At 70.0% G+C, this 55861-nt stretch carries 51 protein-coding genes, 1 tRNA gene and 1 pseudogene (2 of these 53 running past the window's edge); 21 read left to right on the top strand and 32 right to left on the bottom strand.

Features of this window, described 5'->3' with window-relative positions; all coding sequences use genetic code 11:
* Positions 1–784: the 5' portion of an ADP-glyceromanno-heptose 6-epimerase gene (gene rfaD / locus IEY36_RS04165; protein WP_188965674.1), read on the bottom strand. 200 nt of this gene lie to the left of the window's left edge; only the first 784 of its 984 coding nucleotides appear in the window; its start codon is at positions 782–784; its stop codon lies off the left edge, out of view.
* A gap of 107 nt (positions 785–891) precedes the next feature.
* Here rfaD and IEY36_RS04160 point away from each other — a divergent pair, with 107 nt between their 5' ends.
* Complete coding sequence (locus tag IEY36_RS04160) at positions 892–1182, top strand: accessory factor UbiK family protein (RefSeq protein WP_188965673.1); 291 nt, start codon at positions 892–894, stop codon at positions 1180–1182.
* Between the two features lie 134 nt (positions 1183–1316).
* Entirely contained in the window at positions 1317–1820 is a 504-nt protein-coding gene (locus IEY36_RS04155; protein ID WP_188965672.1) for a type III secretion system chaperone family protein, read from the top strand.
* Positions 1821–2220: 400 nt separating this feature from the next.
* On the opposite strand, the gene IEY36_RS04150 is transcribed toward IEY36_RS04155, so the two are convergent.
* From IEY36_RS04150 to IEY36_RS04130, 5 genes are all read right to left on the bottom strand, one after another.
* Positions 2221–3147, bottom strand: coding sequence for a BKACE family enzyme (locus IEY36_RS04150; RefSeq protein WP_188965671.1), 927 nt, complete (start codon positions 3145–3147; stop codon positions 2221–2223).
* Positions 3148–3338: 191 nt separating this feature from the next.
* Positions 3339–3632 carry a 50S ribosomal protein L28 gene (rpmB, locus tag IEY36_RS04145; protein WP_188965670.1) on the bottom strand — a complete coding sequence of 98 codons (294 nt, stop codon included), beginning with the start codon at positions 3630–3632 and terminating at the stop codon, positions 3339–3341.
* A gap of 115 nt (positions 3633–3747) precedes the next feature.
* Positions 3748–4128: a GFA family protein gene (locus IEY36_RS04140; RefSeq protein ID WP_188965669.1), complete on the bottom strand. Its 381-nt coding sequence runs from the start codon at positions 4126–4128 to the stop codon at positions 3748–3750.
* Positions 4125–4388, bottom strand: coding sequence for a hypothetical protein (locus IEY36_RS04135; RefSeq protein WP_188965668.1), 264 nt, complete (start codon positions 4386–4388; stop codon positions 4125–4127). The genes IEY36_RS04140 and IEY36_RS04135 overlap by 4 nt, the downstream gene beginning before the upstream one ends.
* Positions 4389–4460: 72 nt before the next feature.
* Positions 4461–6287 (bottom strand): ABCB family ABC transporter ATP-binding protein/permease, encoded by a 1827-nt coding sequence (locus tag IEY36_RS04130; RefSeq protein WP_188966094.1) that lies wholly within the window; start codon positions 6285–6287, stop codon positions 4461–4463.
* A gap of 269 nt (positions 6288–6556) precedes the next feature.
* Between IEY36_RS04130 and IEY36_RS04125 the strand changes: the two genes are divergently transcribed.
* From IEY36_RS04125 to IEY36_RS04115, 3 genes are all read left to right on the top strand, one after another.
* Positions 6557–7303 (top strand): hypothetical protein, encoded by a 747-nt coding sequence (locus IEY36_RS04125; RefSeq protein WP_188965667.1) that lies wholly within the window; start codon positions 6557–6559, stop codon positions 7301–7303.
* A gap of 32 nt (positions 7304–7335) precedes the next feature.
* Positions 7336–8190 (top strand): NUDIX hydrolase, encoded by an 855-nt coding sequence (locus IEY36_RS04120; protein WP_188965666.1) that lies wholly within the window; start codon positions 7336–7338, stop codon positions 8188–8190.
* 193 nt (positions 8191–8383) lie between these two features.
* A complete protein-coding gene (locus IEY36_RS04115; protein WP_188965665.1) occupies positions 8384–9766 on the top strand; it encodes a hypothetical protein in 1383 nt (460 codons plus the stop codon).
* Positions 9767–9836: 70 nt separating this feature from the next.
* Here IEY36_RS04115 and IEY36_RS04110 read toward each other — a convergent pair whose 3' ends face one another.
* From IEY36_RS04110 to IEY36_RS04095, 4 genes are all read right to left on the bottom strand, one after another.
* On the bottom strand, positions 9837–10658 hold the full coding sequence (locus tag IEY36_RS04110) for an alpha/beta hydrolase (protein ID WP_188965664.1): 822 nt from the start codon (positions 10656–10658) through the stop codon (positions 9837–9839).
* Positions 10655–11629, bottom strand: coding sequence for a Bug family tripartite tricarboxylate transporter substrate binding protein (locus IEY36_RS04105; RefSeq protein ID WP_188965663.1), 975 nt, complete (start codon positions 11627–11629; stop codon positions 10655–10657). Before IEY36_RS04105 ends, IEY36_RS04110 begins: the two co-directional genes overlap by 4 nt.
* A 191-nt stretch (positions 11630–11820) precedes the next feature.
* Positions 11821–12291: a hypothetical protein gene (locus tag IEY36_RS04100; protein ID WP_188965662.1), complete on the bottom strand. Its 471-nt coding sequence runs from the start codon at positions 12289–12291 to the stop codon at positions 11821–11823.
* 167 nt (positions 12292–12458) lie between these two features.
* Positions 12459–12532: transfer RNA gene (locus tag IEY36_RS04095), tRNA-Gly, on the bottom strand.
* Positions 12533–12787: 255 nt separating this feature from the next.
* Between IEY36_RS04095 and metZ the strand changes: the two genes are divergently transcribed.
* The 4 genes from metZ (at position 12788) to folE (ending at position 16006) form a co-directional block, all read left to right on the top strand.
* Entirely contained in the window at positions 12788–14005 is a 1218-nt protein-coding gene (gene metZ / locus IEY36_RS04090; protein ID WP_188965661.1) for an O-succinylhomoserine sulfhydrylase, read from the top strand.
* Positions 14006–14011: 6 nt separating this feature from the next.
* Positions 14012–14623: a LysE family translocator gene (locus tag IEY36_RS04085; RefSeq protein ID WP_188965660.1), complete on the top strand. Its 612-nt coding sequence runs from the start codon at positions 14012–14014 to the stop codon at positions 14621–14623.
* A gap of 203 nt (positions 14624–14826) precedes the next feature.
* The gene (gene apaG / locus IEY36_RS04080; RefSeq protein ID WP_188965659.1) at positions 14827–15240 is read left to right on the top strand and encodes a Co2+/Mg2+ efflux protein ApaG; all 414 of its coding nucleotides are present in this window, start codon (positions 14827–14829) and stop codon (positions 15238–15240) included.
* 124 nt (positions 15241–15364) lie between these two features.
* On the top strand, positions 15365–16006 hold the full coding sequence (gene folE / locus IEY36_RS04075) for a GTP cyclohydrolase I FolE (protein WP_229681105.1): 642 nt from the start codon (positions 15365–15367) through the stop codon (positions 16004–16006).
* Between the two features lie 67 nt (positions 16007–16073).
* On the opposite strand, the gene IEY36_RS04070 is transcribed toward folE, so the two are convergent.
* Together IEY36_RS04070 and IEY36_RS04065 are read right to left on the bottom strand one after the other, a co-directional pair.
* Entirely contained in the window at positions 16074–17201 is a 1128-nt protein-coding gene (locus IEY36_RS04070; protein ID WP_188965658.1) for a hypothetical protein, read from the bottom strand.
* On the bottom strand, positions 17198–18169 hold the full coding sequence (locus tag IEY36_RS04065) for a Bug family tripartite tricarboxylate transporter substrate binding protein (RefSeq protein ID WP_188965657.1): 972 nt from the start codon (positions 18167–18169) through the stop codon (positions 17198–17200). Before IEY36_RS04065 ends, IEY36_RS04070 begins: the two co-directional genes overlap by 4 nt.
* A 297-nt stretch (positions 18170–18466) precedes the next feature.
* On the opposite strand from IEY36_RS04065, the gene IEY36_RS04060 reads away from it, so the two are divergent.
* Together IEY36_RS04060 and IEY36_RS04055 are read left to right on the top strand one after the other, a co-directional pair.
* A complete protein-coding gene (locus IEY36_RS04060; protein ID WP_229681104.1) occupies positions 18467–19345 on the top strand; it encodes a hypothetical protein in 879 nt (292 codons plus the stop codon).
* Between the two features lie 43 nt (positions 19346–19388).
* Positions 19389–19871 (top strand): nucleoside deaminase, encoded by a 483-nt coding sequence (locus IEY36_RS04055; protein ID WP_188965656.1) that lies wholly within the window; start codon positions 19389–19391, stop codon positions 19869–19871.
* Between the two features lie 87 nt (positions 19872–19958).
* Here the strand turns inward: IEY36_RS04055 and IEY36_RS04050 are convergent, their stop codons facing one another.
* The 3 genes from IEY36_RS04050 to hslO are packed head-to-tail and all read right to left on the bottom strand — an operon-like array spanning position 19959 to position 21996.
* Positions 19959–20348: a RidA family protein gene (locus IEY36_RS04050; RefSeq protein WP_188965655.1), complete on the bottom strand. Its 390-nt coding sequence runs from the start codon at positions 20346–20348 to the stop codon at positions 19959–19961.
* A 14-nt stretch (positions 20349–20362) separates the two neighbouring features.
* Complete coding sequence (locus IEY36_RS04045; protein ID WP_188965654.1) at positions 20363–21022, bottom strand: hypothetical protein; 660 nt, start codon at positions 21020–21022, stop codon at positions 20363–20365.
* Entirely contained in the window at positions 21022–21996 is a 975-nt protein-coding gene (gene hslO / locus IEY36_RS04040) for an Hsp33 family molecular chaperone HslO (protein ID WP_188965653.1), read from the bottom strand. Before hslO ends, IEY36_RS04045 begins: the two co-directional genes overlap by 1 nt.
* 239 nt (positions 21997–22235) lie before the next feature.
* Here hslO and IEY36_RS04035 point away from each other — a divergent pair.
* Both IEY36_RS04035 and IEY36_RS04030 read left to right on the top strand, forming a co-directional pair.
* Positions 22236–22598, top strand: a pseudogene (locus IEY36_RS04035) (ornithine carbamoyltransferase); the annotation flags it as partial.
* A 601-nt stretch (positions 22599–23199) separates the two neighbouring features.
* Complete coding sequence (locus tag IEY36_RS04030; RefSeq protein ID WP_188965652.1) at positions 23200–24192, top strand: glycosyl hydrolase family 17 protein; 993 nt, start codon at positions 23200–23202, stop codon at positions 24190–24192.
* 732 nt (positions 24193–24924) lie between these two features.
* Here the strand turns inward: IEY36_RS04030 and IEY36_RS04025 are convergent.
* The 7 genes from IEY36_RS04025 to IEY36_RS03995 form a co-directional block, all read right to left on the bottom strand.
* Positions 24925–26124, bottom strand: coding sequence for a PqqD family peptide modification chaperone (locus tag IEY36_RS04025; RefSeq protein ID WP_373290296.1), 1200 nt, complete (start codon positions 26122–26124; stop codon positions 24925–24927).
* Positions 26125–26128: 4 nt separating this feature from the next.
* Positions 26129–27337, bottom strand: a complete 1209-nt coding sequence (locus IEY36_RS04020) for a nucleotidyltransferase domain-containing protein (RefSeq protein WP_188965650.1) — start codon at positions 27335–27337, stop codon at positions 26129–26131.
* Positions 27338–27649: 312 nt separating this feature from the next.
* A complete protein-coding gene (argF, locus tag IEY36_RS04015) occupies positions 27650–28600 on the bottom strand; it encodes an ornithine carbamoyltransferase (RefSeq protein ID WP_373290295.1) in 951 nt (316 codons plus the stop codon).
* The gene (locus IEY36_RS04010; RefSeq protein ID WP_188966089.1) at positions 28597–29799 is read right to left on the bottom strand and encodes an aspartate aminotransferase family protein; all 1203 of its coding nucleotides are present in this window, start codon (positions 29797–29799) and stop codon (positions 28597–28599) included. Before IEY36_RS04010 ends, argF begins: the two co-directional genes overlap by 4 nt.
* A 545-nt stretch (positions 29800–30344) precedes the next feature.
* The gene (locus IEY36_RS04005) at positions 30345–30611 is read right to left on the bottom strand and encodes a hypothetical protein (RefSeq protein ID WP_188965649.1); all 267 of its coding nucleotides are present in this window, start codon (positions 30609–30611) and stop codon (positions 30345–30347) included.
* 65 nt (positions 30612–30676) lie between these two features.
* Complete coding sequence (locus IEY36_RS04000) at positions 30677–31144, bottom strand: GlcG/HbpS family heme-binding protein (RefSeq protein WP_188965648.1); 468 nt, start codon at positions 31142–31144, stop codon at positions 30677–30679.
* A gap of 156 nt (positions 31145–31300) precedes the next feature.
* Positions 31301–31624 carry a hypothetical protein gene (locus tag IEY36_RS03995; protein ID WP_188965647.1) on the bottom strand — a complete coding sequence of 108 codons (324 nt, stop codon included), beginning with the start codon at positions 31622–31624 and terminating at the stop codon, positions 31301–31303.
* Between the two features lie 113 nt (positions 31625–31737).
* Between IEY36_RS03995 and IEY36_RS03990 the strand changes: the two genes are divergently transcribed.
* The 3 genes from IEY36_RS03990 to IEY36_RS03980 are packed head-to-tail and all read left to right on the top strand — an operon-like array spanning position 31738 to position 33364.
* Positions 31738–32361, top strand: a complete 624-nt coding sequence (locus IEY36_RS03990) for a RecX family transcriptional regulator (protein ID WP_188965646.1) — start codon at positions 31738–31740, stop codon at positions 32359–32361.
* On the top strand, positions 32358–33065 hold the full coding sequence (locus IEY36_RS03985; protein WP_188965645.1) for an AzlC family ABC transporter permease: 708 nt from the start codon (positions 32358–32360) through the stop codon (positions 33063–33065). The genes IEY36_RS03990 and IEY36_RS03985 overlap by 4 nt, the downstream gene beginning before the upstream one ends.
* A complete protein-coding gene (locus IEY36_RS03980; RefSeq protein ID WP_188965644.1) occupies positions 33062–33364 on the top strand; it encodes an AzlD family protein in 303 nt (100 codons plus the stop codon). The genes IEY36_RS03985 and IEY36_RS03980 overlap by 4 nt, the downstream gene beginning before the upstream one ends.
* A 246-nt stretch (positions 33365–33610) precedes the next feature.
* Here IEY36_RS03980 and pbpC read toward each other — a convergent pair whose 3' ends face one another.
* Together pbpC and IEY36_RS03970 are read right to left on the bottom strand one after the other, a co-directional pair.
* Positions 33611–35632 (bottom strand): penicillin-binding protein 1C, encoded by a 2022-nt coding sequence (gene pbpC / locus IEY36_RS03975; RefSeq protein ID WP_188965643.1) that lies wholly within the window; start codon positions 35630–35632, stop codon positions 33611–33613.
* 346 nt (positions 35633–35978) lie between these two features.
* Complete coding sequence (locus IEY36_RS03970) at positions 35979–41084, bottom strand: alpha-2-macroglobulin (protein ID WP_188965642.1); 5106 nt, start codon at positions 41082–41084, stop codon at positions 35979–35981.
* Between the two features lie 178 nt (positions 41085–41262).
* Between IEY36_RS03970 and IEY36_RS03965 the strand changes: the two genes are divergently transcribed.
* Complete coding sequence (locus IEY36_RS03965; RefSeq protein WP_188965641.1) at positions 41263–42237, top strand: Bug family tripartite tricarboxylate transporter substrate binding protein; 975 nt, start codon at positions 41263–41265, stop codon at positions 42235–42237.
* Positions 42238–42760: 523 nt separating this feature from the next.
* Here the strand turns inward: IEY36_RS03965 and IEY36_RS03960 are convergent.
* Positions 42761–44020: a hydantoinase/carbamoylase family amidase gene (locus IEY36_RS03960; protein WP_188965640.1), complete on the bottom strand. Its 1260-nt coding sequence runs from the start codon at positions 44018–44020 to the stop codon at positions 42761–42763.
* Positions 44017–45132, bottom strand: a complete 1116-nt coding sequence (locus IEY36_RS03955; RefSeq protein WP_188965639.1) for a CaiB/BaiF CoA transferase family protein — start codon at positions 45130–45132, stop codon at positions 44017–44019. Before IEY36_RS03955 ends, IEY36_RS03960 begins: the two co-directional genes overlap by 4 nt.
* Positions 45133–45228: 96 nt before the next feature.
* Between IEY36_RS03955 and IEY36_RS03950 the strand changes: the two genes are divergently transcribed.
* The 3 genes from IEY36_RS03950 to IEY36_RS03940 all read left to right on the top strand — a co-directional run bounded on the left by IEY36_RS03950 (position 45229) and on the right by IEY36_RS03940 (position 48832).
* The gene (locus IEY36_RS03950; RefSeq protein ID WP_229681102.1) at positions 45229–46164 is read left to right on the top strand and encodes a Bug family tripartite tricarboxylate transporter substrate binding protein; all 936 of its coding nucleotides are present in this window, start codon (positions 45229–45231) and stop codon (positions 46162–46164) included.
* A 3-nt stretch (positions 46165–46167) separates the two neighbouring features.
* On the top strand, positions 46168–47160 hold the full coding sequence (locus tag IEY36_RS03945) for an NADPH:quinone oxidoreductase family protein (RefSeq protein WP_188965637.1): 993 nt from the start codon (positions 46168–46170) through the stop codon (positions 47158–47160).
* Positions 47161–47437: 277 nt separating this feature from the next.
* Positions 47438–48832 (top strand): MDR family MFS transporter, encoded by a 1395-nt coding sequence (locus IEY36_RS03940; protein ID WP_188965636.1) that lies wholly within the window; start codon positions 47438–47440, stop codon positions 48830–48832.
* Between the two features lie 345 nt (positions 48833–49177).
* Here IEY36_RS03940 and IEY36_RS03935 read toward each other — a convergent pair whose 3' ends face one another.
* The 6 genes from IEY36_RS03935 to IEY36_RS03910 form a co-directional block, all read right to left on the bottom strand.
* The gene (locus IEY36_RS03935; RefSeq protein ID WP_188965635.1) at positions 49178–49891 is read right to left on the bottom strand and encodes an ABC transporter ATP-binding protein; all 714 of its coding nucleotides are present in this window, start codon (positions 49889–49891) and stop codon (positions 49178–49180) included.
* Positions 49888–50646, bottom strand: a complete 759-nt coding sequence (locus tag IEY36_RS03930) for an ABC transporter ATP-binding protein (RefSeq protein ID WP_188965634.1) — start codon at positions 50644–50646, stop codon at positions 49888–49890. The genes IEY36_RS03935 and IEY36_RS03930 overlap by 4 nt, the downstream gene beginning before the upstream one ends.
* Positions 50643–51518: a branched-chain amino acid ABC transporter permease gene (locus tag IEY36_RS03925; protein ID WP_188965633.1), complete on the bottom strand. Its 876-nt coding sequence runs from the start codon at positions 51516–51518 to the stop codon at positions 50643–50645. Before IEY36_RS03925 ends, IEY36_RS03930 begins: the two co-directional genes overlap by 4 nt.
* Positions 51515–52384 carry a branched-chain amino acid ABC transporter permease gene (locus tag IEY36_RS03920; RefSeq protein WP_188965632.1) on the bottom strand — a complete coding sequence of 290 codons (870 nt, stop codon included), beginning with the start codon at positions 52382–52384 and terminating at the stop codon, positions 51515–51517. The genes IEY36_RS03925 and IEY36_RS03920 overlap by 4 nt, the downstream gene beginning before the upstream one ends.
* A gap of 11 nt (positions 52385–52395) precedes the next feature.
* On the bottom strand, positions 52396–53526 hold the full coding sequence (locus tag IEY36_RS03915; protein WP_229681100.1) for an ABC transporter substrate-binding protein: 1131 nt from the start codon (positions 53524–53526) through the stop codon (positions 52396–52398).
* Between the two features lie 86 nt (positions 53527–53612).
* Positions 53613–54551 (bottom strand): SMP-30/gluconolactonase/LRE family protein, encoded by a 939-nt coding sequence (locus tag IEY36_RS03910; RefSeq protein ID WP_188965631.1) that lies wholly within the window; start codon positions 54549–54551, stop codon positions 53613–53615.
* Between the two features lie 99 nt (positions 54552–54650).
* On the opposite strand from IEY36_RS03910, the gene IEY36_RS03905 reads away from it, so the two are divergent.
* Positions 54651–55861, top strand: the 5' portion of a protein-coding gene (locus IEY36_RS03905) for a hydantoinase B/oxoprolinase family protein (protein WP_188965630.1). It continues 433 nt past the right edge of the window; the window shows 1211 of its 1644 coding nt (coding positions 1–1211); the start codon lies at positions 54651–54653; the stop codon falls past the right edge of the window.

The raw sequence follows: 55861 nt of genomic DNA, 5'->3' as shown, positions 1-55861 counted from the left end.
AGATCGCCCGCGTCAGGTCGAGGAAGCTGCGCGCCTGGCCGGAGCCGATATTGTACAGCCCCGCGGCCTGGGGGTTGCGCGCGAGCCAGAGCATCGCCGCGACACAGTCATTCACATGCACGAAGTCGCGCTGCTGGTCGCCATCGGCGATCCCCGGGCGGTCGGAGGCGAACAGCGTGGCCGGGTCGCCGGCCATGATCTGCCTGTATTTGTGCAGCACGACGGAGGCCATGCGGCCCTTGTGGTGCTCATTCGGGCCATAGACGTTGAAGAAACGCAGCCCCGCCCAGTGCGGCGGCCGGCGATGGCCGAGGGCGAGCATCTGCGCCACGCGCCGGTCGAAGGCGAGTTTCGACCAGCCATAGAGGTTGAGCGGGCGCAGCTTTGCCAGCGCCTCGACGCGCAAATCGTCGTCGAAGCCCTCGCTGCCATCGCCGTAGGTCGCCGCCGAGGAGGCATAGATGAAGGGGACGCCGGCGCCGGCACACCAGTCCCACAGCATCTGCGGCAGGGCGATGTTGGTGGCGGCGACGAGGTCGCCATCGGTCTCGGTGGTGGCGCTGATCGCGCCCATGTGGAACAGCGCCCTGACCGGCGGCGCCTTGGCGAGGAACCCGGGCAGGTCATCGGGGGCGACGATGGCCGCGATCGGGTGTTTGGCGAGGTTGCGCCACTTCACACCCTGGCGCAGGCGGTCGACCACCACCACTTCCACGCCACGAGCGCACAGCGCGGCAACCAGATTCGAGCCGATGAATCCGGCCCCGCCGGTCACAATATGCATGGTCAGCTGGTCCCGTTGCAGCCCTCGCGCTTGAGGCAGGGGCGCGGGGGGTATAGGCCCCGGTGGGACGGCCCGGCAAGCAAACGGGCATGACAGGAGAGCACCCAATGGCTGGTGATGACGGTCGCACAAAGTTCATGGACGACCTTGCGGGCATGGCCGGGGGTGCCTTTTCGGTGCTCGCCGGGATGCGTACCGAGGCCGAACAGATGGCGAAGTCCCAGACCGAGGCGCTGGTGCGCAAGCTCGACCTGGTGAAGCGGGACGAACTGGACGCAGCGATGGAGGTCGCCCGGCGAGCGCGCGAGCAGGCGGAAACCCTGGAGGCCCGGGTCGCCGCGCTGGAGGAGCGGCTTGCCGCGCTTGAGGCTGGCTCGGACAGCTCACCCGAAAGCTGAAGAAGGCTTTGCAACCGCAGCGGGCTTGCAGCGTCATTTCGCGTCTGCGTAGTCTGCCATTAGTTGTCGCCCGCCCGATTCGCCCCCCACATCTTGTGGGCCTCGGGCGGTGCCTCATGGCAAGGAGGTGCCGCATGTCCGCCTCTCTCCAGTTGGACCGCGATCGCGCGACCAACCCGTTGGACATCCTCGAGCAGATCATCGCCTCCAATGAATGGGCTTTCGAGCGCCGTTCCGATGGGGAGATGGCGGCCGAGGCTCCCGGGAAATGGTGCGATTACGGCCTACATTTCTCCTGGTCGCATGAGATCAGCGCCATGGCCTTCACCTGCGCCTTCGACCTGAAGGTGCCGGCGGAAGCGCGCGACAAGCTCTATGAGCTGCTGGCGCTGGCCAATGACCGGCTGTGGATCGGTCATTTCGGCATCGAAGCCGAGGATGGGGTGCCGGTGTTCCGCCATTCCGTGCTGCTGCGCGGCGCGCAGGGGGCGAGTGCCGAGAGCCTCGAGGACATGGTGGATATCGCCATCACGGAATGCGAGCGCTTCTTCCCGGCGTTCCAGTTCGTGCTGTGGGGCGGCAAGGCGCCGGCGGAGGCGCTGGCGGCGTCGATGCTGGATTGCGTCGGCGAGGCCTGACAGGTTTTTGCGGTCTGCGGCACACGGCTCGTTCCGGTGCCGCCCTGATTGGTCTCCCGGCTTGGCGTCAGGCTGCGCCGGATGGCGACGCGACGCGGATTATCGCCGTCATAGAGGGCGATGACGACAGCCGGCAGTCGTCGGTATCCCGGCCAAGCCGGCTGCGGCGGAAACCATGGAGGAAGGGCGGGGCCGGAAACGGCGCACCGAGGTGACGCTGGTCGGCCCGGGGCACTGAGGGCGCATCGATTTCGCAGAAATCGCCCGAAGGTGCAGGAAACTGAGTTTCCTGCCGGGGTGCTCGAGGGGCAGCGCCCCTCGACCGTCACAACCTGCGCAAACTGAGTTTCCTGCCGGGAAGCTCGAGGGGCAGCGCCCCTCGACCTTCCCCTTGCCCGCGTCAGAACCCGACGAGATCCCCGCCCTTCAGCTTCAGTATCTCGCGTGCCTCGGCGGGCGATGCGATCTCGAGGCTCAGTTCCTCGAGGATGCGGCGGATCTTCGCTACCTGCTGCGCGTTCGACGTCGCGGCCTGCCCCTTGCCGATCCACAGGCTGTCCTCCAGCCCGACGCGGACATTGCCGCCCATCATGCCCGCCATGGTCACGAAGGGCATCTGGTTGCGCCCGGCGGCGAGCACGGACCAGACGTAGTCCTTGCCGAACAGCCGGTCGGCCGTCTCCTTCATGAACATCAGGTTGCGGTGCTCGGCGCCGATGCCGCCGAGGATGCCGAAGATGGTCTGGGTGAACAGCGGCGGCTCGACCACCTTGCGGTCCAGCATATGGGCCAGGTTGTAGAGGTGGCCGATGTCGTAGCACTCGAACTCGAAGCGCGTGCCGTGCGCCTTGCCTAGCCGTTCGACGACTTGCTCGATGTCTTGGAAGGTGTTGCGGAAGATGTAGTTGGTGGTGCCTTCAAGATAGGGCTTTTCCCAGTCGTACTTGAACTTCTTCACCCGCGCGGCGGAAGGCGCGATGTTGAAGTTCATCGAGCCCATGTTGAGGCTGCACATCTCCGGCTTGGCCTGCAGCGGCGCCGCCAAGCGTTCGTCGAGCGACATGCCGAGGCCGCCGCCGGTGGTGATGTTGATGACCGCGTCGGTGGACTGCTTGATGACGGGCAGGAACTGCATGAACACCGCCGGGTCGGGCGTCGGGCGGCCGTCGATCGGGTCGCGCGCATGCAGGTGGATGATGGCCGCACCCGCCTCGGCGGCGGCGATCGACTGTTCGGCGATCTGCTGCGGCGTGATCGGCAGGTGGTCCGACATGGACGGGGTGTGGATCGCGCCGGTGACGGCGCAGGAGATGATGACCTTGGACATGACGGTTTCCTCCGCGAGAGGGCCGATCCTGCCCCCTGGGGCGTCATCCCGGAAGGGGCGGCGCCGCCCTTGGCCAGGTGTCCGGGCAAGAAAAAAGGCGGTCATCCCGAGGGATGCCGCCTTTGTCAGTTCCCGGCATGAGGCTTGCGCCTGCGCCGGACCGGCGGGACCCGAAGGCCCCGCGGCCCGGATCAGGCCGCCTTCTTTGCCTTGGCGCGCTCGATACGGCGCTTGAGGGTGATGGCTTCCACCGGCAGGCGCCGATCGGGCGTGCCGAGCAGGAAGCTATCGAGACCGCCATTGTGTTCGATCGTGCGGATGCCGTTCGTCGTCAGGCGCATCTGCACCTGGGCGGCGAGCACGTCGGACCAGAAGGAGGTTTCCTGCAGGTTGGGCAGGAAGCGCCGGCGGGTCTTGTTGTTGGCGTGGCTGACGTTGTTGCCCGTCAGGACGCCCTTGCCGGTGATGCCGCAGCGGCGGGCCATGGTGGTATTCCCGAAACGATCAGGGCGCGCGAGGGAAACCCCGCACGCGGGTGGAAATGAGGAAGGCGCGGCTTTTGGCCCAGACGGGCCGCCGCGTCAAGTCCGTGACGGCTTCTTATGGCCTCTGGATCCAGGGGTGGCGCCGGTGTTCGAACACGCTTTTCGCCGGGGCGGGAAAGCCCGGATCGGCGAAGGCACCGACCGCGACGGCGAGGTCACCGGGGCGCCGTTCCGGCTCCCAGAAGACCGTCGAGCCACAATCGGGGCAGAAATGGAAGCGCAGCGCATGGCCGCTGTCGCCGCGCCGGATGCAGGCGCTGGCCCGGCCTTCGTTGGTCACATCGTCCCGCCCGAAAAAGGCGGCGATGCCGAAGGCGCTGCCGGTGCGGCGCTGGCAATCGAGGCAATGGCACAGCGAGACCAGGCGACGCTCGCCACGACATTCAGCCCGCAACTGCCCGCAGGCACAGGCGGCGATGTGGGCGGCGGCGGTCACGCCGGGCGCGTGTCGCCCGGCGGCTGGCGCGCTTCGTTCAATTCGCCGCTTTCGACGGAGGCGAGCGCGTTGCGCAGCACCGAGGCGACCGCGCGGTCGTCCATGGTGCGCGCCAGCAGGCCAAGCGCGCCGCCCAGCAGAGCGGAGGCGATGGAGATCGGCGCGATCTGCTGTTCCATCATGTACTCGATCGCCTTGTCTACGACCGAACCGGCGTGGCTCAGATCCTCCGGGGTCATGTCCGCGGGGTCCTGCTGCATGCGGCGTACTCCATTGAGTGACTGTTGAAGATTGGAACGGGGGCGCCGGGGTGTAACCCCCGGCCGCGGCTTCTAGCCGACGCTCTCGCCGAGCCGATCGGCGCGGGGGCGGTCGAGATCTGCCTCGGCCTGGGCGCGGGCGGCGGCTTCGGCGGCGGCGACGGCCTGGGCCTGGCGGCGCCACATCTCCGCATACAGGCCGTCGGCGGCGATCAGGCTGGCATGGGTGCCGCGTTCGGCGATGCGGCCATCCTGCAGGACGATGATCTCATCCGCCTCGACCACGGTGGACAGGCGGTGGGCGATGACCAGCGTGGTGCGGTTGCGCGAGACGTCGCGCAGGGCGGTCTGGATCTCCTGCTCGGTGCGGGTGTCGAGCGCGCTGGTGGCTTCGTCGAGGATGAGGATACGCGGGTCCTTGAGGATGGTGCGCGCGATCGCCACACGCTGCTTCTCCCCGCCGGACAGCTTCAGGCCGCGTTCGCCCACGCGGGTGGCGTAGCCCTCGGGCAGGCGGAGGACGAAGTCGTGGACCTGGGCGGCGCGGGCGGCGGCCTCCACTTCCTCATCGGTGGCGCCGGGGCGGCCATAGGCGATGTTGTAGCGGATGGTGTCGTTGAACAGCACGGTGTCCTGCGGCACCACGCCGATCGCGTGGCGCAGGCTGGATTGCGTCACGCCGCGCACATCCTGGCCATCGACCGAGACGGCGCCGCCGGTCACGTCATAGAAGCGGAACAGCAGGCGGGAGACGGTGGATTTGCCCGCGCCGGTCGGGCCGACGATGGCCAGCATCCGCCCCGGCGGGACGGTGAAGGAGACACCCTTGAGGATCTCGCGGTTGGGCCGGTAGCCGAAGCGGACATCGTCGAAGCGGATCTCGCCGGCGCCACGCGCCAGGGGCACGGCATCGGGGGCGTCGCGCACCTCGGGCGGGACTTCGAGCAGGCCGAACATCTGCTCCATGTCGGTCAGCCCCTGCTTGATCTCGCGATAGGCGAAACCGAGGATGTTGAGCGGCAGGTACAGCTGGATGAGGTAGGTGTTGACCATCACCAGGTCACCCACCGTCATGGTGCCGGCGGCGATGCCAGAGCCGGCCAGCAGCATCGTCACCGTCAGCCCGACCGCCATGATGAAGGCCTGGCCGGCATTCAGCATGTTCAGCGTCGTCTCGGACCGCACATAGGCGCGTTCGTAGCGCGTCAGGCTGTCCTCGTAGCGGTGCGCCTCATGCGCCTCATTGCCGAAATACTTGACCGTCTCGTAGTTCAGCAGGCTGTCCACCGCCTTGGTGTTCGCCTCCTCATCCACCTGGTTCATCGTGCGGCGGAACGCCAGGCGCCAGTTGGTGAAGGTGAGGGTGAAGGCGACATAGGCGACGATGGTGCCGACCATGGTCAGCGCGAAGGACACGGCGAACATCCACCACAGGATGGCCGCGACGAACAGGATCTCGACGATGGTCGGGATGATGTTGAACAGCAGGAAGTTCAGCGAGGTGGCGATGCCGCGTACGCCCCGCTCGATCACCCGCGACAGGCCGCCGGTGGCGCGGTCCATGTGGAAGCGCATCGACAGCGCGTGCAGGTGTTCGAACACCATCAGCGCGACGCGGCGGCCGGCGCGCGCCTGCACCTTGGCGAAGACGGCGTTGCGCATTTCCCCGAGCAGCGAGGACATCACGCGCAGGATTCCGTAGCCGAGCAGGAGTGCGACCGGCACGGTGACGGCCGCGCCGACGCCGGATTTCGGCGCCAGCGCATCGACCGCATGGGCATAGACCATCGGCACCAGCACATTCGCCGCCTTGGCCGCGGCCAGCAGCAGCAGCGCGGCGACGACGCGGATGCGCAGCTCCACCTCCCCCTTCGGCCACAGATAGGGGGCCAGGCGCATCAGGGCGCGGACATGGTTGTCGCCGGCGGCAGGCTTTGCTGAGGGCACGCGTTTCGGACTCCGGTCGGGACCCGCCAGATGGGGTGGGCGAGCGATCTGGGGAAGCGCCCGCTACGCATGGGCGCCATCCACGCGCCGGATGCAAGGCCCCGCGGTGTGAAGCCGTGCATTGCCAGCGGGGTGGCCACGCGCTGAACATCGTTCTTCCGTCGGGCCGCGTGCGTGACCACCACGCGCCCCTGTTTCACGTCTTTGCCGCCGGACTCCGCATGACACCCGAACTCGAGGCCAAGCAGCATCGCATCGCGGCGCTGGCCGGGCCGATCCGGCCGATCGCCGGCAACCTCCCGATCGCGGCGACAACCGCGATCAAGATCACCCGCGCCCTGATCTCGGCCGGCCCGTCCAACCAGATCGCACCCTTCAGCGGCGGCAGCTGGGGCGGGCAGGTTCCCGCCGGCGGGCCACGCGGCCTGCGCAGCTTCGACCGGCCGGAAAAGCGGCCGGACGACCCCTTCGCAATCCGCCGCCTCGGCGCCGAGCTGGACCGCTGGATGACCTCCACCATCGCGACGGGCCAGGTCGATACCGGCGTGGGCGAGCTCGACTACGACGAGGCCTATGCCATGACGCTGTCCAACCTCGATCCTTACCGGATCGACCATCTGGACGAGATCGCGCATCTGGCGATCCGGCACGGTGCGGGCAATTGCGGCTACATCGCCTCGACCGCCTTCGCGCTCATGCGCCATGCGGGGGTGGCGCCGCTCGACCTGATCCTGATCCTGCCGCGCAGCGGGCCGCGCTTCTTCCGCAACCACACCGTCGCGGTGCTGGGCATTCCGGATGTTTCGGGCAACCAGAAGGAACCGCCCTTCGACCAATGGGCCGATACCGCGGTGCTCGCCGATGCGTGGCAGGAGGAGATGAGCATGCCGGCCTCGGTGCTTGCCGATCGCTGGCCACGCGATACCTATCACTACCTCTCCTACGCCCGCGTCCGGCCCCGCTCCTGAGCAGCCTGTCCCGCGCCAACATCCGAGGCCGCATGCCCGACCCCGCCCTCCAGCGCCACATCGATGCCTGCAATAACATCGGCTCGCCCGCCGGGCTGATCCCGTTCCGCATCGGCGCGGCGCAGGTCGGCTGGGTTTCCCCCGACCTCGCCCAGGCGCTGACCTTCCGGCCGCGCGACTTCCATTTCGACCGCGACGGGGTGGCGCTCGCCGCACGGCTGCGCAGCCCGGGCATGCGCAGCGAGGCGCTGTCGGAGGTGCTGCCCGCCCTGGCCGCCGGCGGTTTCCTGCGCATCCGCCGCGAGGCCTTCGACGTGCGCGCGACCAGCACCGGGCCGGCGCTCGCCGCACTCGACCGTGGCGCCCTGCCGGCCTTCGGCGTGATGTCCCAGGGCGTGCATGTGAACGGGCTGGTGCGCCGGGCGGATGGGCTGCATGTCTGGGTCGGGCTGCGCGCCAAGGACAAGGCCGTCGCCCCCGGCCAGCTCGACAACATCGTCGCCGGCGGCATCCCGGCCGGGCTTACGCCCGAGGAATGCCTGGTGAAGGAAGCGGCGGAGGAAGCCTCGCTGCCGCCCGAGCTCGCCATCGCCGCACGGCCGGCCGGGCGGGTCTCCTACGTCATGGCCAATGCCGAGGGGCTGCGGCGCGACGTGCTGCATTGCTACGACCTCCACATCCCCGAGGGCGTACTGCCCATCCCCAATGACGACGAGGTCGAGCGTTTCGAACTGTGGCCCGCGACCCGCCTGCTGGAGGCGGTGCGCGAGGGCGATGGCATCAAGTTCAACGTCAACCTGGTGCTGATCGACCTGTTCCTGCGAGAGGGTTTGGTCGCCGACCCGGACGGGATGCTGCGCGCGGGGCTCGACCAGGGACCGGATTGATCAGCGCGTCACGCGATGACGACGGCGCAGGCAACCGGCGGTCAACCCTTCGGCAACAGGTCGTGCCTCATTCTCGTCGGGCGACGCTTTGCGCCAGATTGCAACCGTGGCGGGCTGGACTCAGGCCACGACCGCGGTCCTATGATTCACCGTGCGTCCCGGCCTGGCGGGATCGCCGTCCGGAGCGATGCTGATGACCGCCACCCGCATCCTGCCCCGCCTGGCCCTGCTCGCTTCTGTCGCGCTGCTGCCAGGTTGCGGGTTGACCCTTGAACGCACCGAACGTGTCCAGGGACTTGAACGCGACCTTGCCGCGTCCGAAGCGCGCGGCCGCGACCTCACCGCCCAGGTGGCGACGCTGCAAGGCACGCTGGCCACCGAGCGCCAGGCCCGCGGCGACCTGAGGCAGGTCGAACGGAGCGTGGCGCAGGCCCGCGCCGCGCTCGGCACCGCCCAGCGTGGCCGCGGCACGGCCGAACAACAGGCCGCCGGGCTGGCCCAGCAGGCCGAGGCCGAGGAGCGACGCCTCGCCAGCCTGCGCGGGGAAGCCGGGCAGACGCAGATGATGCTCGACGAGCGCCGCGCCGGGGTGGCCGATGCCGAGTCCCGCCTGAGCGGATTGCGCCAGCAGATGACGACGGAACAGCAACGCATCACCGCGCTGCGTGGCGACATTGCCGCCTTCGAGGCCCGCGTCGGGACGCTGGGCGGGCAGGCGAGCGGGGAGGAACGCCGCCTCGCCGGCCTCCGCGCTGAAGCGGCCGCCGCGGAACAGCGTCTTTCCCAGCTTGGCGCCAACGCCGGGGCCGAGGAGCGCCGCCTCGCCGAATTGCGTGCCCGCGCCGCCGAACAGGCGGCACGCATCGCCGAGCAGGAGGCCCGTCTCGCCGCCGCGCGCGACGCCGCGACCGCCGCCCAGGCCGAGGCCGCCACGCGACGGACGGCGGCGACGCAGCTCAGCGGCGAGGTCGCCCGGCTGACCACCTCCCGCGACCAGACAGCGGCCGAGCTGCGTGGCCTGCAGACGCGGGTGACCGAATTGCGCGGCAGCGTGGCCGAGGCCGAGCGCCAGCTCGCCCAGCTGCGCGAGTCGGCCGCCGCCGAGGAGCGCCGCGTCACCACGCTGCGCGACCAGGGGCAGACGGCCGAGCGCACCCTGGCCGAGCGGCAGGCCGCGGCGCGGGAGGCCGATCGCCGCGCGGCCGAGCTGATCCGGCGGGCGGAGGAGGAAGCCGCCCGCGGTCGCGCGCAGGCCGAGGCGGCCCGGGTCGAGGCCGCGGCGGCCCAACGGCAGGCCGAGGCCGCGCGTGCCGAACTCGCCGCCGCCCAGCGCCAGCGCGCGGAGCTGACCACCCAGTCCGAGGCGGCGCGCAACGAAATCGCGGCTTCCGAACGGCGACGGGCCGAACTGGCCGGGCAGGTCGCGGCGGCGGAGACGCGGCTGAATGACCGGCGCGGCGAGCTGAACGACGTGGAGACGCGGCTGCGTGTGGCGCGGGAGGCGCTGCAGGGCTCGCCGGTGACGGTCATCGCGCCGGTGCCGGACGCGCCCGCTGCGACGCCGGCGCCGCGCTGACCCGCGGAGAGGGGCTCTGCCCCTCTCCGGTTCCAAACCTTCGGGCGTGAGGGGCGCCGCCCCGCCAGCCTTACCGTTCCTCGCCTCGGGCAAACCGCGCGCGATGCCAGGCGATCAACGGCGCGGCCGACTCCACGGCCCAGGGGCCGAGCATCATGCAATGCGGCATGGCTGTTAGCAGCAGGTGCTCGCCGCCGAGGAAGCGGCTGATCGCGGCATCCTGGCCGGCCGGGTGGCGCTCGGCATCGTCGCGCCCGGCCTCGACGACCAGGCTGGGGATGGTGGCGAAGCGGGCCGGGTCGACCAGCACGCGCAGGGCGTAACGATCGTTCAGCGCCCGTGGCGATTCTGGCGACAGCGCCGCGAGGTAGCCAGCCAGCCCCGCCGGCCGCTCGCCACCAAGGAAGCGGGTAACGGCCAGGGCCTCGGCCGGCGGTGGGATCAGCGCGCCCTCCGGCACGGTTGGCACGGCGGCGACGCCTGGCATGTTGCCCGGCGGGGAGGGGGCGACCAGCAACAGGCCGGCGACGCGCGGCAGGCGCATCGCGGCGCGCATGGCGATGAGTGCGCCGAGGCTATGGCCGAGCAGCACCACCGGGCCGCCGAGCGCCATGGCGGCGGCGACGGCGTCGGTCGCGTAGTCCTCGATGCCGGTGGCCGGCTCGGCGGCGGTGGCCAGGCTGCCCTTGCCGCGCGTCTCCAGCGCCGCCGCGGCGATGCCGGCCTCCGTGAAGATCGCCATCCAGGCGGCGAAGCACCAGGCACCGTGATAGCCGCCGGGGATGCACAGGATGGTCGGGCCGACACCTTTGGTGGCGAAGAACGCCGCCCGGTCGCCGGCCGGGCGGCGCGTGCCGGGCGACGCGAGGCCGGCGGGTGGGGCGATGCTCACTCCGGCTCGATGCCGGCGATGCGCACCCATTCCTGCCAACGGGCGCGGTCATCGACCAGGAAGCGATCCATCTCGGCGCCGGTCATGAAACCGGGCGTCAGGCCCTGGCGGGTAACGGCCTCGACCAGGGTGGGGTCGGCCGCCGCCTCGCGCAGCAGCGTCTGCATGCGGTCGAGGATGGGCCGTGGCGTGCCGGCCGGCGCCGTGAGGCCGAACCAACCCTGCACGACGAAGTCGGGGATCGTCTCGGCGACGGTCGGCAGCTCCGGCATCAGCGGCGATCGCTGCGGGGAGGTGACGGCGATCGGCGTCAGGCGGCCCGATTGCAGCGCGGCGGCGGCCGAGAGGCTGTCGAGGAAGGCGAACTGGATCTGCCCGCTGATCAGGTCGGGCATGATCTGGGTGATGTTGCGATAGGCCGCGCCGGTGATCTCGAGATCGGCGCGCGCCTTGAGCAGCGCCGACGGCACCAGCGAGGAGGAGGAGTAGTAGCCGAAGAACATCCGGTCCGGATTGGCGCGCGCCTGGGCGACCAGCGCCGGGATGGTCTTGTAGGGCGCCTCGGCGGGCACCACGGCGATGGTCGCGAAGGTGCCGAGCATGCCGACATGGGCGAAGTCGCGCACCGGGTCGTAGGGCAGGCGGCGATAGAGGAAGGCATTTGCCGAATGGGTCGAGTTGGTGGCGATGAGGAAGGTGTAGCCGTCCGGCGCGGCCTGCTTGGCGGCCTCGGTGCCGGTGATGCCGCCGGCGCCGGGGCGGTTGTCCACCACCACGGGCTGGCGCAGATGCGGCTCGAGGAAGCGGCCAAGGGTGCGGCCGATGAAATCCGCCGCGCCGCCGGCGGCGGAGGGGATGATCAGGCGGACCGGGCGGTTCGGCCAGTCGGCCTGGGCGCGGGCGGTGCCTGCGGCGAGCGGCGCGGCGGCGAGGCCGGCGAGCAGCGCGCGGCGTTGTGGGTGATGGGCCATGATGGGGCGTCCTCCGTCGAATCGCGGCGGAGCATTGCGCATCGGGCGGGTCTTGGCATCCCGGGCCTTCCCCCTTCGGCATGCCGCCGGCACTCGCCTTGATGCGATCAGGCGAGCGGCCAAGCCCTGATGGCCCTGGCGTGCCCGGGCCGCGCGATACCGTTCCGCCGCCGTGCGGGGATCGAGGCGGGTCAGAGGTACTGCATGAAGCTCAGGTAGTACCTGCTGTTGCACCAACCCAGAACAACGCAGGTGTTGGGGTCGTCGAGATCGCTGCGCATGCCGTCAGGGATGCGGTGCTGCGCGACGTCGAAATCGACAGGCTTGATGACGATGCGCAGGCCGTCCGCGTCCTGCGCAAGGGCATCCATGTCGTCCTGGACGAAGTCGGGGTCGTCTATCTGGAGCATGCCCGACGGTGTGCCATGGACGCCGCTGTAGATCACGATGTCCGTCTTGCGAAGGTCATCGACCAGGTAGGTGATCAGGTCATCCAGCCCACCATCACCGTCGAGCGAGATGTTCTCTCCGGATCCGACGATGGTGTTGTCCCTGAAGAAGCTCCACTTCACGAGGACATAGGCGCTCAGGCTGCCTGGATCAGACGATTCGCTTCCGGAAGATTCCTCGTCGTCAGAACTTTGGTTGAGCGAGGTGGACATGCGGCGACGTCTCCCGACCTCGTCTCTGCCAACGGTATTGGGGCGCCGGCTCACCGCCGCGCAGAGAAAAAGAACCGGGCGCGAGCATGCTCGTGAGGAACATGTAATTCAACCAGGAAGATAGGCGGTTCGATGTGCGCCCCGGCCGACGTTCGCCGCGGAAAGGATGGAGCGGGCGAAGGGAATCGAACCCTCGTCACTTGGTTGGGAACCAAGAGCTCTACCATTGAGCTACGCCCGCAACGCCCCCCGTATAAGCGGCCCCGGGGGCGCTGGGCAAGCCACCTGCTTGACCGCCGGCCCCGGCCGGGCGTAACGACGCGTTCGGCGGAAACGCCCCTCGCGATTTGTCCGGCCAGCTTGCGGCGAGGTCCCTTCACCGGGGCGCATCTCCAGGGATGCGGAAAACAAACGCGCTAAACGGCCGTGCGGGCGCCACGCGTCCGCCGCCCGCGAAGGGCCGGACACAGCCCCATTGTCGCGAAGGTGCGCCCTCATGGCCAAGTCCCGTTCAGACCGTCCGCTCCGCCCTGCCACGCTGCTGGTGCGCGGCGGGCAGATGCGCTCGGATTTCGACGAGACCTCCGAGGCGATGTACCTCACCTCCGGCTTCGTCTACGACAGCGCCGCCCAGGCCGAGGCGACCTTCGCCGGCACCGTGCAGCACTACCAGTATTCGCGCTTCGGCAACCCGACCGTGGTGATGCTGGAGGAACGCATCGCCGCGCTGGAAGGCGCCGAGGCCTGCCGCGCCACCGCCACCGGCATGGCGGCGGTGCACGCCGCGATGCTGTCCCACCTCAAGACCGGCGATCGCGTCGTCGCCTCGCGCGCGCTGTTCGGGTCCTGCCACTGGATCGTCTCGACGCTGTTGCCGCGCTACGGCATCGCGACCGAGTTCGTCGATGGCGCCGACCTCGCCCAGTGGGAAGCCGCGCTGTCGAAGCCGACCGCGCTTGTGCTGCTGGAGACGCCATCCAACCCGATGCTCGAGATCGTGGATATGCGCGCGGTCTGCACGCTGGCCCACAAGGCCGGCGCGATCGTCGTGGTGGACAATGTGTTCGCCACGCCGCTGTTGCAGAAGCCGATGGCCTTCGGCGCCGATGTCGTCGTCTATTCCGCCACCAAGCATTTCGATGGCCAGGGCCGAGTGCTTGGCGGCGCGGTGCTGGGGAAGAAGAAGTGGGTCGAGGAGGTGTTGCAGCCCTTCATCCGCAACACCGGCCCGTCGATCAGCCCGTTCAATGCCTGGACCATCCTCAAGGGGCTGGAGACGCTGCATCTGCGCGTGCCCGCCATGTGCCGCTCCGCCGCGGCGGTCGCCGACATGCTGGGCGAGCGGGCGGAAGTCTCGCGCGTGCTCTACCCGTTCCGCGACGACCATCCGCAGCAGAAGCTGGCGATGGCGCAGATGAGCGCGGGCGGCACGCTGGTCACCTTCGACCTGAAGGGCGGCAAGGAGGCCTGCTTCCGCTTCATGGACGCGATGCGGCTGATCGACATCTCGAACAATCTCGGGGATGCGAAGTCGCTGGCGACGCATCCGGCGACCACGACGCATATGCGCGTCGGCGCCGAGGAGCGCACGCGCCTGGGCATCACCGACGGCACGGTCCGGCTGTCGGTCGGGCTCGAGGATGTCGCCGACATCATCGACGACCTGTCCGAGGCGCTCGATGCCGCCGCCCCCGCGGCGCGCGCGGCGGAGTAGCGCGCCATGGCGATCGACACCTGGCTCGCCTTCCTCGCCGCGACGGCGGTGATGCTGGTGATCCCGGGCCCGACCATCCTGTTGGTGATCGGGCAGTCGCTCGGCGCCGGCCGGCGGGCGGCGCTGCCGCTGGTCGCCGGCGTGGCGCTCGGCGACCTCACCGCGATGACCTTGTCGCTGGCCGGGCTGGGTGCCCTGCTGGCGGCCTCGGCGACGCTGTTCATGGTGCTGAAGTTCGCCGGCGCGGCCTATCTGGTCTGGCTCGGCGTGAAGCTGTGGCGGGCGCCGGTCGAGGCCGCCGCCGCCGCGCCGGTCAGTGCGCGGCGGGCGATGCGCGACGCCTATGTGGTGACCGCGCTGAACCCCAAGGGCATCGCCTTCTTCGTCGCCTTCGTGCCGCTGTTCGTCGATGCGGGCAGCCCCTTCCTGCCGCAGGCGGCGGTGCTGGTGGCGAGCTTCGTCACCCTGGCGGCGATCAATGCGGCGGTCTATGCGCTGCTGGCCGCGCGGCTGTCGGGGGCGGTGCGGCGGTCGGACGTGCGCCGCACCCTGAACCGCTGCGGCGGGACGGTGCTGGTGGGCGCCGGGCTCGCCACCGCGGCGATGCGCAGCCATTGACGACGGCCGCAGGCGGCGATGGACAAACGCCCGGCCCGGACGTTTCATCGCGAGCTGAGGGTCCGTTGGGAAGCGCGCTGTCCGGCGCGTTTCCTGGTCCGGTCGCTGGCCCGCACGCTCGCCCGGCTGCCCATTGCAGGATACCGACGTGGGGGTGCGGGCCGGTGCCGGACTTTCCAGGCAGCCTCTGAGGAAGGGTCACCATGGCAAAGAACGACGGCTACTGCGCGACCACGCGCGACATCCGCGTTTCGGTGCGCGCCTTCTACCTCGCTGACCAGTCGGAACCCGAGCGCGGGCAGTTCGTCTGGGCCTATCGCGTCGAGATCGAGAATATCGGGCGCGAGACGGTGAAGCTGCTGCGCCGGACCTGGCACATCACCGATGGGCTCGGCCGCACCCAGACCGTGCATGGCGCGGGCGTGATCGGCGAACAGCCGCTGCTCGAACCCGGCGGGCGGTTCGAATATACCTCCGGCACGCCGCTGCCGACCGCCTCGGGCTTCATGCAGGGCGCCTACCACATGGTGGTGGCCGATAGCGGGGAGGCCTTCGACGTCGCGATTCCCGCTTTCAGCCTGGACAGCCCACACCAGCCTTCGGGCCGGGTGCATTGACCGCGCTCAGGCCGATGGGTTGCGGACCCGTGGGATCGCCCCATCTGCCTCGGCAGGGCGACCTCGCGGAAACGGCGCGGACGGACCCGCCCATCGCGCCGCGATCCTGGAAGGAAGCCTGCCCGTGAACATCCATCTGCCCGCTTCCGCCCCCGCGGACGACAAGGCGACGACACTGCCCCGCCCGACCCAGGCCGAGGCCGAGGACGCCATCCGCACCCTGTTGCTGTGGGCCGGTGACGACCCCAACCGGGAAGGGCTGCTCGATACGCCCAAGCGCGTCGCCAGCGCCTATCGCGAATGGTTCTGCGGCTATGAGGAAGACCCCGTCGAATTGCTCGCCCGCTCCTTCGAGGAGGTGGAGGGCTATGACGAGATGGTGGTGCTGCGCGACATCCGGCTCGAGAGCATGTGCGAGCACCACATGTGCCCGATCATCGGCAAGGCGCATGTCGCCTACCTGCCGTCGGGCCGCGTGGTCGGCATCAGCAAGCTCGCCCGCGTCGTCGAGGCCTATGGCAAGCGGCTGCAGATCCAGGAGAAGATGACGGCGCAGATCGCCAATACGCTGAACGACGTGCTGAAGCCCAAGGGCGTCGCCGTGGTGATCGAGGCGGTACACCAGTGCATGACCACGCGCGGCGTGCACAAGACCGGCGTGTCGATGGTGACGAGCCGGATGCTCGGCGCCTTCCGGGACGACCCGTCGACGCGCAAGGAATTCCTGTCGATGATCCAGGGGCAGCGCGGGATGCGCGAGGGGTGACATCGGCGTACCAGGCCTTCGCCCGGCGCGGCCACCAGCTGTGAGGGCCGCCTGATCGGAACCCGCGCTAACGCGCGGCTTCGACCGACAGCGCCGCCACTGCGCCGGCGATGGCCGAGGCGCGGGCGCAATCGACGCTGACCGGCCAGCGGTCCTCCGGCGCATGGAACCACGGGTTCTTGCCAATCAGCGACAGGTAGCGGCCGCCGCGCGCCTCGACCTCATGCGCCTCGCCATTGGCCTTGCCGCCGGTCACCACCTCCAGCGCCTCGGCCGGATAGCCGGCCGCCTCGAGCCGCGCGGCCATGCGCTCGGCAACCCCCGGGACATTGGAACGCACGGTCAGCCGAGCATCCTCCGCCGCGCCGAGATTGGCGCCGAGATGGACTACCAGCCGGGCCTGCGCCGCCAGTTCCGGTTCGGCGGCGAAGGCCTGGTGGGCGCCGATGTGGCCGAGTTCATGCCCGCAGGTCGCCAGCGCCACCACGCCGCGCGCGCGGGGGGCCTGGGCCAGCGCCTTCAGCGCGGCAAGCCAGGCGAGGATGCCACCGCCGCGCTCGGCCGTGCTGGTCCACCAGGAGGTGCGCGGCGTCAGCAGCACCAGCGGCGGCGCCATGCCGGCCAGTTCCGCGCGGATGGACTGCGACAGGCCGGGCGCGCGGGTGCCGGTGGCGACCAGCCGCGCCTGCGCGCCGGCCTCGGTGAGCGCCATCAGCCGGGGCGCGTCCCGCCCGGCCAGTTGCAGCACCGGTGGGCCAAAGGGGGCCGCCAGGTCATGTGCATTGAGCGGCGCCAGGCCATCCGGCTTGGTCCGCAACGCGATGACGATGCCGGCATGGCGGCTCTCGGCGCGGGCCCGGGCGAAGGCGTTGCCGGGCAGGCTGGCGGCGGCGGGGTCCATCTCGGCGATGCCGATCGGCGCGTCGGAGCCGAGCGGGCCGAGGTGTCCGACGATCCCGTCCGGCCCGGTCAGGCCGCCATCGAACAGCGGCAGGCCTTCGAAGGCGAAGCTGGCGCCCTCGAGTGTGGCGCGGCCGGGGGTGAGGCGGGTGAAGGGGGCGGGGAGCAGCCGGGCCTCGGCACCTGTCGCCGCGGTCTTGTCGCGGAGCCAGGCGGCGGCGGCGGCATCGCCCTCGCCACCGGTGCGGCGGTCACCGAAGGCATCGTAGTCGGCGAAAAATCCGGCGGGGTTCATTCGACGCGCGCACCCGACAGGCCCACCAGGTCGCGCAGCCGCTGCAACTCGACCGGCCATTCGGCGGCATAGGCGGCGGGGCTGGCGGAGAGGGTGATCTCGCCGCCCTCGGCGACCAGCCCGGCGCGCAGCGCGGCGTCATGGGCCACGGCTTCATGGAAAGCGGCATGCAGGTGGCGCGTCACCGCTTCCGGCAGCCCGGCCGGGCCGACGACGGACGAGTTGCTGGTGACGACCGGCCCGCCCGGCACGCTCTCGGCCAGGGTGGGCACCGCGGGCAGGGCGGTCATGCGCACGGCACCCGCCGTGCAGAGGATGCGGACCACCCCCTGTTGCTGGCGCGGCAGGGCGATGTTGCTGATGGCGAAAGCGAAGTCCACCTCACCCTGTTCGACGGCGAGGGTCGCTTGGTTGGCGCCGCGATAGGGGACATGGATGCCCTCGGCGCCGACGAGCTTCAGCATCGCCGCCGCGGCCATATGCGCCGGCGTGCCGATGCCGCCCGAACCGTAGCGCAGCCCGCCCGGCGTGGATTTGGCCGCGGCGAGCAGCCCGGACATGTCCTGCAGGGGCGAGGCGCTGCGCACCGCGAGCACCGCCGGATGCGCCGAGAGCGCGATGACCGGCGTGAAGTCGCGCAGCACGTCGTAGCCGGGATTGGCCTGCATCACCGCATGGGTGATCGCTGTCCCGCCGCCCCAGAGCAGCGTGTAACCGTCGGGTGCGGCATGCGCGACGTATTGCGCGGCGATCAGCCCGCCGGCGCCGGCGCGGTTCTCGATGACGAACGACCCGCCTAGTGGGCCGGCCGCCTTGGCGGTGATCAGCCGGGCCAGCGTGTCGGAGGACGCGCCCGGGGCGAAGGGCACCACCAGGCGGACCGGCTTGTTGGGGAACGCATCCTGCGCGCGGGCGGCGCTCGGCAGCGCCAGCGCAACCATCCCGGCCAGGGTCGTGCGACGCCGCATCCTGAGGCTCCTCCACTCTCGTTGCGGGCAGGCTAGCCTGGGAGTTCCGGCCTTGTCATGCGCGGTGGCGCGCGTCCGGGGGTGAAGACCTGTCGCAGCATTCATGCCGGGGGTGCGAGGTTCAGGGCCGCGAGAGTGCGACCGATATGGTGGTGCCGCAGGAATTCAACCTATGCCGAGGCTCGTATCGTGATAGCCTCGTGGGCGCAGCAGGGGGCTAGGTCGCTGGCGGGTATCGGATCTGCGGATGTTGGCGCCTGCGCCATAGTCACGAGTATCCAGTTGAGCGCCAGTGGCATGGATCCGTTCCTGTCGTGGCAATCGACGCTGACGCGGCTGATCTCATCCCAGCCGGACTTCCTCAGCGTCGAGATGTTGCCGACCCATCAAGGGTCCGCCCAATGGCAGATCGTCCAGCGCTTCACCCACGCGGTCGCGTTGGACCGATGGATGGCGAACGCGCAGCGACAGGCCCTGATGGCCGAGCTGATGACCCTCAAGGCCCCAGACGGCGCCGCGGTGCGGGAGGAGATCGCCCCCGACTACCACGCGTTGGGCGGTGTGACGGAAGTCATCACCACGGTGGTGGAGCCGGGCCGCGAGCCCGAGTTCCTGGTCTGGACCGAAGCCATCCAGGCTGCCCAGGCGCGCTTCCCCGGATATTTGGGCAGTTTCGTGCAGGCGCCGGTTGCCGGGGAGGCGCCGCATTGGGCGACGCTCGTGCGGTTCGCCACCCCGGCGCAACTCGACGCCTGGCTGGGGTCGGGCGAACGCCGCGGCCTGCTCGACCGGGCCGATCCGACGATGTCCCGCTGGTCCAGCCGACGGCTGGCCGGCGGCTTCGGGAGCTGGTTCGAGCCCGACGCAGCCGGCACCTCGCCCCCGGCCTGGAAGCAGACCGCCGTGGTCCTGCTCGTGCTGTTCCCGGTGGTGATCCTGGAGATGCGCTTTCTCAGCCCCTATCTCGCTGGCCTGCCGACCACCGTCGGCACCTTCATCGGCAACGCCCTCAGCGTGTGCCTGGTGTCGTGGCCCCTGGCCGGGCTCGCGGGGGCGGCGATGACGTGGTGGCTGAAGCCGCCGGCCGCGCATCGCTGGAGGAATGAGATTGGCGGCGCGGCGGTGATGATCGCCCTCTACGCCGCCGAGATCGGCATTCTGTCCCTTCTATTCTGACCGCGCGGCGGATGATGCGCGTTCACCTCAAAAGGAAATCACGATGACCAGTGACGACGAGAAGTTCATGCGGCGTGCCATCGCGCTGTCGGAGAAGACCTCGCTGATCGACAGCGCCGGCGGGGTATTCGGCACCGTCATCGTGCGCGATGGCGAGATCATCGGGGAGGGTGCGAACCGCGTCGTCGCGGAAAACGACCCGACCTGGCATGGCGAGATCGAGGCCATCCGCAACGCCTGCAGGAAGGTCGGCAGCTTCAAGCTGACCGGCGCGACGCTCTACACCAGCGCGGAGCCCTGCCCGATGTGCATGGCCGCCAGCTATTGGGCGGGCATCGAGCGCGTGTTCTACGCCTCGACGAATGAGGACGCGTTCAAATACGGCGATTTCGACGACAGCATGATCTACGGCGAACTGAAGAAGCCCGTGCATGACCGCTCCATCCGCTGCGAGCAGATCATGCAGGCGGAAGCCGTCGAGGTCTGGAAGAAGTACAAGGATAAGGCCGACCGCGTTCCCTATTGAGGGACCGTTCGGGAATGCGCCCCGAGGCGCATTCGCCTCCCGGGTCGCCGTGGCGCCGACGTGCGCCATGACGACCGCAGGACGCCGTCAGGCGACGGCTTCGCCCTCGACTTCGACGGCGAAGGCGGGGCTGGCGAGGCCGGCGACGATCAGCAGCGTGCTGGTCGGCGCATGGCCGCCCAGGAAGGCATCGCGCTGTCGGCGCCAGGCCGGGATCTGCGCCGCGTCGGTCAGGAACACCGTCATCTTCACCAGATTCTCCACCGCCATCCCATGCGCGGCGAGCACCGCTGCGAGATTGGCGAGGCATTGTGTCATCTGGTCCTCGGCCTCGGCGACCGGCGTGCCATCGGGGCGCAGCCCGACCTGGCCGGAGATGACGAGGCGGCGGCCCTCACCCTCGATCAGCGCGGCCTGGGAATAGCGCGAGGCCGGCACCGGGGCGCCGGGCGGGTTCGAGAAGGTGACGTGGGCCATGGCCAATGCTCCGTTCAGATGTCCAGCGAGGCGGGTTCGACCGAGGTTTCGGGCGCCGTCGCGGCGGGGGTTTCGGGGGCGTCGGTCGAGGGCGGGGCGCGCAGCAGGGAACGCAGGTTGCGGCGAAGCTGGTATTCGAATTCGACATTGAGGTCGCTGCCGGCGAGGCGGACGATCTCATCGGCGGCCTGGGCGCGCTCGGCCTCGCTGCCGGCGGGGCGCGTGGCGGTGCGGCGGACCTCGGCCTCGGCGAATCCGGCCGGCGCCCCTTCATCGGAGATAATCTCGATGCGGCAGCGCAGGACGCAGGTCAGACGTTCGGTCGCGGTGGTGAAGACGCCGCCTGAACCGGCGCTTTCGCGGGTGAGCGTGGCGACCTGGGTGCGGAAGCGCGCGGAGCCGGGGCCGCCGGCGGCCGACAGCCGGTCCTGCGCCATGGCGCTGACCACCATGGATGGGGAGAGAGGCGCGGGCGGCATGGTGCGCGTCGCGGCGGGGTCGGCGGCGGGGACGACCTCGATACGGCCCACGGCCAGGCGCAGCGGCGTCAGATAGGCATAGGAGGGCGGGCCGGCAGCCGCCACCGCCGTGGGCAGCGGCTGTCCCCGCCCGCCGCAGGCGGCGGTGGCGAGCAGGCCGGCCAGGGCGGCGCGGCGGTCGATCGCCACGGCCATCAGCCCTGCTCCGCGCTGGTGATGTCGCTGCGGTCGAAGCGAAAGCCCAGGTTGCAGAACTCGCAGGTCATCGTGATCACCCCGTCTTCGGCCATGTGGTCGAGGTCGTCCGCCCCGAAGCCCGCCAGCACGCCGGACAGCCGGGCGCGCGAGCAGCGACAGCCGTAGGAAAGGGCGCGGGCGCGGTCGAGGGCAAGCCCCTCCAGATGAAACAGACGATGCAGCAGGCGTTCGCCGGGCAGGGTGTCGTCCAGCAATTCGGTGTCGGTGAGTGTGGCGGCGAGGGCGAGGGCGGTGCGCCAGGCGTCGTCCTGGGCGTCCTCGTCGAGTTCCTCGCCGACACCGCCGGCACCGGCGACGCGTTCGAGGATCAGCGCGGCGGCGCGCCAGCCGGAGGGCGTGCGGGCGCAGGCGAGGTGGACATGGGTGGCGAGCTGTTCCGAGTGGCGAAAATAGGAGCCGGTCATCTCGGTGAGGCTATCGCCCTCGATGGCGACGAGGCCCTGGTAGCGCTCCATCTCAGGACCCTGGTCGCAGGTGAAGGCGAGGTAGCCCTGGCCGAGCATCGCCGCTGCGGTGGGGGTGGCGCCGTCGGCGAGGTGGGGGGCGAGCTTTTCCGCGTCCGCCCTCGCATAGCCGCGCAGGGCGCCGGAATCGGTGCAGTCGGCGAGCAGCATGGGGACGGGGCCGTCGCCCTTGGCCTGCAGGGAGAAGGAGCCACGGAACTTCAGGGCGGCGGCGAGGCCGGCGGTGAGTGCGAGGGCCTGGCCGGCCAGGGTGGTGACGGCGGGGTCGTTGTCATGGCGCGTCAACAGCGCATCGGCGAGGGCGCCGAGGCGGACGAGGCGGCCGCGGACCGGTTTGTCGCGCAGGTGGAAGGGCTGCACGCCACGCGGGACCACGATGTCGGGCACCGGGGGGCGGTCATGGTTGAGGAAATCGGGGGTGCGGGAGGGTTCGGTGGGGCTGGACACGGGTCCTAGATAGGGCGGGAGGGGGCTGACGTCCAAGGTGTCGCTGACGACTGTGCGTCTCTTGCCGTCCAGAGCCGGCCTGCGCGCGACACGGGATGGGGAAGCGCGTCCCGCTGCGTGCTTGTTGGATTGCCGCTGGTAGCGCGTCGGCTCCGGATCAGCTCGCGCGCGATGACGGGGGCGCGACCTCGAACCCTCGATTCACCCGATGACCATCCAGCCTTTGGCGAGTGGCCGAACCCGCCACGCCGGTGGATTGGGCGCGCGCCCAGGGGGCGAAGATCGAGCTGACCAACGACCCGATGGTGGCGGTGGCCGGCGGCGCGCGCTGCGTGGTGACGGATGCCTGGGTGTCGATGTCCGACGAACGCGACGGCCGCGCGCCGGCGCGGCACAATCTGCTGGCGCCCTACCAGCTCAATGCCGAGTTGCTGAAGCACGCCGCCCCGGATGCGATCGCGATGCATTGCCTGCCGGCGCATCGCGGCGAGGAAATCACCGACGAGGTGATGGACGGTCCGCAAAGCGTGGTGTTCGACGAGGCGGAGAACCGGCTGCACGCGCAGAGAGGCCTGTTGCTCTGGGCCTTGGGCGCCGGCTGATGGCGCCGTCCCGACAAGGGCGGACATCTCCCACGCCATCACACCGGTCCGCCGCGCGCTTGGGTCCGCGGGCTGGTGACGAACCGCTCCGTTCGTGGGCCTCGCGCCACGCCGAACTGCCAACCTTTTGGCGAGGCGAACGGAAACCTCGCCCGCCATGCGATATTGAACTGGCATTAGTCAGTCCAGTTTGACACCCTCCCACTTGTGTACATTTGGCCGGCTCCCAAAACTCTGGCGTTGCCCGACATGGGCAAGCATTGGGCCCTGACCGCGCCGCGGGACGCGTCGGGCGAGATCCGGCCGGCGTGGCCGTCTTGTCGCCTTCCGCACGGCCGGCTGCGCCCCGGGCCGTTACGGCCGCGATGACGAGCGTCGATCTCGGTATCGGTCGCGCCGGGCGGTGGCGCGTGAACGGTAGCGCGGTCTGGGCCGAACGCGCAGCATCCTCGCGGAAACCACAACCACCGACGGGTCATACCCCCGCGCGCGCCATGCCGGCGTGGTGGTCGGTGCATAGGCTGTCGGGTCACCGACACGCCCACGGCTCACTGCCCGGATATTCGTGGAAGGTCCGGTTTCATCACAATGGGAGGACAATATGGCGCCGGTACCACCGCAATTCGTCATGGGATTGAACTTCAGCAACGACTTCCAGTCGTCGCCTGTCGACGCTCACGCAGCGGTCAATGAAATTGCCACGCATGTCTATATGGCAAAGACGTTTTCGCTGAGTTCACGGAGCATGGAATTCATCGCGGCGGCAACGGCACACAACATGCCGGTACGCTTGGCCGTCGGCACGCCGAACGACATGATCCAGGACTTCGCCAACGGCAAGACGTCGGATTTCATCGAGAGGATCCGACCCTACGCCAAGAATATCTGCTGGATATGCGTCGGCAACGAGCCGCTCGGCTCATGGCACAATGGCGCCTACAACGACATATTGGCGCCGGCAGTCACCAATGTTTATGCCGCATTGCAGGCTGCCGGACTGACCGGGATCGGCGTCACTGTCCCGCAGAACTTCGAGTTCATGGCGAACTCCTATCCGCCGTCAGCGGGCTCCATCAAGCCGGAGCTGGAATCCGTCATCAGTAAAACATGCGCCATCATGCAAAAGAGCGGTGCGCCGTTTCTGGTGAATATTTATCCATTCCTGACACGGATACAGAACCTCAATGACGTTCCACTGGACTACTGCCTGTTCACGGCGGGGTCGAACCATTGGGTGCGGGATGGCGCCTATACCTACAAGAACATTTTCGACGCGATGATCGATGCGCTGCACGTCGCACTCGGCAAGATCGGGCTCGGCAACATGGAGATTGTGATCGGCGAGTGCGGCTGGCCAACGGCCGGCAACGACGAAGCCACCGTGGCCAATGCCCAGACCTTCAACCAGAACCTGATCAATCACTGCAAGAGCGGCGCCGGAACCCCCCGGATTCCAGGCAAGAAGATCGGCTGCTTCCTGTTCGAGACCTTTGATGAGGACGAGAAAGATACAGGCCCCGGCCAATTCGAACGTTACTGGGGTGCGTTCAATTTGAACGGATCAAAAAAATACCCGCTCAACTGGCAATCGTGACGCTCCGCCCAGGGTAATCCCCAAGCGATCCCACGGTACTGGCTCGCCCAGCAGCACCACGAGCGGCATCCGTTTTCCTTGGCACGCGGATGCCTTCTCGGCCGCCGTTCCGGCGCCACCTTCGCCCGCGAGGCAATTCCAACGGCATAGGGGTGTGGCTCATGCCGAGGCCGCGACATGCGAGGCCTGCGGCGACAACAAACTGAAGCCGCGCTGCTCGATCGCTTGACCCATCACTGCGACATCGTCGAAACCAGAACAGGCAAGCCACGGTTCAAAAACCTGGCCTGATCCCGCGAGATGTCGTCGACGCGCATGCGCCAGCTATGGCTGCACCCAGCGTCCAAGAGCAGCCAGCCAACAGCAGCTGCCCCGACACGAAAAGGTTTACCGGCTTCAGATAGATAAAGAGCGTGGCGTCCAAGCCGGCCGGTGGTCAGGGGTTACGCGTCGGCCCTGGAGGACTCCAGTCGTACGGTCGACCGGGTGGACGGGGCGGCGTCGGCCGCCCATACGGTGCGGCCAGCGCGCTTGGCGACGCGGCGGCAAACAAGAGCATGGCTGCGGGCGCGACAAACCCGGCCTTGCCGGCGGCCTCAAGGAAATTCCGCCGGTCAGCACCGGCGCCGTCCAGCGGTTCGCGCTCTCCATTGTCCTGCTGCATGCGAACCTCCTGTCACTTGTTTCGGGACGCCAACGGGCCCTGAACCTCTGCGTAGCATTTCTGAGCCTCTACCCCAAGTTTAAAATTGGCCTGAGCAATCGCAAAGCTTCGGCGGAGGTCGCAAAGCTGAAATCATAGCAGGCCGTCTGCTGCATCAGGCCAAGCAGTGACCGCATGTGGCCGAGCTCCAATGGGCGGCGCTTGACCATGCATTCCGCCATCAACCGCCGCAGTGCCTCGGCCTTCCGCAATGGCGAGAGGCGGCTCGCCTCGCCAGGGCGGAAATGGGGGAATACGATTGCGCGCAACGGCGCCGAGGTGCCCGGCGCCGGCAATGACGCGGGCGGCGGAGGCAGGTAGGCCACTCGCCGGCCATCGGCCCTCAGATGCAGCGGCAATGTTGCCAGATCGGGATAGTCCTCGGCCAGGGCGGCGCGCCCCTCGGCCTTCACACACAGCGGCAGGGGCAGTGGCGTGATGCGCAGGTCGGTCGTCCCAAAAAGCGCCATTTCATCGCTGAAATAGCGTCCGCCGGCGCGCAACAACTTGGCTGTCAGCGTCGATTTGCCGCGACCCGGACGGCCGGGCAGCAACATGACGCCCCCATCGGCGCCACCCACCACACCGGCATGGATCCCGATCAGGAAGTCGAACCGATTGACGGCGCTGGACCAGATCGCGCCCTTCACCAGCGGTGCCGCGCCGTTCACCGCTGAGCACTCGCCGACCGGCAGATTGTCCTGGTACAGAACGTATCGACCCGCGGTCGCGGAGCCGACCAGCGCGAGTACGATGTCCACAGCGCCCGGCGGCGTGGCCAGGTGGCGTAGCACCGGGTCCACCCACCCCAGCACCGCCGTGTCGGTGCAGCGCAGCCGGAACCGCGTGCCTAGCAGGGCGTACTGCGTGTCGGCGACGAAATGCGGCGTGCCGAGCGGCGGGAGCCCGGCTGGCGCCGCCGGCGCCGGCGCCGCCGCGACTGGCGGTGCCGCGCCGCCGTCCAGCAGTGCGTACGAGCGAAGCGCCGCGAGCGCCGCGGCGAGCCCCGCCCGCGCCGCGTCCGGCGCCAGGCCGAAGCGCTCGGCGAGCACATCCGAGACTTCTGTCGGGGAGAGGCCATCCTCCAGCGCGCACCAGACAACGCCGGCCGAGCTGTTGAGCACGTGCACCTCCTGCCGCGGCGCCGAGAACACCAGGCAGTCCCCATCCAGGAATAGGGTGTGCGTGCCGGGGGCCGGCCGCGATGTGGCAGCTTCACGCGCCGGCATTCCGCTACTCCCGTCGCACCAGGCCGAGTGCCTTCAGCGCCGACCAAAGCGGCGCCGCGACATAGTCGTGCGCCAACTTCACGCCGGGATAGGCAACCGCAAGGGGGCCGGCCAGTTCGAACATCCGATAGTGGTGTAGACGCGCAGTGGTCGTGGTCGCGACAACATAACGCAGCCTGTCGGCCCAGCGCTCACGCACCCGCCAGCCGAAGCGCGACAGCCGGAATATCGAATGGGACGGCGCGGCGGCGCCCTGCACCGCCATGCGCAGTTCGGACCGCAACGCAGTGACGCCTGTGTCCGCGGCGACGACCCGTCGCAGTTCGTCGGGCAGCGGTGCCCCCAGCAGGTCATCGGCGAGCGCCAAGCCGAGCAGCATCATGCGTCGCACCCCGGCGCTTGTCGCCCGCCGCAGCGCGACATCCCAGTCGATCGCCGGATGGCGTTGAATCAAGCCAGCCATGTCGGCGACCCAAAGCAGGCGGTGCCAGCGTTCCTTGGCGCCATGAACCGCTGCGATGATGACCGCATCTTCTGGTGTCGGCAGGCGGAGCATGCGTCCGGCAAGGGGGGCGGGCTGCGCCCGTCGCATCACGTCGGCGGCGCGGAAGTGCACACTGAAGGTGCTCGGCGCGAAGGCCCAGTGCGGCTCGACAGGCAGGCTGCCGTCACGGAACAGAATGTCCTGCCCATTATAGCGGTAATAGGCGGCCATCTGCTGCGGCGACAGGCCCTCCGCCTGCGAACGGTAGCCGAGGTGGCGCAGCACCGTCATCGCGGCGTCGATCGCGGCTTCGTCGATCAGCAGATCAAGGTCGCGGAACTCGCGCAGGGCTATATCGCCGAAGGCTTCCGCGGCCAGCGCCGGCCCCTTGAAGGGCACCGCCTCTATGCCTGCAGTTTCGAGCGCATCGAGCAGTCCGAACAGCTGCTCGACGACGGCGGCATTGGCGGCCCGCCGACCGGCGACGACGGCCTCCGCAGCGGCGTGCATCGCTGCGGGCAGCTTGTCCGAAGGCAGCGTCAACAGGTGGTGGCAGAGCAGGGTGCCCGTGCCATGCGCCAGCGCCCCGCGGACCACCGCGGTCCAGTCGACGCCGCGTGCGCTGGCCGACAGTAGCACGGCGCGATCCGCCTCGCCGAGCTCTCGCCGGGCGGTGGCGAACACGACTGCCGATTCGAGCGAGGGCGGCTCCGGCCTCAGCTGTGGCACCGATCGCCTCCGATTGCCGCGCGTATTGGCGACATTTCCGCGTCAGCGCGCAACAACATCCCGCCGGATGCGAGACCGATGACGACGGCCTCGGCGGGGGTGCCGGCGTGTTCCATGCCGACCCGTCCTTGCGCAAGGGGGCTTCGGGAGTGGACCAACCGAATGTTCAGGTTCACAGGAACGACGCAAGGTGATCCTTGGTCAAACGTGGGCTCGATTGCCTCAGGAACGAACGGCCTGCGCTGCGCCACCGCACCAACCACCTAGACCGAAGTCAGTGCAGCAGGGTCGGACTTTCGTGGAGCAACGCCGTCACCCCGCCCCCAGCGCCCAGAGCAGCACGCCCTTCTGCGCGTGCAGCCGGTTCTCTGCCTCGTCGAACACCACGCTTTGCGGGCCGTCCATCACCTCGTCGGTGATTTCCTCGCCGCGATGCGCCGGCAGGCAATGCATCGCGATCGCATCCGGGGCGGCGTGCTTCAGCAACTCGGCATTGAGCTGGTAGGGCGCCAGCAGATTGTGCCGCGCCGGCGCGCGGCCGTCGCGTTCGTCGGACATCGACACCCAGGCATCCGTCACCACGCAGCGCGCGCCGGCCACCGCCACCATCGGGTCGTTGGTCAGCTCGATCTTCGCCCCCTGGGCGCGCGCCCAATCCACCAGCGCGGCGGGCGGGGCGAGTTCCGGCGGGGTCGCGATGCGCAGGATGAAGCCGAAGCGCGCCGCGGCCTGGATGAAGGATTGCGCGACGTTGTTGCCATCCCCGGTCCAGGCGATGACCTGGCCGGCGATCGGGCCGCGATGTTCCTCGAAGGTCATCACATCGGCCATGATCTGGCAGGGGTGCGAGATGTCGGTCAGGCCGTTGATCACCGGCACCGTCGCGTATTCCGCCAATTCGCGAATTTTCCGTACATCGTCGGTGCGCAGCATGATGGCGTCGACATAGCGGGAGAGGACGCGGGCGGTGTCCTTCGGCGTCTCGCCGCGGCCCATCTGCATGTCGCGCGACGTCAGCACCACCACCTCGCCGCCGAGCTGGCGCACGCCGACCTCGAAGGAGACACGGGTGCGGGTGGAGGGCTTTTCGAACAGCAGCGCCACGGTCTTGCCCGCGAGCGGCTTGTCCTTCAGTTCGCCGCGCTTGGTGCGGGCGCCGAGGTCCAGCATGCGCCGCAGCGAGGCGCTGTCGAAATCCATGATCTCGAGGAAGTGACGGGGGGCTCCGGGCCCCCCGTCGATCGGCTTCAACACGGCACTCACTTTGCCGCTACCTTGGCGTTGGATGGCGTCATGCGGCGGCAGGCGCGGTCGAGCAGATCGACCGCCTCATCCGCCTCGGCTTCCGTAATGATGAGCGGCGGCGCCAGGCGCAGCACGTTCATCCCCGCGGCGACGGTCAGCAGGCCCTCGGCGACGGTCGCGGTCTGCATCTCGCCGTTGGAGACTGCCGGCTTCAGCTTGATGCCGAGCAGCAGGCCGGCCCCTTGGATGCCCTCGACCACCGAGGGATGACGCTCGGCGAGGCCCAGCAGCCCCCTCCACAGATGACGGGCGACACGGTCGACGCCATCGAGGAAGCCCGGCGCCATGATCACGTCCATGACGGCGAGCCCGGCGGTGCAGGCGAGCGGCCCGCCGCCATAGGTCGTGCCGTGGGTGCCCGGCTTCAGGTGCTTGGCGACGGCTTCCTTCGCCAGCACCGCGCCGAGCGGGAAACCACCGCCGATGCCCTTGGCCGCGGACATGACGTCGGGTTCGATCCCGGCCCATTGGTGCGCCCAGAGCTTGCCCGAGCGCCCCATGCCGGTCTGCACTTCATCAAGGGCGAGCAGCAGGCCGTATTCGTCGCAGACCTGGCGCAGTTCCTTGAGGAAGCGGAGCGAGGCGGGGCGCACGCCGCCCTCGCCCTGGATCGGTTCGATCATGATGCCGGCGGTCTGCGCATTGATCGCCGAACGCACGGCATTCATGTTCTCGAACGGCACATGGGAGAAGCCTTCGACCGGCGGGCCGAAGCCGGCGAGGTACTTCTCATTGCCCGTCGCCGACAGCATCGCCAGCGTCCGGCCATGGAAGGCGCCCTCGAAGCAAATCATCCCGAAGCGTTCGGGGTGGCCGTTCTCGGCGTGATACTTGCGGACGGCCTTCACCATGCCTTCGTTCGCCTCGGCGCCCGAATTGCAGAAGAAGACGGAATCCGCGAAGGACGCGGCGACGTGGCGCGCGGCCAGTTCCTCGGCCTGCGGGACGCGGTACAGGTTGGAGACGTGCATGACGCGCGCCGCCTGTTCCGCGATGGCCTTCACCAGATGCGGGTGGCCATGGCCGATGCTGCTGGTGGCGATGCCGGCGCCGAAATCTAGGAATCGTCGCCCATCGACCGTCCACAGGCGCGCGCCCTCGCCCCGCTCGAAAGCAAGGTCGGCACGGTTGTAGGTCGGCATCAGGGCGGGGATCACTGAATCCACTCTCCGCAGTCTCCATCGGGCGCGCCACCGCGACGATCGCGGCACGGACCCATGGGAAAGAAGGGAGAATGACCCAATTACGCGCGCGGCAAAAGAGTCTGGAATGCGAAGCTGTTCTGCGCGGCATGAAGATGGGGTGAAGGCGGGCCCCGGCCACGCCTTCGCGAGCGGCGGCTTGTACCGGCGGCCTTGCCTCTTGACCCGTGGAACCGGGCAGGGCGTCGGCCGATGCGCGTGAGGGACGTGTTGTCGCGCGGCAGAACCGGAGAGCGTTTTGCCCCCTCCGCGTGGGGCAGCGCCTCACACCCCCACCAAAGGCCTGATGGCCTCTGGACACCAATGCCGGGTGTTGGGCGGGGGTATCTGCGAGAACAACAGTCGCGTTGGGCACGGGAACGACTCCCGGCACCGATCCGATGTGTAATGCTTGGCACCAGGTATCGGTCTCCAAAGGCCTCGGGCCTTCGGTGGGGTGGTTTGGAGGGGCAAAGCACCTCCAATCTTCCTTCGCGGGCCATCCAACAGGCCGGTTGAAATTAAAGGTTGGGCGCGCGCGGGTCGCGCCGCACAGGCACATGCGCCGGGTCGATGGCGCGTTCGACCATCGTCCCCGCCGGGTTGCGGGCCGTCCCGTCGCTCTGCGCCGGGTAGGCGCCGGACATGTTGGTGCCGAGCACGCGGTCGGTGGCGCGGCCAGTCGCCGAGCCGGGCGGATCACCAGGCTGACCATCGGTGACGCCGCAGGCGGCGAGGCTACCGACCAGCAACAGAGCGGCGGCGCGGGGCAGGTTGGGGCGGGGCATCGAACTCTCCTTGGCGAGGATGATGCCCGTTCAACGCGGCGCGCTGTCGCCGGTTGCGCCGAGGATCAGGCGGGGTCGCCGGTGTCGACCAACAGGCCGGCCGCCTCGATACCGGCGATGCAGCATTCCTCATCCTTCGGCGAGGCATCGCCGCTGATGCCCACCGCGCCGAGCAGCACGTTGTTCGTATCGCGCACCAGCACGCCGCCCGGCACCGGCACGGCGCGCCCGCCGGTCAAGTCGGACAGGGCGTTGGTGAAGCCCGGCACGGATTGGGCGCGGCGGGCGAGTTCCCGGGTGCCGAAGCCCATCGCCAGCGCGCCGAACGCCTTACCGGTGGCGATCTCGGGGCGAAGGATCGAGGCGCCGTCCTCGCGCTTAGCCGATTTCAACTGGCCGCCGGCATCGAGCACCACCACGCAGAGCGGCAGCAGCCCGAGCGCGCGGCCCTTGGCGAGGGCGGCGGCGGCGATCGTCTCCGCCTGGGCGAGGGTCAGGCCATTGATGGCGGCCGGATGGGCGGGCTGGGGCATGGACGTGTCTCCGTGATCGGTACGCTTCCCGATAGGCGGCGCGGCCGCGGCCGTCCAGCGACGCCGGCCCGAGGCTGTCTGGAAGCGCCGGCACGTCCACGCCCGTAGCCTGGCTGGCGGTGGAAGCGCGCCGGATGGTGCGTTCCGAACCGACCCTCAGCGCCCCGTGGCGGGCGGCGACGGCGTGGTGACCGGCGGCGTGGTCGGCTCGCGCGCCCCGGCGGTGGCGCCGCCCAGCATGCCCTGAGGCGTCGTCCCGGTCGCATTGGGGGCGTCGAGCCCGGCCGCCGAGCCGTCCGTACCGCGATTGACGGCATGGGGGGAATCGGTGCGCGGCGGCTGGTTGGCGGGCCCGGCATCGCGGCCGACGGCGTCGACCTGGCCTGGCTGCGGGCCGCCATGCTGCGGCGGCGCGACGGGCTGGGCGGCGGCGAGGGTTGCGCCGAACAGCAGCGCGGGCAGTAGGTGAAAGGGGCGCATGGCGTCCTCCGGCATTGGTGGAGGGGCAACGCCGGGGGCGAGCCGGCGGTTGCGTGCGGCGCCGGCCGCACGCGTCGCTTGGGTGCGCCGCCGGCCCATGCGAGAAGGCGCCCATGATCGCTGACGGCCAAGGACAGAACAGGCGTGAGCGGCGAGCGCCGCGCCCGGCGGGCAAGCCGCCCACCGCGTCCCGCCTGCGGGAGGCGGCGCTGGCGCATCTCGCCCGTTTCGCGGCGACCGAGGCCGCGCTGCGCCGGGTGTTGGAACGCCGGGTCGATCGCTGGGCCCGTGCGGCGGAAGCCGAGGGGCAGGCGCGCGAGGCCACCGCCGCGGCCGCCGCGCTCGCCCGAGCCGCCGCGGCCGAGGTCGCCGCCGCCATGGTCGCTGCCGGCGCGGTGGATGATGCCGCCTTCGCCGAAAGCCGCGCGCGGCGCTTGGCCCGTACCGGACGGTCGCGCCGGGCGATCGCGGCGCATCTCTCGGCCAAGGGCATCGCCGCCGAGACCGCCGCCGCCGCACTGCCCGAGGACGAGGAGGCCGAGCTTGACGCCGCCCTCGCCTATTGCCGCCGCCGGCGCATCGGCCCCTTCGCACGGGAGGCGGAGGATGCCGACAGGCGGCGCAAGGCGCTGGCGGCGCTGGCCCGCGGCGGCTTCGCCCAGCCCGTCGCCCGCCGCGCCCTCGCGATGGACCCGGCCGAGGCTGAGGACCGGCTGCTCGCCGCCCGCCGCGCATGAGCGGGCCGGGTATCAGCTTCACCCGCGCGGGGGTGCTGCGCGGGGCGCGGCAGGCGATTCCGCTGGTGATCGGCACCTTTCCCTTCGGCTTGGTGGTCGGCGTGATCTCGGCGGCGAAGGGGCTGTCGCTGCTGGAGACGCTGCTGATGTCGGGGCTGGTCTTTGCCGGCTCCTCGCAGCTGCTGGCGCTGGAATTATGGACCGACCCGGCGCCGGTTGCCGCGGCGACGCTCGCCGCGCTGGTGGTGAACATGCGCCTCGCGCCGATGGGCGCGGCGCTGGCCCCCTGGCTCAACCGGCTGCGGGGCTGGCGGTTGTGGGGCACGCTGGCGACGCTGGTGGACCATTCCTACGCGCTCTCAGTCGCCGATATGCGGCGCGGCGGGCGGGATGCGGGGTTCCTGCTGGGGGTTTCGCTCGCGCTGTGGTTCTTCTGGATGATCGCGGTGGGGCTCGGCCATGTGCTGGGGGCGGTGGTGAGGCTGCCACCCGGGCACCCGCTGTATTTCGCTGCAGTGGCGACCTTCTGCGCCATCCTGGTACCTGTCTGGCAGGGCGTGCGGCGCGACCTGCTGCCGTGGCTGTTGGCGGCGGCGATGGCGCTGGTCGCATGGTCGGCCGGGCTCGGCGCGCCATGGCCCCTGTTGGCGGGGGCGCTGTCGGGGGCGGTGCTTGGCGCCTGGCTGGAGATGCGCCGGGCATGACGCTTCGCCTCGATGTGCTGTTGGCGATCTTGGGCATGGCGCTGGCGACCTATCTGTGCCGCGCCGGCGGCTATGCGCTGTTCCGAGCGCTGCGCCCGCCACGCTTCGTCGAGATGACGCTGCAGCATCTGCCAGGGCCGATCTTTGTCGCCTATGTGGCGCCGGCCTTGGCGATGCAGGGGCTGAAGGGCTTCGTGGCGGCGGCGCTCGTGGTGCTGGCGCAGGCCGTGACGCGCAATCTGGCGGTGGCGATCGCTGTGGGGGTGGCGGCGATCTGGGTGTTGGGGATGGTGGTGTAGGGGCGGGCGGGTGAACCGGAGAGGGGCTTTGCCCCTCTCCGAACCTCTCCCCACCAAATGACAGTGTCATTTGGAAAGCCGACCCTGGGCGATGGGCACAAGCGCCGGCCACGTCGTCGTCACGCGCGTCGTGCACCCAGGCGGGTTTCGCATTCATCCTGACAGTGGGGCGCGGTGCCAAAATAGGGCATTCCAAAGTGCCCGGCACTTGGCCGGGGTGGCTTGGAGGGGCAGCGCCCCTCCACCCTACCGCCCCGTGGAGATCGGGACCAGCACGGCAGTCGGCACCGCTGGTGCATCCGGCGCGCGCACCCTGACCGCCACCGAGGCCGCGCCGCCATCGGCATCGAGCACCGTGATGCGGTAGAAGCCGGCGCCGGGCGGCGTCCAGGCGACCTCCCGCCGGGCCGGTTCATGCGGCAGTGGCGCGCCATCGACCAGGAAGGCCAGCGGCCGCCGACCCCCTGCCGCGCGCAGCGTCACCGGGCCCGCCCCTTCGGCCAGCGCAGCGCCGGCCGGCGGGAACAGCAGCCGCAGCCGGTCGGCCGGTGCTTGCCGTCGTGGCGCATCGGCCATCACGCGCAGCCCCTCGCGCGGGGCTTCGGGCAACAGGGCGAAGACCCGCGCCAGCACCGGCAGCGCCGCATGCCGCCCGGTCGCCCCCGGCGAGGCCGTGCCGTCTGGCCGGCCGACCCAGACGCCGGCGACATGCCGGCCGTCAAATCCCATCGCCCAGGCGTCGCGCCCGCCCCAGGAGGTGCCGGTCTTCCACGCCACGCCCGCCCGTCCGCCGTCGGGGAAGCGCTGCACCAAGATGGCGGCGACGGCATCCGCCGCGCGGCGTTCGAGCGCCTGCTGAGCCTCGGGGCTGTCGCCAGGCGTCAGGCGCAGCGGCAATGAGCGGCCGTGGTCGGCGATGGTGGCATAGAGCGCCGTCATCTCCCGCAGCGTGGTGCCGGCGCCGCCGAGGGCGAGCGGCAGGGATGCATCCGCCCCGCGCGGCAGCCGCGGCGCGGCGCCGGCCAGCTTCAGCGCCGAGGCGAAGCGCAGCGCGCCGACCTGGTCGAGCAATGCCACGGCCGGCAGGTTCAGCGACATCCGCAATGCATCGGCGGCGGTGACGCGGCCGGCGAAGTCGCGTGAGAAATTCTCCGGCGCATAGGCGCCGAAATGCCGCGGCAGGTCGGCGATGATGGTGGAGGGCGTGACGATGCCGCGCTCGAAGGCCATGGCGTAGAGGAACGGCTTCAGCGCCGAACCGGGCGAGCGCACCGCCCGCGTCAGGTCCAGCGCCCCGGCGCGCGATTCCGCGCCCCACTCGCCGCCGATCAGCGCGCGCACCTCGCGCGTTTCGATATCGGTCACGACGATCGCGAGCGCGGCGCGGTCTGGCAAAGTCGCCAGCACGTCGGCGGCGAGGCGTTCCGTCGCGCGTTGCAGCCCGGCATCGAGCGTCAGGGTCACCGGCGCGGTCGCCCCGCGCGCCATCTCGCGCGACAGATGCGGCGCGAGGCGCGGCATGGGCTGGCGGCGTTCCGGCATGGCGGCGGCGAGTGCCAGGTCGCGATCCGCCGCCGATAGCCCGGCCGCCGGGCCGCCGCGTCGGGCGAGCACCGCGTCGCGCGCCGCACGCGCCGCGACAGGGTGGCGGTCCGGGCGCAGCGATGCCGGGCGGCGGGCGAGCGCGATCAGCAACGCCGATTCGGCGGCATCGAGCCGCATCGCCTGGCGGCCGAACCAGGTAAGGCTGCCGGCGCGGATCCCCTCGATATTGCCGCCCTGCGGGGCGAGCGTCAGCCAGATGCCGAGGATCTCATCCTTGCTGAAGCGGGCTTCCAATTGCAGGGCGCGGAAGATCTCGATGAGTTTGGAGCGCAGGTTGCGCGGCCGCGGTTCGAGCAGCCGCGCCGCCTGCATGGTCAGCGTCGAACCGCCGGAGACGACGCGCCCGGCCCGCAGCCACTGGAACGCCGCGCGGGTCAGGGAGATGGGATCGACGCCGATGTGGTGGCGGAAGCGGCGATCCTCGGCGGCGATGAGCAGGTCGGTGAGCGTGGCCGGCACATCGGCCGTGGTGGTGCGCAGGCGCCAGGTACCGCCGGGGACCGGCAGGACGGAGAGCGTGCGACCCTCGCGGTCCAGCACCTCGGTGCCAGTCGTGGCGAGCCGCGACAGGTCGGGTGGGAAGGCGCGGTCGAGGGCGAAGGGGGTGGCGATGATCGCGGCGATGCAGGCCGCGAGGGTCGCACGGCGGCGGGTCAGGAACATGGGGCGGCGCGAAGACTGGAGGGGCTTTGCCCCTCCAAACCACCCCACCAAAGGCCTAAGGGCCTCTGGACACCAGTACTGGGTGTTGGGCATGGCGGGCGCGTTGGCGTGGTGTGGTCGCGTTGCGCGGCAGGGCCGAGCACAGCCTCCATGGGCCATAATACCGACGGAACTTGCCCCGCCGCGCTCGGTACCCGAGCAATCCCCTGCCACCGCGCAGGGCAGGCCCTTTGCACTCCCGAAACCCCCGCCGCGCCCAACACCCAGTACTGGTGTCCAGAGGCCCTGAGGCCTTTGGCGGGGAGGTTCGGAGGGGCAGAGCCCCTCCGATTGCCGCCCGCCGCCTTCACGGCAGCACCGTAATCCGCGCCACGTTCTGCCGTGCGAAGATCCCCGGCCGGTACATGTCCTGCGCTTCCGCGCCGGGCAGCTCGAATGCCCCCGGCGTTACCGCCCGTAGCCGTACCGCGACGCGCGCGAAGGGCTGGGCCGGGGTGACCGTTACGGCCGCCGCGTAGCGGTCATCGAGGGCCGGCTGGCTGTCCACCGCGGTCAGCGTGCCGAGCCATGGCATGCCGGCGATGTCGCCGGACGGCAGGCGGGAGGCGATTTCCCAGCCGGCCGGCAGGCCCTGGACCATCATCGCCTCATGCCGGTCGTTGGTCTCCGACCGCAACTCCATCAGCAGGATGAAGGAGGTGTTCTGCGCCAGCGTGTCGAGGTTCAGCGGCTCGCCGTTCAGTGCGAAGAAGCGGCGCGTGACGCGGAAGCCCTCGCGCGCGGCGGGCAGCGCCTGGCGCGGGATGCCGGTGATCGACACCGCCTGCCAGACCGGCGCGGTGCCGAGGTTGCGCGCGGTGCCCGAGGCGGTGAGCGCCGTCACCACCATCGGACGCGGCGGCAGGGCGGAACCGTTCACCGCGACGCTCGCCGCCCGCATGCCCTGGCCGAGCACCTGCGCGGCGAGCACCGCCCAGGCCTGTTCCTGGGTGCTGCTGCGATTGGGGGTGAAGTCGGCGCCCGGCAGCACCGACATGGCTTGGGTCAGCCGGTCGGTGAGCAGCCCGCTTTCGCGCAGCAGCAGCGTGGTCGCCAGCGCGTCGCGCGACGCGGTGCCGTAGTCGAAGGACCAGAAGCGCCGGCCGGTGGTGGCGAGCGCGGCGGTGAAGGCCTGCTGCGCGCGCACCGTGTCGCCGCCACGCGCGAAGGTGGCGGCGAGTTGGGCGCGCGAGATCTGCGTCGGCATGTCATTCAGCGATTCTATCAGTCGCCGTGCCGCGCCAAGGCGTGGTTGCCCGGCCAGCGCCATCGCATAGAGACGATAGGCCTGCGCCGCGCGATCGGTCGGGCTGTCGCCGCCGGCATCCTCGATGGCGTCGTCGAGGAAGCGCAGCGCCTCGCGCAGCGCGCCTTCCGGCACGGTGGCGCCGGCGGTGCGGGCGCGCAGCAGCGCCTCGACCGCGTAGGGCGTCAACCATTGCTGCGCCTCGCCATCGGCGCTCCACATGGCGAAGGAACCATCGAAGCGCTGCCGGTCGAGAATGGCATCCACCGCGCGTTGCAGGCGGATGGCGCGGTCGGAGCCGGCCTCGGCGGCGAGGTCGGTGGACAGCGCCAGCGCGCGCGAGGCCGATTGCTCGAGGCAGGCGAGGGGGAAGTCCTCGACCGCGCGCAGCATCGCCGCCGCGTCGTAGCGGACCACGGCGCCGAAGGAGGCGCTGGCCCGCCAAGCGCCGTTGACGAAGCGGTCCGCCGGGACCGTCAACGGCAATTCGACGCCGGGCGGCAATTCGACGCCGGCGACCTCCGTCACGCGCGGGCGGGAGGAGCGGATGGTGATGCGGCTCTCGCGCTCAACCCGGAAGCCGTTTGGACCGGTGACGGCGAGGCGTACGACGCCTTCGCCGCCCTCGGTGGCGCGCAGCGTGGTGAAGGGCTGCGCGCGGGCGCCGGTGGCGAGGTTCGCCGCGAGGCGGGTCGGCCCGACGATGGACAGGCCGCCGGTGGTGGACAGCTCGGCGGCGACCTCGCCGGCCGGCAGTTCGATGTTGTGCAGCAGGACGGACAGCCGCGCCTCGTCACCCGGGGCGAGGAAGCGCGGCAGCAGCGCCTCGGCCACTACCTGGTCGCGCACGGTCAGCGCATGGGCGCCGGCGCCGATGCGGGTGCCTTCCCAGGCCACCGCCATCAGCCGCAGCTCGCCGGCGAAATCCGGGATATCGAGCGGTACCATCGCGACGCCATCCGGCCCCGCGCGCACCACGCCCGAGAACAGCGAGACGAGACGCTGCGGCGGCTGGATGACGTCCGCCCCGTCGCCTTCGTCGCCTCCCTGGCGCAGTAGGGCGAGCTCGCCTTCGGCGGGCGCGATCATGCGGCCGTAATCGTCGCGGATGTCGACGCCGAGACCACGCCGGCCGAGGAAATGCGCCGCCGGGTCGGGGTTGGCGAAGTTGGTCAGGCGCAGGATGCCCTCATCCACAGCGGCGAGGGTGAGCAGCACCTGGCCGTTCGCATTGGTGACGCGCACCGGGATCTCGACGCGCTGGCGCGGGCGCACCAGCGGCGGCGTGTCGATGGCGACGCCGAGCGTGCGCGGCGCCGGGTCGAGCCCAACCCAGGCGAGGCCGAGCCCGCGGCCCGGCTCGCCGGAGCGCGTCTCGCCGGGACGGAAGACAGTGACGGCGACATAGGCGCCGGGGCCCCAGGCGGCATCGACCGGGACCTCGATCTCGGTGCCGCCCGCGGCGACGTCCACCTCGCGCAGCGACACCAGCCGGTCGGTCAGCACGGCGATCGAGGCATGGCCGGCGAAGGGCGGGGTGATGCGGATGCGCGCGGTGGCGCCCGGCACATAGGATTGCCGGTCGGCGGCGACATCGACGCGGTCGGGGATTTCGGCGCTCTCGACGCCGGCCCATCCGGAGCGGAAGCGGATCGAGGTGATGCCGAGGCCCTTGGTGTCGGACACTTCCAGGCGATAGCGCCCGAAGGCAAGCGAGCGGGCGAAGCGGACGGGCTGCCCGGCGTTGACGGTCAGTTCCTGCGCATCGACCGGTTCGTCGCGCCAGACGGTTTCCCACCTCGCGATCGAGCCGCGCACGACGATCCGCCAGTTCGGCCGTTCGCGCACCAGGCGCAGGCGCAGCACGGCAGGCACCGAGCGGCCTTCGGGCGAGACGGCGGCGATGTCGAAGGCAGCTTCCGCGCCGGCATCGATGGCGTCGCCCTCGAAGGCCGGCTTCACCGCGATGAAATTGGCCCGCGCGCGGATCGGCACGGTGAAGCGTGTGCGGGTCTCGCGGCCACCCGGTTCGCTCATCGAGACCGAGACTTCGCCCTTCACCGGGCGCGTGGTGTCCGGCGCCTGCGGCAGGTCGAGCGTCAGGGTGGTGCGGCCCTGCTCGTCGGTCGCCGGGATATCGAAAGTCAGCAGGTCGGGGGCGAATTGTTCCTGGGCGAGGCCGAAGCGCCAGCCGCGCCATTCGGGGAAGGGCTCGGGGTCGGTCAGCAGGCGCATCTCGGCCTGGCCGGTCAGGCCGGCGCCGGGCGCGCCATAGAGGAAGCGCGCGGTGACCGGCACGGGGAGGCCTTGCGGGCCGGGCACCAGCGGGCCAGGGACGGGGCCGGCGGTGACGGCGAGCCGTTCGGGCAGGAAGGCCTCGACCCGGAAGGTCGTGCGGCCGACCGGCGGCGCATCCGGGTCGGTCAGCGCCTCCAGCGACCAGACGCCGAAGGTGGCGCCGGCTGACAACCGCATCGGCCAGTAGATGGCGCCGCCATCCTGGCGCGGTGGAACGTATTCGGCGGCGACCTGGCCGTTCGGGCGACGCAGTCGCAGCCGCACCGGCAGGTCGAGCGGGCGGCCCGCCGGGTCGCGGATCAGGGCGGCGACGTTCACCGTCTCGCCGGGGCGGAAGATGCCGCGGTCGAGCCACAGGAAGGCATCGACCGGCCCGGGCTGTGGCAGGCCGGTGGCGCCGCGGTCGGACAGGTCGAAGGAGGCGGCTTCGAGCGACAGCGCGGCGAGGTCGTCGGCGGTCTCGGCATGCACGGCGACCGGGGCGAGCGGGCCGGTGCCGCGCATCAGCGCGGCGGGGAAGCGGGCGAGGCCGTCGTCACCGGTGCGCGCCTCGGCCAGGATCTCGTTGTTGCGCGCCATCAGCATCAGGCGCAGCCCGGCGGTGACGGCGGCCGATTGCAGGGAGCGCGCCTGCACCGCGAGGCCATCCGCCCCGCGCCAGGCGGTCAGCCCGATATCGGAGACGAAGAAGGGCAGGGCGGCGGTCTCGCCGCTGCCGCGCCGCGCATCGGCATTGCGCAGGACGACCAGATAGGCGCCGGGGCCGGCGCTGCGCATCACATCGGGCAGCGGCAGGATGGAGCGCAGGGTGCGGTTGACCTGCATGCCGCGCAGTTCGGCGCGGCCTTCCCACAGGATGCGGCCCATGTCGTCGCTGATGGTGTCGGCGGACCAGGATTCCAGCGCCTGGCCTGGCGTCCAGTCGCGGCGCAGCGGCACCAGATTGCGTTCGGCCACGCGCACCAGGCGCATCGTCATGGCGTTGACGTTGACGGTGGCGACGCCGATGCGCGGTTCCTGGCCGCGCGGCAGGATGAAGGCGCGGGTGTCGAAGGCGATGCGCGGGTCGCGGTTCGGCATGGCGATGCCGACCGTGGTGTCCTGGCGCAGATTTTGGCGGTCCTCGCCGGGCAGGCCGGCGCGCAGGACCAGCCGCGTCGTAGCGCCCCAGGGCAGGCCGGCGATGCAGAGCTGGTCGCCCTCGCGTTCCACCGCGAGCGAGGGGATCGGCGGGTCGGCGCGGATCCAGTCGGCGGGGTTCCAGTCGGTGCGACGGGCTGGCGGATTGGTGAAGGTGAGGCAGGCGCGGGCGGGTTCGGCCTCGGCTTCCGGGGTGACGCGGCGGACCAGCATGCCGGCGGCGCGGCGCGCGGCTTCGAGGCGCTGGCGGTATTCGGGCGTGTCGGAGCGTTCGAGGATGGTCTCCAGCGCCTCGATCTGCTGCACCGGGCGGTCCATGCGGCCAAGCACATCGGCGATCACCAGCAGGGGCGCGATCTCGGGCTCGCCATAGGGGGCGAGCTGGAAGGCGCGCCAGGCGGCCTGCAGGGCGCGCTGGTTGTTGGGCGGCGTGCGACTGGCCTGCGCCTGGGCGAGCGACAGCCAATGGTCGCCATTGGGCTGGCCCATGCCGATGCGTTCCTCCCAGGCGGTCGCGGCGGCGGCGTAGTCGCGGCGGGCCTCGGCCTGCTGGGCGCGTTGTTCGGCGGCGAGGCGCTGCTGCGGTGAGCCGCCGGCGGGGAAGCGGCGGCGCATCTCTTCGAAATACTGGCCGCTGTCGCGGCTGAGCCCAGGTAGGTCGAAGGATTGCGCCTGAGCGAGACCCGGCAGGGACAGCATGACGATCATCAGCAGGCGGACAAGGCGCATGTTTGGCGTTCCCGGGTCTGTTCGCGCGTCCGGGCAGCATGGCATGGCGTGCTGCCCGATGCATCGGACGAGACGATGATGCATGTGCGAGGTGTGCGAAGCGTTTCACTCCTGGCGTTTCGGTGTTTAACCTGCCGGACAACGCCACCGGCAAGGCTGGCGACAAGGGAGAGTAGTCATGACTATCGCCACGCAGATTCGCCGGCGGTCCCTGCTGGCCGCCTCCGCCGTGCTTGCCGCGCCGCGCGCGCTGCACGCCCAGGGCGCTTGGCCGAACCGACCGATCACCATGGTGGTGCCCTACCCGCCGGGCGGGACGACCGACCTGTCGGTCCGCCCGATCGCCGAACCGCTCGGCCGGTTGCTGGGCCAGCCCATCGTCATCGAGAACCGGCCCGGCGCGGGAGGCACCATCGGCGCGCAATATGTGGCGCAGGCGCGCGACGGGCACACCTTCCTCGGCTTCCCGGTGGCGGTGATGACGATCGCCCAGCATGTGATGCACCTGTCCTTCGACCCGGCGACGGCGCTGGTGCCGGTGGCGATGACCTCGGTCGCCTACAATGTGATTGCGGCGCATCCGTCGGTGCCGTTCCGCGACGTGGCGGGGCTGATCGAGTACGCCAAGGCCAATCCCGGCGCGCTGCGTTTCGGCTCGGCGGGGAACGGGACAATCACGCAGCTCTCGGGCGAGCTGTTCGCCGAGGCGGTGGGCATCAGGCTGGAACACATCCCGTATCGCGGGTCGGCGCCGTCGCTGACGGACCTGCTGGCGGGGCGCGTGCAGCTGTTGTTCGACCCGGTGGCGATCCCGGCGGTGAAGGACGGGCGCATCCTGGGGCTGGCGACGCTGGCCGAACAGCGCAACCCGGACCTGCCGAATGTGAAGACGCTGGCCGAGCTCGGCCATCCGAACGCGCTGGCGGTGCCGTGGTATGGCGTCGCCGCGCCGGCCGGCACGCCGAACGAGGTGGTCGATCGGCTGGCTACGGCGATCGGCGAGGCGCTGGCGATGCCGGTGGCGGCCACGGGGATGGCGCCGATGGGCATGGCGCCGGTCTTTGAGCGCGGCGAGGTGTTCGCCACACGCGTCGCGCGCGAGCGAGAGAGCTACGGCGCGCTGGTGCGGCGGCTGGGGGTGCAGCCGGCCTGATGCCGACGTGATGACCGGCGGGGACGAGATTGGAGGGGCGCTGCCCCTCCAAGCCACCCCGCCAAAGGCCTGAGGGCCTCTGGACACCTTGAATTGGTGCGGGCCCGACGGCGTAAGTAGGCAGGATCTGTCACGCCGGGCACAAAGCCTGGCAATTCGCGTGGCACCGGGCAGGGCGAGAGTCTAGTCGCCGTGAAAGCCCCGCTCCACCCGACACTAAGTATCGGTTTCCAAGGGCCTCGGGCTTTTGGTGGGGGCGTGAGGCACTGCCTCACGCGGAGGGGACAAAGCCCTCTCCGCTTCCAACCATCGCGCCTGTCCGGCGCCGCCCCGATGATACCAATCGCTAGCTGTTCGCGACCGTTGGCATCCGCGTTTTCGTGCCGCCAAACGCGACACGCCGAAGGCACGTCTCCGGCGTGACGCTCAAACCAGCGGTTTGCTTGGCTTTCGCCGGACTCACGGCGGGCAGCATTCGCGCCCTTGGCAGGAGTGAAAGCCTCATGCCGTTGGCATGAAGCGGTCAGGCGGCGGCCTCGGCGCGGAGCCATTCGGCAAATGTCGCGGCGGCGGCCATCAGGTCGGCCGGGTCCACCGCTTCGCGCGGGTTGTGGCTGCCATTGGCGTTGCGGATGAGCAGCAGGCCGGTCGGGATGCCGGCGGCGGCGAAATTCGCCGCGTCGTGTGAGGCCGGCGAGCCGAGCGGCATGGTCGTGATGCCGATGCGCGACGCCGCTGCCGCGAGCGATGCTTGCAAGGCCGGGTCGCACGGGCCAACCGGCGCGGCGTTGCGCGGACCGAGGTCGATCGTCACGCCGCGCCGCGTGGCGACCTCTGCGACGATCGCGTGCAGGCGTTGTTCGAGGGCGGCGAGATGCGTCGCGTCGTAGGCGCGCAGGTCGAGCGACAAGGTGAAGTCGCCGGCGACGACGGTGATCTCGTGCTTCGTCGTGTCGGTGTGGAAGCGGCCGATGGTGAAGGCCATGGCCCGGCCGGCGGCTTCCTCCCCGGTCCATAGCGCGTCGAGTGCGGTGAAGAGATCGGCGCCGGCCAGCGCGGCGTCGTGGCGGAAGCGGCGTGGCAGGCCGACATGCGCGTGCTCACCGGTGATGCGGATGGCGGCGTGGCGGATATTGCCGGGGATGCCGGTGCAGATGGCGAGCGGCAGGCCGGCTTCGATCAGGCTCGGCGCCTGTTCGATATGGGCTTCGAGGAAGCAGCGGATCGGCCCGGCCGGCGACAAGCGGCGGCCAGGTGCGATCGCAGCGGGGTCGCCGCCACACCGGGCTATGTGCTCGGCGAGCGTCAGGCCGGTATCCGCGCGGCGACGGTCGAGCGCATCGGGCGGCAGCATGCCGAGGGCGGCGCGGCTGCCGATCAGGCCGAGGCCGAACCAGACCGCCTCCTCGCAGCGGAAGGCGGCGATGGTGATGTCGGCACGCGGGGCGAAGCCCTCGGCGCGCAGGGTGGAGACGGCGGCGAGCGCGGCGAGCACGCCGGCCGCGCCGTCGAAATTGCCGCCGTGGCGCACGCTGTCGAAATGCGAGCCGAGCAGGATGCGCGGGGCCGCGCGGTCGGTGCCCGGCCAGGTGAGGTAGAGGTTCGTCGCCGCATCGCGGGTGACCTCGAAGCCGAGGCGCGCGGCCTCGGCGATGGCGAGTGCGTGCGCGGCGTTCTCGCGCTCGTCGAAGGCGTGGCGCGTGATGCCTGGCGGGTCGGCGCCGATCGCTGCGAGCCGGTCGAGCAGGGCGGCGGTGCGCGCCTGCTCGTCGGCGAGGGTCACGCGCCGATCTCGGCCAGGACGTCGGCGGTGTGCTGGCCGAGCGTGGGCGCGAGCGCGTGCCAATGGCCGAGGCCTGGCAGCATCGGCAGCGGCACCTCGCCGAGTTGCGGCTGCTTGATGCGCGCGGCGCCGCCATAGGCGACGACATGCTCGTTCGACAGCCAGTCGAGCGGCGAATTCACACGGTCGGCCAGCAGCCGCGCGCCTTGCAGCAGCGTGACCCATTCCGCCGAGTGACGCTGGATGAAGGCGGCACGCACGATGGCGTAGAGCGCCTCGCGGTTTTCCCAGCGCAGCGGGAAGGTGGTGAAGCGCGGGTCGGTCTTGGCGTGTTCGATACCGAGCGTGTCGCAGATGGTGAGCCATTCGCTCTCGCGCACCAGCGTCACCATCACCCAGGCGCCATCGGCGCATTGATAGGCGCCGGCCGGTGCATTGGGCGGCGCGGCGGGCTTGCCCTGCACGCCCCATTCGCCGATCTGGTGCGTCAGCAGGTTCGATGTGGCGGCCATCAGCGACATGTCGATGACGCGCCGGCGCGGCGTGCTGTCCTGCAGCCGCGCGGCGAGGGCCACCTGCACCGCGGAGAAGGCATAGATGCCCGTCGCCATGTCGGAGACGAAGGCGCCGACCTTGTGCGGCACGCCATCGGCGCCTTCGTTCAGCGACACCATACCGGAGAAGGCCTGCGCCACGGAATCGGTGCAGGGGCGTTCGGAATACGGTCCGGTCTGGCCGAAGCCGGAGATCGACAGGCAGACGGCATCGGGTTTCGCGTTCTCCGGGCCGAGGCCGATGCGCGCGGCGACGCCGGGGCGGAAGGCTTCGATCAGCACATCGGCGGAGGCGGCGAGCTTCGCCGTGGCGGCGCGGCCGTCGTCGGATTTCAGGTCGAGCACCACCGAGCGCTTGCCGCGGTTGAAGCACACCGTCATCACCGAGACGCCGTCCTTCGCCGTGCCGAGGCCGCGCGACCAGTCGCCTTCGGCCGGTTCCAGCTTGATGACATCGGCACCGCAGGCGGCAAGCATCATGCCGCAATAGGGCCCGGCGATGCCCTGCCCGGCATCCAGCACGCGCAGGCCCTTATAGGGCTTCATCGCCTCGTCCATCGCATTTCCTCCGTCACGGTCCGGGCCTATCCTGACGCGAAGCGACATAATGGGAAGGGGACGACCATGAGGCTCAGCCGACGCGCGGCTTTGGGAATGACTTTCGCGCCGCTGGCGATGCCGGCGCTTGCGCAGGAGTGGCCGACGCGGCCAGTGCGCTTCATCGTGCCCTATCCGCCGGGCGGGCCGACAGATATCATGGGGCGCATCGTCGCCCAGGCGGTGCAGGGGCCGCTCGGCCAGCCCGTGGTGGTGGAGAATCGCGCCGGCGCCAATGGCATTATCGGCAGCGAGGCGGTAGCGCGCGCCGCGCCGGATGGCGCGACCTTCCTGGTGAATGCCTCGGCGCATGCGATCGTGCCGCATCTGACGCCGCGCATGCCGTTCGATGCCATCGCCGATTTCGTGCCGGTGACGAATATCGCCGCCGTGCCGCTGATGGTGGTGGTGAACCCGTCCCTGCCGGTGCGCTCGATCGCTGAACTGGTTGCGTATGCCAAGGCGAATCCGGGGCGGCTGGCCTATGCGTCATCCTCGCAGGGCGGCGCGCCGCATCTGGCGGCCGAGTTGTTCAAGCTGATGGCCGGGGTGGACATGACCCATGTGCCGTATCGCGGCAGCGGGCCGGCGGTGCAGGATCTGATGGCCGGCACGGTGCAGGTGATGTTCGATTCGATGCCGAGCAGCGCCGGCGCCGTTCGGCAGGGGCAGTTGCGCGGGTTGGCGGTGACGACGCCGACGCGGGTGGACGCTTTCCCCGACCTGCCGACGGTCGCCGAGGCGGGCGTGCCGGGTTACGAGATCGCCACCTGGTATGGCATCTGGGCGCCGCGCGGCACGCCGGCGGCGATCGTGGACCGGCTGCAGCAGGCCGTCGCGGCAGCCGAGGCGACGCCGGAGTTGCGCGCCCGGCTCGATGCGTTGGGCGCCCAGCCGGTGGCCGATACGCCGGCGGCGTTTGCGCGCTTCGTCCAGGCGGAATACGACCGGTGGGGCCGCCTGGTGCATGATGCCAATATCCGGATGGATTGAGTGATGCGCGCTGTCGTCTGCGAGACCTGGCGACCCTTCGATGCGCTGGAGCTGAAGGAGGTTCCGCGGCCGCAGATGCGGCCGCACGGCGTGCGCATCCGCATCGAGGCGAGTGGCGTGTCCTTCGCCACGCAACTCGTCGTCGAGGGCAAGTATCAGCGCAAGCCGCCGCTGCCCTTCATCCCCGGCACGGAGGTGGTCGGCACGGTCATCGAGGCAGCGCCGGATGCCGAGGCGCCGCAGGTCGGCACGCGGGTCTTCGCGGTGCTCGACTGGGGCGGCTATGCTGAGGAGGTGGTGGCCGACGACATCCATGTCGTCGCCATCCCCGACGGCCTGCCGGCCGAGGCGGCGGTGGGCTTCCCGATTTCCTACCCAACCGCCGGGGCGGGGTTGTTGTGGCGTGCGCATCTGTCGCCCGGCGACTGGGTGCTGGTGCATGGCGCGGCCGGTGGCGTCGGGTTGGCGGGGGTTGAGATCGCCAAGGCGATGGGTTGTCGCGTCATTGCCCGCGCGGCGGCGGCGAAGCATCCGTTGCTGCATGCGCGCGACGCCGATGTGGTGCTCGACAGCGCGGCGCCGTTTCGCGAGGCGGTGCGGGGGGCGACGGGCGGGCAGGGTGTCGCCTGCGTGCTGGACACCATCGGTGGCGATGCCTTCGCCGATTCAGTGCGGTGCCTGGGCGATGGCGGGACGCTGGTGGTGATCGGCTTCGCCGGGGGCGGCATTCCGACGGTCGCGGCGAATATCCTGCTGCTGAAGAACATCGCCGTCGCGGGGGTGAACTGGGGCACCTATGTCGGGTGGTCGCCGGGGGATAACCGGCAGCTTCACGCGCCGCGCGCGCGGGCGCTGTGGGCGCAGTTGATGGCGTGGTGGGAGGCAGGGGCGCTGAAGCCGGAAGTGCATGCCGGCTTCGCGCTGGAACAGTTCCGCGAGGCGATGGCGGAGGTCAGTGGCAGGCGCAGCGCCGGGCGCGTGGTACTGCGACCGTGACGGGCGGGGGACAAGGTCAGAGGGGCTTTGCCCCTCCGAACCACCCCACCAAAGGCCTAAGGGCTTTTGGAAACCTCCTTTTGGTACCGGGCACAGAGGTCATGCGACTGTGGCGACGGGCGCCGCCGGCGCGCCCGCGGGGCTGGCCGTCCGCGTATCGGTTTCCGAAGGCCTTGGGCCTTTGCGGGTACCCTCTCACATTGCGAGGAAATGTGAATGGGAGCCCGTGGTGGGGCGGTTCGGAGGGGCAAAGCCCCTCTGACCTGCGTCGCGCCGCATGACGCAGGCTCGCGACCATCGTTCCATCGCGCTGATCGTCGCCTCGGCGTTGTTCATGCAGAATCTCGACAGCGCCGTGCTCGCCACCGCGCTGCCATCGATGGCGCGCGACCTGAACGAGGACCCGGCGCGGCTCGGTGCCGCCATCACGTCGTACCTGGTGGCGCTGACGGTCTTCATCCCCTTCTCCTCCTGGATCGCCGACCGCTTCGGGGCGAAGCGCGTCTTTATGCTGGCGATCCTGACCTTCGTCTTCGCCTCCGTATTGTGCGGGCGGTCGCAGGGGTTGGGTGAGCTGATCGCCTTTCGCATCCTGCAAGGCCTCGGTGGGGCGATGATGGTGCCGGTTGGGCGGCTGCTGCTGCTGCGGGAGATTCCGAAGAAGGACATGCTCTCGGCGATGGCCTGGCTAACCATGCCGGCGCTGCTGGGGCCGGTGACAGGGCCGCCGGTGGGCGGTTTCCTGACCGACCTGTTTTCCTGGCGGGCGGTGTTCTGGATCAATGTGCCGATCGGGTTGATCGGCTTCCTGCTGGTGGCGTGGAAAATCCCGCATGTGGCGCCGACCAAGCCCGGGCCGCCGGACCTGGTCGGGTTGGGGCTGACCGGGGCGGCGCTGGCGCTGGTCATGTTCGGGCTGGAGACGGTGGGCCGGCATGTTGTGCCCGGCGGGCTGTCCTGGGCGGGGTTGGCGCTGGGGCTGGTGACCGGAGGCTTCGCGATCCGCCATTGCCGACGGGTGGCGCGACCGGCGCTGGATCTGTCGCTGTTTTCGATCGCGACCTTTCGCGACCCGGCGGTGGCCGGCAGTATCTTCCGCAGCGGCGCGGGGGCGGTGCCCTTCCTCATCCCGGTGATGCTGCAGATCGGCTTCGGCATGAGTGCGTCGCAGAGCGGGCTCGTCTCCTTCGCCACCGCGCTTGGTGCCTTTGCGATGAAGCCGCTGGTGCGGCCGCTGCTCAAGCGCACCGGGTTTCGTGGCGCGCTGATGGCCAATGGCGTGGTTGCGGCGCTGGGGATCGCGGCCCTGTCGCTCATCGGGCCGAGCTGGCCGTCGATTGCGATCTTTGTACTGCTGGCGGCTGGTGGGCTGGCGCGCAGCCTGCAATTCACCGCGCTGAACACGCTAGCCTTCGCCGAGGTGCCGACCGAGCGGATGTCGGCGGCGACCGCGCTGTATGGCACCTTGCAGCAACTGACGCCGGCGCTTGGCGTGGTGTTGGCGACGACGACGCTGGAAGTCTCCTCCGCCATGGCGGGGCGGGTGGATCTGCTGCCGGTGGATTTCTCGCGCGGCTTCCTGGTGGCGGCGGCGGTGGTGCTGTTGTCGGTGCCGTTGCATGCGCGGCTGGCGGCGGATGCGGGGGAGGAAGTGTCCGGGCATCGGCGGTGAGGGCCATGGAGAGGGGCTCTGCCCCTCTCCAAACCTCACCCCGCCAAGGCCTAAGGGCCTCTGGACACCTTGAGTTGGTGCGGGGCGCTGCAGGCTGACCCATGCGAGGAAGTCGCTTCGCGCAAAGTGCCGAGGAGACGACCTCGAATCGGGCACGGCGGAGGCGTTGTCACCGCGAAAGCCCCATTGTGCGCAACACCAAGTATCGGTTTCCAAAGGCCTCGGGCCGAGGGGCTCCCATCGGCGTTGCTTCGCAACGTCAATGGGTCCCCGTGGTGGGTGAGGTCCGGAGAGGGCAAAGCCCTCTCCGGTTCCAACCTTCGCGCGCCTGGAGCGACGCCCCCGTCAGAACAGCTCCATCAGCTTCGTATGATCGTCGAGTTCGCTGGGCGCGCCTTCGAAGATGAAGCGGCCCGACCGCATCACCACCACGCGATCCGACACGGCGAAGGCTTCGCGCACATTCTGTTCGACCAGCAGGATCGCCATGCCGCGCGATTCACGCAGCGCGGCGATCGGGCGGATGAGGTCCTGGAACAACTTGGGCGCGAGGCCGATCGAGGGTTCGTCCAGCAGCAGCGCCTTCGGGCGTGTCAGCAGCGCGCGGCCGATCGAGACCATCTGCTGTTGCCCGCCCGACAGCGTGCCGGCGCGGCGGGTGCGGAATTCCTTGATGCGCGGCAGTACGTCGAGTACTTCCTCGATGCGCTCGCGCTGGCCGGATTTCGGCACGCCGGCCGACCACAGGGCGAGGCCGAAAATCTCCTCGACGGTGAGGTCGGGGAAGACGCCGCGGCCCTCGGGCACTAGCGCGACGCCGGCCGCGCCCAGCGCTGCGGGCGAATGCTGCGACGGAGCATTGCCGAACACGGTCATCGATCCGGCGGAGGGGCGATGCAGCCCGAACAGCACGCGCAGCAGCGTCGACTTGCCGGCGCCGTTGTGGCCGATCAGGCAGAGGATCTCGCCATCGTTCAACGTGAGGGAGACGTCCTGCAGCACCTCTCGCCCACCGAAGCCGGCGGAGAGGCCGGTGGCCTGGATGGCGGGCGCGGTCATGCGGCCTCCTGCGGGCGGTCGCCGAAATAGATGGCGGCCAGCGCCGGGTCCTTGAGGATGGTGTCCGGGTCGCCCTCGGCCAGCACCCGGCCCTGGTCGAGGAAGGCGATGCGGTTGGAGAGTTCCACCACCACGTCGAGATTGTGCTCGATCAGGCAGATCGCCACGCCACGCGTCTGCGCTTCCTTCAGCAGCGAGCCGAAGCGGATGCGCGAGGCGAGGTCGAGCCCCGATGCCGGTTCGTCGAGCAGCCAGATATGCGCCTCGGCGGCGAGAATGCGCGCCATCGAGAGAAACTTCCGCTCGGCATAGGCGAGGTCGACCGCGCGCGCATCGGCGAGGCTGGTGAGGCCGGTCGCGTCAAGCGCGGCCTCGGCGCGGTGTTCGCGTTCCTGCTGCGCGCGGCGGCCGCCGGGTTGCCAGAACCAGGCGGAGACCTCGGTGGCGGCGAGCACGTTCTCGCGCACCGTCATATGGGTGAACAGGCGCAGGTCCTGATACGACCGCGCGACGCCGAGCCGCGCGACCTGCCAGGGCTTCAGCCCCATGATCGGCTTGCCGCGGATCTCCGCCGTGCCGGAATCGGCGCGGAGGTTGCCGGTGATCAGGTTGAAGGTGGTGGTCTTGCCCGCCCCGTTCGGCCCGACCAGCGCGGTCACCTGGCCAGCATAGAGCGCGAGCGAGACGCCGGCGACGGCCTGCAATCCGCCAAAGGCGCGGGCGAGGTCCGCGCAGCGCAGCGATACCTCGGTCATGACGTGGACTTCCCCTTGCTCATGTCGCCAAGCAGGCCGGCGGGGCGGAAGATCATCAGCAGCGTCATCGCCGAGCCGTAGATGATCTGCTGCACGGCCCCGACTTCGGTGGGTGGGATGAAGGGGATGAAGGAGATCACCGCCGGCAGGGACAGCAGCATCACGGCGCCGACCAGCGGGCCCCACAGCGTCCCGGCACCACCGATGATCACCATCGCCATGATCTGGATCGACTGGTCGAGGGTGAAGGATTCGACGTTGATGAAGGACAGGTGCAGCGCATAGAGCGCGCCGGCGATGCCCGCGCCGGCACAGGCGAAGGCGACGGCGAGGGTCTTCGCCGCATTGACGTTCTTGCCGAGCGCCTCGGCGGCGGTGTCGGCGTCGCGGATCGATTGCAGCGTGCGTCCGAAGGCGCCGCGTTGCAGCCTTGCGGTGGCCCAGAGGATCAGCGCCAGCGCCACCAGCGCGAGCGGCAGCACCGGCACGACCATGCCGAACAGTTCAGGGCGCGGGATGCCGACAAGGCCACCGATGCCGCCCGTGAGCGGCTTGAGTTCGGCGAACAGGGTTGCCGCGACCATCTGCAGGCCGAGCGAGGCGGCGACGAAATATTCACCGCGCACGCGCAGCGCCGGCAAAGCGAGGCACAGCGATAGCCCGCCGGCAATCACCGCCGCGACCAGGCAGGCCAGGAAGGGGTTGGGCACCAGCAGCAGCGCGACCTGCGCGCCGCCATAGGCGCCGAGGCCGAAGAACACCGCATGCGCCACCGAGAAGATGCCCGCATAGCCGACGATGAAATTCAGCGTCGAGGCGAGGATGCCGGAGATCGCGGCAAGCGTCGCGAGATTGATGAGGAAGGCGGTCATCGCGTCTGCGTCACTCCGAAGATTCCGGCGGGACGGAAGATGATGAAGCCGAACAGCACGAGGAAGGACACCGCCTCCGCCCATTGCGTATCGACCACGGTGAGGGCGAGGCTTTCGGCGATGCCGAGCATCATGCCCGCCAGCGCGGCGCCGCGCAGCGAACCGATGCCGCCGACGATGGTCGCGGCGATCGAGATCAGCATCACGTGATGGCCGATGGCCTCGTTCAGCCCAGTGGTCATGGCGGTAACGATCGCCGCCGGTGCGGCGAGGGCGGAGCCGATCGCGAAGGCGAGCACCGACAGGCCGTTCGAGGAGAGGCCATAGGTGCGGATCAGGTCCGGGTTCTGCGCCAGCGCGCGCAGCGCCACACCCGCCGGATGGCGCGTGAGAAACAGCGTCAGTGCGACGAACAGCACCGCGGCCGTGGCGAGCGCGATCCACAGCATCGGGGCGACGAAGATCTCCGGCAGGATCTCGGCGGAGAAGGACAGCGGCGTATCCACCGTCGCGAAGCCGCGGCCGGCGATCATGCCGATGATGTTCTGCACCACGATGCTCACGCCGAAGGCGGCAACAAAGACGGTGAAGAAGGAGCCTTCATGCCGCTGTATGGGGCGATAGACCAGGCGCTCCATGACGATGCCGAACAGCATCGCTGCCGCGATGGAAGCCAGCACGCCCAGCCAGCTGGGCCAGTCCGCGCGCCAGGCGAAGAGGAAGACGTAGCCGGCGATGGTGAAGGCGATGCCATGCGCGACATGGAAGATTTTCGTCGCGCCGAAGATCAGCGCGAAGCCGGCTGCAGTCAGGGCGTAGATCGCCCCGGTCTGCAGCCCATTCAGCAGCAGTTGCAGAAACAGCATGAGACCTGCGATCAGCCGACGGCGATGACGCGCTGGCCGCGGATCTCATTGACCTGCAACTGGGTCAGCATATTGCCCAGTTCGTCGAACTCGCCTTCGCCGCCGACGAGGTTGAACTTGCGCGTCGCCAGCATGGCCGCGCGCATCGTCTCGCCATTCACCTCGCCGCCGGCCTGCTCCACCTGGCGGGCGAGCAGCCCGAACAGATAGGCCGCGTTGTAGTAATTGGCATGATAGGTCACCGGCGCCTGGCCAAAGCGCGCCTGGAAATCATCGGCGAAGCGCTTGGTGATCGGGTCGCTGCTTGCGAAGTCGAGCTTCTGGGTGGTGAACAGCGCGCCTTCGGCTTCGGGCAGGGTACGGATGCCATCGAGGCCGAAGCCGGAGAATGAACAGATGATCTGGGTCACGCCATTGTCGCGCAGGCCCTTCACGATCTGTGCCTGCTGCGCACCGAAGGAGGCGATGTAGATGGCATCCGGCCGCGACTGCCGCACCCGCGCGACGACCGAGCCGAATTGCTGCGCCGCGCGCGGCACCGAGTAGCTGCCAACGAGCGTGGCGCCATGGAGCGGCAGTTGTTCGCGCAACTGGCCGAGGATGGCATCGCCCAGCGGATCATCGACATAGATCAGCGCGACGCGCTTGACGTTCCGCTGGTTCACCAGGAACGGCACGATCGCGCGCACTTCAAGATGTGCCAGCGCGATGACGTTCCAGAAATAGGGCGACAGGCCTGACAGGTCCGGCCCGACGCCGCCGCCATTGACCATGATGGTCTTGGCGCGGTCGCCGATCGGCGCGATCGCCTTGGCCGTCGCGGTCCAGGAGGAAAGCACCCAGGAGGCGCGGTCGATGTTGATCAGCTTGTTCATGCCGATCACGGAAGGCTGCGGCAGTGCCTGGCTGTCCTCGGATTGCAGGCGCACGGGGCGGCGCAGCATGTTGTCGGCGTTGATGTGCGCGATGGCGACCTGCGCACCGCGGGTGAAGGCTTCGCCGAACTCCGCGTTCGGGCCGCTCATCGGGAACAGCGAGCCCATCACGTAGGGCTCGGCCTGCTGGGCGAAGGCGGGACGGATGAAGGGCAGGGCGAGGCTCGCAGCCAAAGCGGTGCGGCGGCCAATCATGGGACCGGGCATGGATCGTTCTCCCTCGAGGGTCCGGCGCCTGCACGGGCGCCGGTTCATTTGCAGAGCTAAGGTGTCGGCCCGCGACGGGCGGGCTGTCAACCGTGCGGCAGGCGGAAACCCGGCTCGTCCCATTGCATCGCGACTAGCTTTCCGCTGGTCGACAGCGTGATGTAGGCGGTGCGCATGTCAGCGCCGCCGAAGCAGATATTCGTCGGCATGCGCTCGGGCATCTTCACCACACGCAGGATCTCGCCGGCGGGCGAGACGGTGGTGATCTCGCCGGCGACGAGCGTGGCGACGATGATGTTCCCCGAGGCAGCGATCGCCAGGCTGTCGAGCCGGCGATAGCCGGGGAACTGGCAGAGCACACGGCCGCCATTGGAGGACGGCCAGGGTTCCTTCTTCAGCACGCCCGGTGCTTCCACGTCCCAGGCCCAGAGCCGGCCGGTCTCGGTTTCGGCGACATAGACCGTCTTGCCGTCGGGGCTGATGCCGATGCCGTTGGCGCCACCGAAGACCGGGAAGGCGGCCTCGACCACCTTCGAGCCATCGGCCGCGCCCCAATAGGCGCCACCATGGTCGCGGTCGCGCGCGCGCACCTTGCCGAGGTCGGAGAACCAGAAGCCGCCATGGGCATCGAACATCAGGTCGTTGGGGCCGCGCAGCGGGCGACCATCGACAGTGCGGTAGAGCGTCTCGACTGCGCCGGTGGCGGGGTCGACGGTCTCGATGCGGCCGCCCGAATAATCCGCCGCCTGGAAGCCGGGGCGCAGCAGGCCCGGTTCCTCGTGCCAGGAGAAGCCGCCATTGTTGCAGACATAGAGCAACCCGTTCGGGCCGAGGGCCAGCCCGTTCGGCGCGCCGGTGACGGTCGCGATGGTGCTCTTGGTGCCGTTCTGTGCGACGCGGGTGATGCGCCGCGCCTCGATCTCAACCAGCGCCACCGAGCCGTCCGGCATGCAGACCGGGCCTTCGGGAAAGCGCAGCCCCTCAGTGACGATGCGCAGATCGGGTGCGTCGACGGTGACGGTCATGGTGGATTCTTTCCCTTGGACTTGGTGCCCATGATGGCGCGGACCGGGCGTGCTGCGAAGGCTTGACGCCATGTGCGCTGCAACAGAGGCTTCACGGTCATGACCGCCCCAGACCCCGTCACGCTCTCCGTCCTCGACAACCGCTTCCGCGCCATTGTCGAGGAAATGGGAGAGGCGATGCTGCGCACCGCCTATTCCCAGATCCTGAACTCCTCGCGCGATTTCTCGATCGCGCTGTGCGACAGCGGGGCGCGGCTGCTCGCCCAGGCGGACCACATCCCGATCCATGTGGGTGCGATGCCCTTCGCGGTGCAGGCGGTGGTCGAGGCCTTCGGTGACGTCATCGCCGAGGGCGACATCTACCTGCTGAACGACCCCTATCATGGCGGGTCGCATCTACCGGACCTGACGATCATCGTGCCGGTCTTCGCCGAGGGTTGTCTGATGTTCTATTCGGTGGTGCGCGCGCATCACACGGATATCGGCGGCGGCACGCATGGCGCCTACAACCCCGCCGCCACTGAGATCTTCCAGGAAGGGCTGCGGTTGCCGCCGATCCTGCTGGGGCAGGGACGCGTCGCGCGGCCCGACCTGGTGCGCATGATCGTCACCAATACGCGTCTGCCGCGTGAGGTGCGCGGCGACCTGATGGCGATGATCGGCGCGGCGCATCTGGGTGAGAAGCGGCTGCTGAGCGTGCTCGACAAGCACGGCGCGGCGGAGACCGAGGCCGCGGCGGCCGCCATCCTGACGCTGTCGGAAGCGCATGCGCGACGCATCATCGCCACCTGGAAGGATGGCACCTGGAAGGGCGAGGCGTTCCTCGATGATGACGGCTTCGGCCACAACGACATCGCGATTCGCGCGACGGTGACGAAGCAGGGCGACGCGATCACCGTGGATCTGTCGGACTCCGCGCCGCAGGTGCCGTCCTTCCTCAATTCCTCCTGGCCGAACACGGCGAGCGCGGTGCGCATGGCGATCGCCTTCCTGCTCGACCCGGAGGTGGCGAAGAACGATGGCTGCTTCCGGCCCATCGAGATCATTGCCAAGGAAGGCACCATCGTGCTGCCGCGCGAGGGTGCGCCGGTGACGATGTGCACCTCCCATTGCTCGAACGAGATCGTCGAGGCGGTGGTCAAGGCGCTGGCCAATGCCTGCCCGGACCGCGCGATGGGCGGCTGGGGGCGACGCTTCCGCGTGGCGATCAAGGGCAGCGATGCACGGCGCCCGGGCCGGTCTTTCGTGTGGCATCTGTTCCATGCGCGGCCGGGCGGCGGTGGGTCATCGGGCGGCGATGGCTGGTCCAC

This window comes from Neoroseomonas lacus (genome assembly GCF_014644535.1).
In the GTDB taxonomy this organism is placed as follows: domain Bacteria; phylum Pseudomonadota; class Alphaproteobacteria; order Acetobacterales; family Acetobacteraceae; genus Neoroseomonas; species Neoroseomonas lacus.
The sequence above is the reverse complement of the archived record's forward strand: the minus strand, read 5'-3'. Positions and strand labels throughout refer to the sequence as shown.

Coding starts and splice junctions, on each gene's coding strand:
- IEY36_RS04160 (WP_188965673.1), top strand. CDS start 892: ATGGCTGGTGATGACGGTCGCACAAAGTTCATGGACGACCTTGCGGGC.
- IEY36_RS04155 (WP_188965672.1), top strand. CDS start 1,317: ATGTCCGCCTCTCTCCAGTTGGACCGCGATCGCGCGACCAACCCGTTG.
- IEY36_RS04150 (WP_188965671.1), bottom strand. CDS start 3,147: ATGTCCAAGGTCATCATCTCCTGCGCCGTCACCGGCGCGATCCACACC.
- rpmB (WP_188965670.1), bottom strand. CDS start 3,632: ATGGCCCGCCGCTGCGGCATCACCGGCAAGGGCGTCCTGACGGGCAAC.
- IEY36_RS04135 (WP_188965668.1), bottom strand. CDS start 4,388: ATGCAGCAGGACCCCGCGGACATGACCCCGGAGGATCTGAGCCACGCC.
- IEY36_RS04130 (WP_188966094.1), bottom strand. CDS start 6,287: ATGCGCCTGGCCCCCTATCTGTGGCCGAAGGGGGAGGTGGAGCTGCGC.
- IEY36_RS04125 (WP_188965667.1), top strand. CDS start 6,557: ATGACACCCGAACTCGAGGCCAAGCAGCATCGCATCGCGGCGCTGGCC.
- IEY36_RS04120 (WP_188965666.1), top strand. CDS start 7,336: ATGCCCGACCCCGCCCTCCAGCGCCACATCGATGCCTGCAATAACATC.
- IEY36_RS04115 (WP_188965665.1), top strand. CDS start 8,384: ATGACCGCCACCCGCATCCTGCCCCGCCTGGCCCTGCTCGCTTCTGTC.
- IEY36_RS04105 (WP_188965663.1), bottom strand. CDS start 11,629: ATGGCCCATCACCCACAACGCCGCGCGCTGCTCGCCGGCCTCGCCGCC.
- IEY36_RS04100 (WP_188965662.1), bottom strand. CDS start 12,291: ATGTCCACCTCGCTCAACCAAAGTTCTGACGACGAGGAATCTTCCGGA.
- metZ (WP_188965661.1), top strand. CDS start 12,788: ATGGCCAAGTCCCGTTCAGACCGTCCGCTCCGCCCTGCCACGCTGCTG.
- IEY36_RS04085 (WP_188965660.1), top strand. CDS start 14,012: ATGGCGATCGACACCTGGCTCGCCTTCCTCGCCGCGACGGCGGTGATG.
- apaG (WP_188965659.1), top strand. CDS start 14,827: ATGGCAAAGAACGACGGCTACTGCGCGACCACGCGCGACATCCGCGTT.
- IEY36_RS04070 (WP_188965658.1), bottom strand. CDS start 17,201: ATGAACCCCGCCGGATTTTTCGCCGACTACGATGCCTTCGGTGACCGC.
- IEY36_RS04065 (WP_188965657.1), bottom strand. CDS start 18,169: ATGCGGCGTCGCACGACCCTGGCCGGGATGGTTGCGCTGGCGCTGCCG.
- IEY36_RS04060 (WP_229681104.1), top strand. CDS start 18,467: ATGGATCCGTTCCTGTCGTGGCAATCGACGCTGACGCGGCTGATCTCA.
- IEY36_RS04055 (WP_188965656.1), top strand. CDS start 19,389: ATGACCAGTGACGACGAGAAGTTCATGCGGCGTGCCATCGCGCTGTCG.
- IEY36_RS04050 (WP_188965655.1), bottom strand. CDS start 20,348: ATGGCCCACGTCACCTTCTCGAACCCGCCCGGCGCCCCGGTGCCGGCC.
- IEY36_RS04045 (WP_188965654.1), bottom strand. CDS start 21,022: ATGGCCGTGGCGATCGACCGCCGCGCCGCCCTGGCCGGCCTGCTCGCC.
- IEY36_RS04030 (WP_188965652.1), top strand. CDS start 23,200: ATGGCGCCGGTACCACCGCAATTCGTCATGGGATTGAACTTCAGCAAC.
- IEY36_RS04025 (WP_373290296.1), bottom strand. CDS start 26,124: ATGCCGGCGCGTGAAGCTGCCACATCGCGGCCGGCCCCCGGCACGCAC.
- IEY36_RS04005 (WP_188965649.1), bottom strand. CDS start 30,611: ATGCCCCGCCCCAACCTGCCCCGCGCCGCCGCTCTGTTGCTGGTCGGT.
- IEY36_RS04000 (WP_188965648.1), bottom strand. CDS start 31,144: ATGCCCCAGCCCGCCCATCCGGCCGCCATCAATGGCCTGACCCTCGCC.
- IEY36_RS03995 (WP_188965647.1), bottom strand. CDS start 31,624: ATGCGCCCCTTTCACCTACTGCCCGCGCTGCTGTTCGGCGCAACCCTC.
- IEY36_RS03990 (WP_188965646.1), top strand. CDS start 31,738: ATGATCGCTGACGGCCAAGGACAGAACAGGCGTGAGCGGCGAGCGCCG.
- IEY36_RS03985 (WP_188965645.1), top strand. CDS start 32,358: ATGAGCGGGCCGGGTATCAGCTTCACCCGCGCGGGGGTGCTGCGCGGG.
- IEY36_RS03980 (WP_188965644.1), top strand. CDS start 33,062: ATGACGCTTCGCCTCGATGTGCTGTTGGCGATCTTGGGCATGGCGCTG.
- pbpC (WP_188965643.1), bottom strand. CDS start 35,632: ATGTTCCTGACCCGCCGCCGTGCGACCCTCGCGGCCTGCATCGCCGCG.
- IEY36_RS03970 (WP_188965642.1), bottom strand. CDS start 41,084: ATGCGCCTTGTCCGCCTGCTGATGATCGTCATGCTGTCCCTGCCGGGT.
- IEY36_RS03965 (WP_188965641.1), top strand. CDS start 41,263: ATGACTATCGCCACGCAGATTCGCCGGCGGTCCCTGCTGGCCGCCTCC.
- IEY36_RS03955 (WP_188965639.1), bottom strand. CDS start 45,132: ATGGACGAGGCGATGAAGCCCTATAAGGGCCTGCGCGTGCTGGATGCC.
- IEY36_RS03950 (WP_229681102.1), top strand. CDS start 45,229: ATGACTTTCGCGCCGCTGGCGATGCCGGCGCTTGCGCAGGAGTGGCCG.
- IEY36_RS03945 (WP_188965637.1), top strand. CDS start 46,168: ATGCGCGCTGTCGTCTGCGAGACCTGGCGACCCTTCGATGCGCTGGAG.
- IEY36_RS03940 (WP_188965636.1), top strand. CDS start 47,438: ATGACGCAGGCTCGCGACCATCGTTCCATCGCGCTGATCGTCGCCTCG.
- IEY36_RS03935 (WP_188965635.1), bottom strand. CDS start 49,891: ATGACCGCGCCCGCCATCCAGGCCACCGGCCTCTCCGCCGGCTTCGGT.
- IEY36_RS03930 (WP_188965634.1), bottom strand. CDS start 50,646: ATGACCGAGGTATCGCTGCGCTGCGCGGACCTCGCCCGCGCCTTTGGC.
- IEY36_RS03925 (WP_188965633.1), bottom strand. CDS start 51,518: ATGACCGCCTTCCTCATCAATCTCGCGACGCTTGCCGCGATCTCCGGC.
- IEY36_RS03920 (WP_188965632.1), bottom strand. CDS start 52,384: ATGCTGTTTCTGCAACTGCTGCTGAATGGGCTGCAGACCGGGGCGATC.
- IEY36_RS03915 (WP_229681100.1), bottom strand. CDS start 53,526: ATGCCCGGTCCCATGATTGGCCGCCGCACCGCTTTGGCTGCGAGCCTC.
- IEY36_RS03910 (WP_188965631.1), bottom strand. CDS start 54,551: ATGACCGTCACCGTCGACGCACCCGATCTGCGCATCGTCACTGAGGGG.